A 57,331-nucleotide genomic window follows, 5' to 3' on the forward strand; every position below is an offset into this window, starting at 1 on the left:
TTCACCCGTGGACCTCACCGTGGACGTCTCGCTCTTCCCCCGGCACTGGAGCCGGGGCCGGCTCGTCCGCCTCGACGCCCTGGGGGCGGCGGGATACGCGCTCACGCTGCTGCTGTTCGGAGCCGGGCGCCTGGACCCGGCGGTGCCCGTGTGGGCGGAGCCGCTGGTCCTGGCCGGGATCGCCCTGCCGCTCGCGGTACGGCGGCTGTGGCCGCTCACCGTCTTCTGCGCCGTCTTCGCGATGTCGCTGGTGTCCCTCGCCCTCCTCGGCACGGTGCACGACAGGTTCGCGGCGGCGGCCTTCGCGATCTACATGGTGGCGCTCACCCGGCCCCGGCCCCGGTGGGAGCCCACGATCGTGATCGGCGCCTGCGGCGCGGTGGCCGTCCTGCTGCTGTCGGCGGTGGGCACCGCCGCCCCGGCGCCCGGCGTCGTCGGGCCGCTGCTGGTGGGGGTGGCGTTCCTGGGCGGCGCCTGGATCGCGGGCCGCGCCGTACGCGAGCGGCGGGCGTACGCGGCGCGGGAGGCCGAGCAGCTCGCGGGCCGGGCGGTGGCCGAGGAACGGCTGCGGATCGCCCGCGAGCTGCACGACGTGGTGGCGCACAGCATGAGCCTGATCGCGGTCAAGGCGGGCATCGCCAACCACGTCGCCGCCGTACGGCCCGAGGAGGCCACGGACGCCCTGCGCGTCATCGAGACCACGAGCAGGGGCGCCCTGGCCGAGATGCGCCAGCTGCTGGGAGTGCTCCGTTCCGACCTCGGCCCCTCCCCGGGCCTCGCGGATCTCACCGGCCTCGCGGAGCGGGCGTCGACGGCCGGGGTACGCGTCGAGCTGGACGTCCGGGCGACCGGCCTGCCCGAGGGGGTGGAGCTGTCGGTCTACCGGATCGTCCAGGAGGCGCTGACCAACGTCGTCAGGCACGCCGCCCCCGCCCGGTGCCGGGTCTCGGTCCGGACGTCCGGGAGCGAGGTCGGGGTCGAGGTCACCGACGACGGGCCCGGCGGGCGAGTGCCGCCCGGCGGGCCTGGACACGGGCTGATCGGGATGCGCGAGAGGGTGGTCATGTACGGCGGGAGCTTCACGGCCGGGCGCCGCCCGGAGGGCGGCTTCGCGATCTCGGCGCGCATACCGTACGAGGAGACACGCCTGCCGGACGGGAGGGCACGCGTGCCCGGCGGGGAGACGGCCGCCTCGCGGGAGGAGACGCGCGTGCCCGACGAAGCCGCGTCACGCGAGGAGGCGCGCGTGCCGGACGGGGAGGTCCCGTGATCCGGGTGCTCGTCGCGGACGACCAGGCGCTGCTGCGCGGGAGTTTCCGGGTGCTGGTGGACACCGCGCCCGACCTGGTGTCGGTCGGCGAGGCCGGGACGGGCGCCGAGGCGGTGGAGCTGGCGCGCGGTGAGTCACCGGACGTGGTGCTGATGGACGTGCGGATGCCGGAGATGGACGGCATCGAGGCGACCCGCCGCATCTGCGGCCCGGCGGGCGTCCCGGGGGTGCGGGTGCTCATGCTCACCACGTTCGACCTGGACGAGTACGTCTACGCGGCGCTGCGGGCCGGGGCCAGCGGCTTCCTGCTCAAGGACACCCCGCCGGGCGACCTGCTGACCGCGATCCGGGTGGTCGCCTCCGGCGAGGCGCTGCTCGCGCCGACGGTGACGCGCAGGCTCATCGCCGAGTTCTCCCGGCGTCCCGAACCGGCGCGCCCGGTGGCCCGCGAGCTCGACGGGGTCACCGGCCGGGAGCTCGACGTACTGACGCTCATCGCCAGGGGACTGTCCAACACGGAGATCGCCGATCGCCTGACCCTGAGCCTGGCGACCGTGAAAACGCACGTCGGCCGCCTGCTCGGCAAGCTCGGCGCCCGCGACCGGGCTCAGCTGGTCATCGTCGCCTACGAGACGAGCCTGGTCACGGCACGCCCGCCCCGTCCATAGCACCGCGTCACGCGTGGCCGCGCCCCTGACGCGGCGACATGCGCTCGGCAGGCGTCCGGCAGGCGTTCCGGACGTGCCGACCGGCCACTCCTGACCGCGCGGCACACCCCCGGAGGGCGTCCCGGACGCATCGGCCGCCCTGACATCGCGGCGCGCATCCGGAAGGCGTTCCGGGCACGCCGACCCGGCCCGGCAACCGGTCCCCCTGGATCCGGCGCCTAGCCCGTACGGCCGAGCCCGTACGACGGGGCGGCGGTGGATGCCTCGCGGGCGTCGATGAGCTCGTCCCAGTGTTCCCGTGCCCAGGCGCACGCGGCGTCCATCGGTTCGAGCATGCTGCGGCCGAGCGGCGTCAGCGCGTACTCGACCCGCTGCGCGGGATGGGCGGTGCGCGCGATCAGGCCGTCGCGCGCGAGCGCCCGGAGCGACTGCGTGAGCACCTTCGCGGTGATGCCGCGCAGGGGGATCCGAAGCTCGGAGAACCGCCGCGGGCCGTCTTCGAGACAGCGGATGATCATCCCTGCCCATTTGTCGCCGAACCGGATGGGCGTGAGATCGGACGGGCAGACCGGGTCGAACATCTCCGGATCGAGGGGCTCTGTCACCGCTCCACGGTAGCCGGTATCCCGTTGGTAACCACCTGTCCGGCTACCTTCCCAGCAGCGGTCGGCGATCGGGCCCGGCCCTGGACGCGAGGTGTTCGGATGAGCGAGATCATTGTTTTCGGTGCCGGTGGCAGGGCGGGCCGGGCGGCCGTCCACGAGGCCCTCCGGCGCGGTCACCGGGTCACCGCGGTCGTACGTGACCCGGCCAAGCACAGCGACCTTGCCAAACACGGCGACCTGGCCGGGCTCGGAAACCTGACCGGACACGGGGACCCCGCCGGGCACGGGGACCCCGCCGGGCACGGAAACCCGGCGGCGGGCGGCGTGCGGATCGTCGCGGGCGACGTCACGGACGCGGACGTCGTCGCGCGGCTCGCCAAGGGCCACGACGCCGCGATCAGTTCCGTCTACGATTTCGCCACGCCGCCCGACGTCTTCTTCGTCCGCGCCGCCCGCGCCCTGCTCGACGGGCTGGCGAGGGCCGGAGTGCCCAGGCTGCTGGCGGTCGGCCTGGCGTCGGTGCTGGAGACCGCGTCGGGGACGCTCCTCATGGACACGCCCGGCTACCCGCAGGAGTACCGGTCGTTCTACCTGGGGCACGCGGCCGGAAACGAGGTGCTGCGCACCGCCGCCACCGCGCTCGACTGGCTGGTCGTCAGCCCGGCCGGTGACTTCGACCACGACGGCACCCGTACCGGCCGCTACCGCACGGCCCCGGCCGATGCCGCCAGCCGTATCTCCTACGCCGACTTCGCGATCGCGCTGCTCGACGAGATCGACGGCCCCGCGCACCACCGCACGCACCTCGGCGTCGAGGAGGGCTGATGGAGGAGGAGATCGTCGACAGCCCGGACGACCGGGTGGCCCGGCACATCCGTCGTTTCGTCGAGACCGGCGGCCAGGCCAGGCCGGGCATGAACGACCTGCTGCTGACGACACGCGGCCGTAGGTCGGGCAAACTCCGCCGTACCGCCCTGGTGTACGCACGCGACGGCGACCACTACGTCCTCGCCGCGTCCAACGCCGGGGCGGACCGGCATCCGGCCTGGTACCTCAACCTGGTCGACACCCCCGACGCCACGGTCCAGATCGGCGCGGAGACGTTCGCCGTGCGCGCACGGACCGCCACGGCCGCGGAGAAGCCCCGGCTGTGGGGGCTCATGGTCGCGGCCATGCCCTCCTACCGGCGGTACCGGGAGGCGACCGGCCGGGACATCCCCCTGGTGGTCGTCGAGCGTACGGGGTGACGGCCCACCGGCGCGCCACGCCGCACCCGGGCGACACGGCGGGGGTGAACGGCGCACCGGCGCCCCGCGCCGCACCCGGGTGGTCAGCGGGTCTCGCCGGTCCCGGTCGCGCGTTCCAGGACCTCCAGGACGGTCCCGGCGAGCAGCGCGATCTTGTAGTGGTTGCGGGCCGCCGGGGCGCACCGGGCCGCGGCCAGCCCGGCGGCCCGGTCGAGGGGTTCGCCCGCCACGAGCGCCTCCTCGACCTCGGGCAGGCGTACGGGGACGCGGGCGACACCCCCCACGGCCACCCTGGCGAAGGTGATCCTCCCGTCGTCGGCGACCAGCCGGGCCGCCGCCTCCACCAGCGGCCACTCGGCCTCGGACCTGCCGATCGCCCGGTGGTAGGCGCCCCGCTCCCCCGGCACCGGCGGCGGCAGGACGACGGAGAGAAGGATCTCCCCCGGAGGCAGCAGGTGGTCGCGGGACGGGTCCGAGCCGTCCCCGTACAGGTCGGCGATCGGGAACGGGGCCCTGCCGTGCGCTTCGGCGGAGGCGTCGCAGGCGAGCAGGGCGACCGCCAGTGACGACGGGTGCGGCGCGACGCACGGGCCGCTGTCGAGGATCGCGGCGTTCGGGGCGAGCCCGGCGCGGGCCGGGCAGTGGTCGCCGCCGTTCTGGTGGCAGGAGAAGGCCGGGTTGCGGAAGTACGCGCAGCGGTTGCGCTGCAGCAGGTTGCCCCCGACGGTGGCCACCTCCCGGATCTGGGGCGTGGCCAGACCCGACGCCGTCAGCGCCAGGCAGGGGTGGGCGGCACCGAGGCGCGCGTCGCGGGCCACCCGCGCGACCGTGGTCAGCGCGCCGATCCTGACGGAGCCGTCCGGCAGCCAGGTGACGTCCGACAGGTCGGGCAGGCCGCGCAGGTCCACGTGCGGCCCCGCCGCGCGGCGGCCCATCAGGTCGGTGCCTCCGGCGCGGAACTCGCCCCCGCGCCGCACGGCCTCGCCGAGGTCGCTGAGTACGGTCATCGAACACCTTCCAGTGTGAGGGCCCAGGAGCCGCGCTCCGAGGAGGAGACCGCCGGGAGAGCCTTTCCGAGAGGTCCGGCGCACATCCCCGAGGGGGAGAGCGTCGGACGCCCCTTTCCGAGGGGGCCGGGAGGCGCCTCCGGAGAGGAGGGCGTCGGCCTTCCCCTCCCGGAACGCCCGCGGCCCGGGGCCGGGTAACCCCCGCGCCCCGTGGCCAGATCCGGCCGAGGCTTCTGAGAGAGGATCAACGGGCGATCCCTTCGAGGAGCCGGTCGGGGCGGATGGGCAGGTCGTGGGGGCGCCAGCCGGTGGCGTTGTGGACGGCGTTGCCCACCGAGGCGGCGACGCCGACCGTGGAGATCTCCCCGACCCCGACGCCGTGCCCGTTGACGTGGTCCCACCCGTCGCGGTGGAAGTGCACGGTGATCTCGGGGGTGTCGCCGATGCCGGGGATGCGGTAGTCGTCGAGGTTCGCGGTCAGCACGGTTCCCGTCACCGGGTCGACCAGGCGCTCCTCGTACAGGGCGTAGCCGATGCCCTGCACGACGCCGCCCTCGCACTGGTTGCGCGCCAGCCGTTCGGCGTAGACGTGGCCCACCGCGATCCCGGCCCACACCCGCAGCGGCCTGACGACGCCCAGGCGGGTGTCGACCTCGACCTCGGTGACGTGGACGGAGCCGCTGAACCCCCGGCCGATCGCCATGCCGCTCACCGGGAACGGGGTGACGTAGCCGCGCCGGTCGCGGCGGCGCCCGCCGACCACTGTGGCGCCGTCGGTCACGCCCAGCTTCCGCAGGCGCAGCGCGGCGTCGCGCGCGGCGGGGCCCACCGAGGCCGTGGTGCGGCTGCCGATCGAGGGCGGCCCGTGCACGGTGCCCGTCCTGCCGACCTCGACGCGGACGCGTTCGGCGGGCAGCCCGAGCTCCTCGCGTACGACGCCGGCGATGACGGTGCGGACGCCGGTCCCGATGTCCTGGGTCGTGGTGCGGGCCACGACCACGTCGCCCTCGACGCGCAGCTCCACCTCCGTGGCGGGGTCGAGCATGTAGGCCCAGTTGGCGGCGGCCACCCCGACGCCCCGGCGGAAGCGGCCCGTCTGGGAGCCGGTACGGGGCCTGGTCGTCCACTCGGGCAGGGCCATGGCCAGGTCGTAGAGGGCGTGCCGTTTGCGGTTGCCGTCCCAGCGGCGGCGCAGCGCGATCGGGTCCTCGCCCCGGCGGTGGGCGGCCTCGTCCACGGCCTGCTCCAGCGCCCAGAGCATGGGCGGCGCCCCCGGCCCGCGGAACGGGGCGCCGGGCGGCTCGTTGGTGACCACGTCGTAGTCGCGGAGCCGCCGGGGCGCGGTGCCGTACATGAGGCGGGCCATCACCGCGACGGCCGACCCGATGGCCACGCCGCCGCGCCCGTGGACGTCCATGGTGAGGGCGGCGAGGTCGCCCCGGTCGTCGGTGAGGAGTTCGAGGGTGGTCCGGGTGCCGGGCCGGTTGCCCGCGTCGGTGAGCTCCTCGGCGCGGCTGAGCACCACGCGCACCGGCGCGCCGCAGGCCCGCGCGAGCTCGACGGCGGCGATCGTCTCCGTGCCGACACCGGCCTTGGCCCCGAAGCCGCCGCCGACGTGGTCGGTGACGACGTGGACCCGCCCGACGGGCAGGTTCCAGCGCTTGGCGGCCTGTTCGGCGGCCAGGCCCACGGTCTGGGTGGACAGGTACAGGCGCAGGTCGCCCTCGGCGTCCCAGTGGGCGACGCAGGCGTGCGGCTCCAGCGGGGTGTGGACCTGTACGGCGGTGGTGAACGTGCCGGTCACCAGGCGGGGGTCGGCGTCGCGCCTGGCGGCCTCGATCCGCTTGACGGCGGTGCGCCCGCGCCAGCTCGCCCTGGTGAAGGGGCCGCGTACGTTGCCGTCCCAGCCGCCGGGCAGTTCCATTCCCTCGCTGGAGCTGGGGACGTGCTTCCTGGCGGCCTCGTCGTAGACGGGCGGGGCGTCCGGCGCGTCGTCGAGCGCGGCGGGCATCGGGTCGTAGCCGATCCGCGCGGCCTCCGCGATCGCCAGCGCCTCGCGCAGGGTGGGGGCGGCGACGGCGGCGACGGGCTGGCCCGCGTAGCGGACGGTACGGTCCGGCGGCAGCAGGTCGACCACGTGGGCGGCGTCCACCGTGACCGAGGTGACGCGGGCGTGCGCCCTCGCCGAGCGGATGATCACCCCTTCCAGCTGGCCTTCGAGGCGCACGTCGGTCGTGTACCGGGCGCGGCCCGCGGCCTTGTCCATCGCCTCCACCCGGGCGGGCGTCCCCTCCGCGCCGTCGTGCTCCCCCCGGCAGGCGGCGGCGATCGCGGCGTAGATGCCCTCGTACGCGCCGCACCTGCACAGGTGACCGGCCAGGGCTGCGGCGATCCGCTCGCGCGGCGGCGCGACGTCGCCGTGCTCGGCGCGCCAGGCGTCGACGAAGGCCGCGCCCTCGACCGCGAACCCGGGCGTGCAGTAGCCGCACTGCAGGCCGTCGTGGACCGCGAGCGCCCGCTGGACGGGGTGGTCGAGGCCCTCGGCGGTGGTGATCTCGCGGTCCTCCAGCGCGGCGGACGGCAGCAGGCAGCTCGCCTGGGGCACGTCGTCCACCATGACCGTGCACGCGCCGCAGACCCCGGTGCGGCAGGCGGCCTTGGCGCCGGTCAGGCCGAGCCCGTCGCGCAGGACGTCCACGGCGGATTCGTCGGGGCCGGCGTCCACCGTGGCGGGCAGCCCGTTCACCGTGATCTTCATAGCACTCCAGTTGACGTCGTCAACATCTTGTTGACAGTGTCAACCCGATACGTTGACGTTGTCAACACGGGACGCCGGGGAAAGGGACCCACATGGTGGACGACACCAGGACCCGCCTGGTCGAGAGCGCGCTGAGACTGCTGCGCGAGGGGGGCCTCGACGCGGTGACGCTGCGCGCCGTCGGCGACCGGGCCGGCCTGTCCCGTACGGCCCCCTACCGGCACTTCACCGACAAGACCGCGCTGCTGGCGGCGCTCGCCGTCCGGGTCATCGGCGACCTCAGCGCGCACGTCGCCGCCGCGGTCCTGGAGGGCGCGGGCCCGCGCGACCGGCTGCGGGCCTTCTACCTGAGCTACGTCGAGTACGCCACCACGCACCGCGAGGAGTACCGGCTGGTGTTCGCCTCGGAGTTCCTCGCCGGGAACCACCCCGAGCTGGAGACGGCGATCGACCAGGTGATGACCGCGCTCGGCATGGAGGGCCCCGGGGACGGACCGGCGCCCAAGGCCCGGGTGATGGCCCTGCTCTCCACCGCCCACGGCCTCGCGGAGCTCGCGGTGGCGGGACAGTTCGCGCACAAGGGGGTCGGGTACGAGGACATCGTCGACGTCCTCGTGAACCCCGACGGCGAGCGGTAACAACGGCCGGGGTCCCCGGGCCGCCACCACGGAAAGAGCGCGGGACTCGTGTTCCCACGACCGCGTCCTCCGAGGCTCGTGAATCCCGACCCGCCCGGTGCCCCCCACGACCGCGTCCTCCGGGCCGCCGTCACGGGAAGGGCGCGGGACTCGTGAACCCCGGCCCGCCCGGTCACCGGCCGGTGCCCTCCATGACCGCGTCCTTCGGGTCGCCGTCGTGGAGAGCGCCCGGCGGGGAGAGCTCGGCGGCCCTCGCCACGTTGCGCAGCATCGGCCCGAAGATCAGGCCGTGGAAGGGCGCGACCGCCCACCAGTAGAGGTGCCCGGCCAGGCCCCGGGGGTGGAAGATCGCCCGCTGGCCGTAGACGGTCTCCCCCCGGTGCGTGAGCACCCGCATCTCCAGCCAGGCGAGGCCGGGCAGGCGCATCTCCGCGCGCAGCCGCAGCAGGCGCCCCGGCTCGACCTCCTCGACCCGCCAGAAGTCGACCGAGTCGCCCACCCACAGCCGCCGGGGGTCACGGCGCCCCCTGCGCAGGCCCACGCCGCCGACCAGCCGGTCGAGGAGGCCGCGCAGGCTCCAGGCCAGGGGCAGGGAGTACCAGCCCACCTCGCCGCCGACGGCCTCGACGACCCTCCACAGGGCCTCCGGTGAGGCGTCGACCCGGCGGGCCCGCGCGTCGACGTACAGGCTGCCGCCCGCCCAGTCGGGGTCGGTGGGCAGCGGGTCGCTCGGCGCGCCGGGGGTGGAGGCCGAGGACCAGCGGGTGATGACCTTGGCCTCCTTGATGCGCTGGAGGGCGAGCTCGATCGCCCTCCTCAGCCCGACCAGGCCGCCGGGCGGGTCCTCGACGTAGCGGGCGATGTCGTGCTCGCCGCAGACGGCCTCGTTGCGCAGCGACTCCACCAGCGGGCGGGCCAGGCTCGCCGGGACCGGGGTGACCAGCCCCACCCAGTGGCTCGACAGGCCGGGGCTGAGCACCGGGACCGGGATGATCAGCCGCCTGGGCAGCCCGGCGACGTCGGCGTAGACCCGCATCATGTCGGCGTAGGTGAGCACGTCGGGGCCGCCGATGTCGAAGGAGCGGTTCACCTCCTCCTCGACGGAGGCCCAGGCCACGAGGTAGCGCAGCACGTCGCGGATCGCGATGGGCTGCGTCCTGGTACCGACCCAGCGCGGCGTCGTCATCACCGGCAGCCGCTCGGTGAGGTGGCGCAGCATCTCGAAGGAGGCCGAGCCCGACCCGATGACGACCGCGGCCCGCAGCACCACCGCGGGCACCGAGGAGCTCAGGAAGATCTCCCCCACCTCGACGCGGGAGCGCATGTGCGGCGAGAGCCTCTCGTCCGGGGCGAGGCCGCCGAGGTAGACGACGCGGCGGACCCCCGCGCGCTCGCAGGCGGCGGCGAAGGTGGTGGCCGCCTCGCGGTCGGCGGCGGCGAAGTCGCTTCCCCCGCCCATGGTGTGGATCAGGTAGTAGACCACGTCGACGTCCCGCAGGGCCTCGGCCGCCCGCTCCGCGTCGGCCGCGTCCGCCTGGGCGACCTCGACCCGGGAGGCCCACGGCTGGTCCCTCAGGCGACCGGCCGACCTCACCATGCAGCGGACCTCATGCCCGGCGTCCAGCAGCTCGGGGACGAGGCGCCCCCCGATGTATCCGGTCGCGCCGGTCACGAGACATCTCATTCAAACATCTTCGTACGGCGCCGCCCGGCGGTTGCGGCCGGGCCTCGTCAGGAGCCCGCGACCCCGTGGTCACGGGGTTTCCTCGCCCCCTCGGCTCCGGGGGCGCGGCGTGTCTCCGGGCCGCCGTCTCCAGCTCGCCGTTCCCGGCTCGTCGTCCCTGGCTCGCCGTTCCCGGCCTCGTCGTCCGTCGTTCCCGGCTCAGAGCCGCCGCTGGAACTCCTCGCGGATCCCCAGGAGGATCTCGCGGGTGCGGGTGACCGGCTCGGCCTCAATGCACAGGCGCTCCATGACCTCCAGGTAGCTGTCGACGTCGTCGCGCTTCTCCAGGTAGACGGCGCTGGTGAGCTGCTCCATGTAGACGACGTCGGGCAGGTCGGGCTGGGAGAACCGCAGGATGCTGAAGGGCCCTCCGGCCGCGGCGTGGCCGCCGACGCTGAAGGGCACGATCTGGACGGTCACGTTGGGCAGTTCGAGCGCCCGCAGGATGTGGTCGATCTGCTCGCACATCGCCTGGACCCCGCCGAGCGGGCGGCGCAGCACGGCCTCGTCCAGCACAGCCCACAGGTGGGGCGGGTCCGGGCGGCGCAGCAGCCGCTGGCGCGCCATGCGCAGCTTCACCCTGCGGTCCAGCTCGGCGGGGGAGGCCGAGGGGAAGCCCAGCTGGACGACGGCCCGCGCGTAGCCCTCGCTCTGCAGCAGGCCGGGCACGAACTGGACCTCGTAGTTGCGGATGCCGGTGGCCGACTCCTCCAGGCCCACGTACGTCTCGAACCAGGAGGGCAGCACGTCGTTGTAGTTGTGCCACCAGCCGGTGAGGTTGGCCTTCTCCACGAGGGACAGCAGCGGCTCACGCTCGGCGTCGCTGGTCACCCCGTACAGGGTGAGCAGGTCGGCCACGTCCCTGATCCGGAAGCTGACCCTGCCGAGCTCCATGCGGCTGACCTTGGAGTGCGAGGCGCGGATGGAGTGCCCCGCCTCCTCCAGCGTGATGCCACGCTGCTCGCGCAGGCGGCGAAGCTGCGCGCCCAGGACGATCCGCAGCACGGTGGAGCTGCCCTGCGGCGCGGCCATCGGGGTCGGGCTGACCGGCCGGCCGTCGGCGTTAGGTGTGATCATCTGCAGTCCTTCGGGCGCGGAACGCGAGCCTCTGCCCACTCTTTGTGGCGAACGCGAGCCTTCACGGTACTCCGCTCGCCGCACCCAGACTATAGAGAATTTTATTTTTCAACCACAGCCCCAGGGCTCTCAGATGATCAGATCGTCGAACTCCCCGCCCTTCACGCCGCGGACGAAGTCGTCGGCCTCGCGGCGGGTGTAGATCAGCGCGGGCCCCTCGGGGTCGCGGGAGTTGCGCATCGCGACCCTGCCGTCGGGCAGTTCCGCGAGTTCCACGCAGTTGCCGCTGGGGTTGCTGAAGTGGCTCTTGCGCCAGACGATGCCGTCCATCAGGGCGGCCGACATGCCGTTGTACAGCTGGTTCATCCTCGCCTCTCACCGATTAGGGAGGGAAACAACTCCTTGAGCATAGAGCTTTTTGTGCAGATGCACGTGCATCTGTACTTGCCTATGCACATTACGGAAGGCAAGATAACTAGACGGATCAACCTCGCCATACGATCGCCCCCCTCCGCAAGGTCGCCGATGACTGGTTACCAAAGACATGAAGCCACACCCATCCGAGATGAGATCGGAGGGTGGGAACGGTGGTTGTCGATGCTTGATCACCTGCTCCCCCCCAGCGGTCTGCCCCCCTGGGCCGGTGAAGAGGGCCACGCCGGCCAGTTACAGATGGCCGTGCGCAGCCTTCGTTACGACCCGTGCGCGGCACGGACCGCCCGCGAGTTCACCACCAGGGCCCTGAGAGCCTGGGAGCTGGAGCCGCTGATCGACGACACCGGCGTCGTGGTCTCCGAACTCGTGACCAACGCCGTACGCCACGGCACGCGGGGTGTCCTGCACGCCCGCTCCTTCCCCGAGGTCAAGGTGATCCTCTGCCACACCGAGCGTTCGGTGCTGTGCGCGGTCACCGACCCCAGCGACCAGGGACCCTGCCTGCGCGAGCCCGACTACGAGGCGGAGAACGGCCGGGGACTCCTGCTGGTCGACGGCGTCAGCGAGACGTGGGGCTGGGCTCCGCTGGAGAGCCGGGGCAAGGCGGTCTGGGCGGCCTTCGCCCTGCCCCCGAGAGGGGAACGCCACCTGGAGGCCTGCCACTGACGAGCTGACGGCACGCGAAGACCTGGAAAGCCCGCCGCCGAACCCCGGAACCCGCCACCGGCGGGACCCGGGAGACCCGCCCCCGCCACCGGCGAGGGGGACGCGGAGCGGGTGCGAGCGGCCCAGTGCCCAAAAAGTGACATGAGCAGAAGGAGGCTCTGGCAGGAAATACAGCACAGTGTGAGCGGAAGGTCGATAATGTCCGCTGGAACCGCGCGGCTGGACGGAGGACATCATGGCGTCGCCACAACCTGAGCGCCTCAGGTTCGACCCCACGATCCCGAACGCGGGCCGGATAACCGACTACTTCCTGGGCGGCAAGGACAACTTCGCCGCCGACCGGGCCGCCGCCCAGGCGGCGCTCTCGATCGCCCCCGAGCTCCCCGCCATGTCGCAGGAGGGGCGCAGGTTCCTCGACCGCGCCGTACGGTTCCTGGTGAAGGCCGGTATCCGCCAGTTCGTCGACATCGGCTGCGGCCTGCCGACCCAGGGCAGCGTGCACCAGATCCTGCGCGGCATCGCGCCCGAGGCGCGGGTCGTCTACGTCGACAACGATCCGATGGTCGTCGTCCACGCCCAGGCCCTCCTGAAGGAGAACAGCCCGGCCACGGTCGTCGAGGCGGACCTGCGCGACCCGGAGCGGCTCCTGGCGCATCCCGGCCTCACCGGCCTGATCGACCTCGACGAGCCCGTGGCCGTCCTGATGTTCTCGATGCTGACCGACGTCTCCGACGACGTGCAGGCCCTGCAGTCCACGGCCGCCCTGCAGAAGGCCATCGCGCCGGGCAGCTACATGGCGCTCTCCCACGCGGTCTCGGACCTGCATCCCGAGAGGACGGCGCGGCTCGCGGCCCTCTTCCAGGACAGCGGGTCGATCACCGGCACCCGCCGCGCGAACCTGCGGACCAAGGCCGAGGTCGAGCTCTTCCTCGACGGGCTGAGGCCGGTCGAGCCGGGTGTCGTCTACATCCCCGAGTGGCGGCCGGAGGGCGCGACACCCCACCGGCCGGACTCCATCTGGGTCGTCGGCGGCGTTGCCCGCAAGGAATAGACTTTCTTGGGAAATAAGTACGTTTTCCATCATTAACAGTGCCTTGACATCTGTTCACCCAAGCTGCGGTTCCTTAGTGTCACAGGCGACGGAGGAGATGACACATGAGCGACGCGTCCCGGCGGCCGGGGGCGGGCCTGGACACCAGCGTTCCCAACATCGCCAGAATGAACGACTACTTCCTGGGCGGTAAGGACAACTTCGCCGCCGACCGTGAGGCGGCCGAGGAGGTGCTCGCCATCGCGCCCGAGATCAGGACCATGACGCACGAGGCCCAGGCGTTCCTGGGCCGGGTGGTGCGCTACCTCGTCGAGCAGGGCATGACCCAGTTCGTCGTCATCGGCTCCGGGCTGCCCAACCGGCGCAACGTCCATCAGGTGGCCCAGGAGATCGTGCCCGACACGCGCGTGGTCTACGTCTCCCACGACCCGGTGGTGCTCTCCCACGCCCGCGCCACGCTGGCCACCAACCCGTACACCACCGCCGTCGAGGGCGACGTCCTGCACCCCCGCGAGCTGCTCACCGACCCGGAGCTCCTGCGCCTGATCGACCTGGAGCTGCCGGTGGCCGTGCTGATCCTGTCGGCCCTGCAGTTCATCCCCGACGTGGACGACCCGCACAAGAGCGTGGCCATCCTTCGCGACGCGGTGCCGGTCGGCAGCCACTTCGGCATCGGCCACGTCGTCTTCGACAAGCGCTCGGAGGTGAAGGAGCAGCTGGTCGGGATCTTCCAGCGGGTCCTCGGCCGCACCGAGGACGCCTCGCGGCGCAGCGAGCAGGTGCTGCGCTTCTTCGACGGGCTGGAACTGGTCGACCCCGGCCTGGTCTACATCCGCCACTGGCGTCCCGACAATCCGCTCGCCGCGCAGGGCCGCGACAAGACGTGGACGATGGGCGGGGTGGCCCGCAAGGTCGAGGGCTGACGAGGGCCGGCGGTACCGGCCCCCGCCCGGGTGGTACGGCGGCTAGCCCGCGACCAGGAGGTCGTCGTCGCGCTCCACGGCCTCCAGGGAGAGCGTCTTGTAGCCGACCTCGTCGAACAGCACGGTGATCCGGTCGCTCTCCCTGCTCATCACCATCCCCGGGCCCCAGGCGCTGTGCCGCACCCTGGCGTGCATCGCGAAGGGCCCCTCGTCCCGGGCCCCGGCCGTGGCCTCCGGCTCGTCGGGCAGGCCCGCGCGGCAGGTGTCACAGGTCTCGCAGCCGCGCTCGCGCGGCTCGCCGAAGTACTCGAGCAGGAAGCGGCGGCGGCAGCCCGTGGTCTCCGCGTACGCGCGCATCATGTCGATCCGGGAGTCGTCGATGCGGCGCCGGGTGTCGTCCAGCTCGACGGCGCGCGCCACGGCCGCCTCGGGCGCGGGGCCGTCGGGCACCCGGCGCAGGTCGCCGTCCCCGGTGACCTCGATCGCGCTCGCCCGCTCCAGCAGGTTGACCAGCCGGGTGAGCCGGGTGGCGCCGACGTCGAGCAGGGTCCGCATCTCCCCCGCGGGTACGGTGCCGCCGTGCTCGTGCACCAGCGTGGCGACCCGCAGCAGGAGGTCCTCGTCGGCCCGTCCCCCGGCGAAGAACCTGCGCAGCCCAAGATCCTCGGAACGGTAGAACAGCACCGCGGCGGCGGGCTCGCCGTCCCGCCCGGCACGGCCGATCTCCTGGTAGTAGGAGTCCGGCGACTCCGGCGGGGCCGCGTGCAGCACGAACCGCACGTCCGGCTTGTCGATGCCCATGCCGAACGCCGAGGTCGCGACCACGACGTCCAGCTCGTCGTCGCGGAACATCTCGTGGATCCTGTGGCGCTCGGCCGCCTTCATGCCCGCGTGGTACGGCTCGGCCCTGCGACCGGCCTCGCGCAGCGCGGTGGCGTACTCCTCGGCGGCGCGGCGGGTGGCGACGTAGACCAGCCCGAGCCCGGAGCGGGACGCCGCGTCCTCCACCAGCGCCCGCCTCAGGTCCTCCTGGGTGACGAAACGGCGTACTTCCAGGTCGATGTTGGGCCGGTCGAAGCCCCGTACGATCTGGCGGACGTTTCTCAGGCCGAGGGCGGCGATGATCTCCTCGCGCACCGAGGGGGCGGCCGTGGCGGTCAGCGCCACCACCGGCGGATGTCCCAGCCGCTCGATGACCTGGCTCAGCCTCAGGTAGTCGGGCCGGAAGTCGTGGCCCCACGCCGACACGCAGTGCGCCTCGTCCACGGCGATCAGCGAGGGACGCGCGGCGCGCAGCCGCTCGACCGTCTCCGGTTTGGCGAGCTGCTCGGGTGAGAGGAACACGAACTCGGCCGTGCCCGCGCGTACGGCCTCCAGGGACGCCTCGCCACCGGACTGGGCGGAGTTGACCGCGACCGCCCCGCCCGCGTCGGTCTCGGCCAGCCCGGCGACCTGGTCGCGCTGGAGGGCGATGAGCGGCGAGACGACGACGGTGGGCCCGTCGAGCAGCAGTGCCGGTACCTGGTAGACGGCCGACTTGCCGCTGCCGGTGGGCATGACCACGAGGGCGTCGCCCCCGCCCAGCAGGTGACGCATGGCGTCGAGCTGTCCGGGCCGCAGGTCCCGCCAGCCGAAGACCTTGCGGGCCACCGCCCGCAGCCTTCGCGCCCTCGGCCCGAACCTGTCCTTGATGTTCATGCCCTCCGCCTTCCCGCCGTGTGACGGCCAGTTACCCGTGGATCGGGGCGCTAGTCGCACGACGCCCCCTTGATCACCGGAGAGCACGGGACGGGTATGGGCGGGCGGGTACGGGGACACGGGCGCGCTTCTTTCACGGACACGGGCCGGGGGCGCCCTCGCGCGGGACACCGGCGCTCCCTGCGGGCACGGGCGGGGAGCGCCCTCTGGGAACAGCGGGGAGCGCCCTCCGGGACAGGGGAGCGCCCTTCGCGGACACCGGTGAGGGGCACCCCCGGGGGCACCCCTCCTCCGGCCGGGTCACCACGGCGGCCCGCCGGGTGACCACGGCCTGTCAGGTCGCGGCACGACCTGTTACGGCAAGACCTGTCACGGCTCGGCCTGTCATGACACGACCTGCCGGGTCACGGCGTCCGCCGGGACCGTGGCGGCCGTCGCGGTCGTCGTGACCGCCACGGCCGTCACGGCCATCACGGCCGCCGCGTTCACCGCGTTCACCGTGTCCGCCGCGTTCACCTCGGTCACTTCGGCATGAGCACCGTGTCGACGAGGTAGACGACGGCGTTGGAGGTCTGGATGTTGCCGCAGAGGACCTTGGCGTCGTTGACGGTGAAGTCCTCGCCGGAGCCCTTGACGGTCAGCGTCCCTCCCTGCATCGTGGTCAGCTCACCGCTCGCCAGGTCCTCGGGAGTCTTCTTGCCCTCGACGACGTGGTAGGTCAGGACCTTGGTCAGCTCGGCCTTGTCGGCCAGGAGCTTGTCGAGCTGGTCCTTCGGAAGCTTGGCGAACGCGTCGTTGGTGGGCGCGAACACCGTGATGTCCTTGGCGGAGTTGAGCGTCTCGGTCAGGCCGGCCTGCTCGATCGCCTGGGCGAGCGTGGACAGGGCGGGGTTGGAGGCCGCGGCGGTGGCGACCGGCTGCGAGGCCATCTCGGCGAGGCTGCCCTCACCGCTCGCGGGCAGGGAGGCGCATCCGGCACCGAACGGCTCCGTCATCGCGCCCGAGGGCTCGGGCGACATGCTGTCCGAGGGCGCGGCACTCTCGCCGGGAACCATGGAGTCCGTGGGCGAGGCGCTGTCGGCCGGGATCGGTGTGGGAGAGATGATCCGCACGGGGGCGGCGACCGCCTGCGCGGCGGGGACGGCGGTCAGGGCGAGCACGGTCAGGGCCGATGCCAGAAGAGACTTCTGCTTCACGGTTATCTCCTTGATTGAGCGGATGAGCCATCCGGGTCCGTCGGCGGGTTCCCGAGCCACTCATGTCCTGCATTGGAGATCAATTCCCTGATATTTGGTGTCAAATGCCCCATTAGACGACTCTTGACCACATATCTCCTGAGAAAGAGGGCCATTTTCCATTCGGCAGGGCGTTAATTCGGGCGCGCCGTATCCCCGTAGAGTGGGAATCATGAGCCCGAAGATCGCGACCAACGAGGTCGTCTCCCGCGACCGGCTGCTGGATTTCCTCCGTGACCGCCACCGCGCGCTGGTCATCACGGCACGGCGCGACGGCAGGCCGCAGGCGTCCCCGGTGACCTGCGGCGTCGACGCCGAGGGCCGCATCGTGGTGTCCACCTACCCCGAGCGCGCCAAGACCTCCAACGCCCGCCGCGACTCCCAGGTGAGCGTCGTGGTCCTGTCGGACGACTGGGACGGCCCGTGGGTGCAGGTGGACGGCACGGCCGAGGTCCTCGACCTGCCGGAGGCCCTCGAACCGCTGGTCGACTACTACCGGTCCATCTCCGGCGAGCACCCCGACTGGGACGAGTATCGATCGGCCATGGCCCGGCAGGGCAAGTCGCTGCTGCGCGTCACCCCGGAGCGCTGGGGTCCCATCGCCACCGGCGGCTTCCCCGCCCGGCTGGCCTGAGGGCCGGTCACCTGAGCTGGCCCGGGGACCGTCACGGGCCCCGGACCGGCCTGAGCGCCACCCGCCCGGACCGGCCCGGGGCATCGTCACAGGCCGGTCAGGACAGCGCCGCCCGCCGGACCGGCCTGAGGACCGCCTGGACCGCCCGGGAACCGTCACGGGTCGGCCAGGACGGCGTCGGCCGCCCGGCGTCCCGAGACCAGGGCGCCCTGCTGCGAGCCGGTGTCGCGGTGGTCCCCGCACACGTACCGGCCCGGCGCGAAGCGCACCGGGCGCCGCAGCGGGAACGGCGGGACCATCGCGGGCAGCGCCTCCCCGACGGCGTACGTCGCCAGGTGCTCCCAGCCCGAGGTGTCGGTCCCGTAGATCTGCGACAGCCGCGCCCTGACCCGGGGCTCGTCCGCGTCGGAGAGGACCCCGAGCACCGACGTGGAGACCAGCGCCCGGCCGGGCGGGGCGTACTCGGGCGCGGCGTCGCTGATGACCAGGGTGTCGGTGATGTGGCCCTCCGCGTCGACGATCTGCGTGGGGTCGTCCATGGGCGAGCGGGACGCGGCGTGGTAGAAGGTCGTCACCGAGCGCATCGCCGGGATCTCCAGCCCCGGGTAGAGGGCGGCGGCCATCGCGGGGTCGGTGGCCACCACCACCGCGCGAGCCGGGATCGTCGCGCCCCCCGCCGTCTCCACCCCCTCCTCGGTCACGGCGATGACCGGGGTCTCCAGCATGATCGCCTCCGGGGGAAGGCGGGCGGCGAGCTGCCGGGTGATCTCCCCCATGCCGAGCGCGGGCACCCCGACCGTTCCCAGGGCGAAGGCACGCCAGACGAGGTGGAAGAAACGGCTGGAGGTCTCCAGCTCCCGCTCCAGGAGGACGCCCGACAGGAACGGGCGGATCAGCTTCTCGACCATCCTCGGCGAGATGCCCCAGTGCCGCAGTTCCTCGTGCGTGGTGCGCTCGCGCCCGTCGCGCAACCGGCTCACCGGCAGCAGGACGTCCCGCGCGGTCAGCGCCGCCAGGGCCGCCTTGTCGGCCGGGGAGCCCACGTCGGCCAGGAGCCCGCCGAGCACCTGGCCCGGATGGCGCCAGGGCAGCATGAGCCGTTCCCTGCGCCCCCTCTCGAAGGAGATCAGGCCGGACGGGATCGGGCGCAGGTCCAGGGCGACGACATCGAGGACCCGCGTGGCCTCCGGGTAGGCGGTGTTGAACACCTGGAAGCCGTGGTCCAGCCGGAAGCCGTCCACGACGTCCGTGCGTACCCGGCCGCCCACCTCGTCGGCCGCCTCGACGACGCGGACGTCCACTCCCGCCGAGCGCAACCGGAGGGCGCACGCGAGACCGGCGAGGCCCGCGCCGACGATGACCACTGTGCCCGACATATCCGGCATGACGTATCCCCCCGGGTCGACGGCGGCACAGAGTCCGTGTGGAGTCCGTGGAGTCCCCGGGTGAGGGGAGCCGCCGTCCATGTCTTCGAGAGACGGGCGCCGGGGGTTGCGCCCGCCTCTCCGTTCCCCGTACGGCCTACCCCAGCTTCACGGTGATCTCTCCCCCGAGCCGGAAACCCCCGGTCAGCTCCAAGTCGTCACCGCTCCAGAAGCGGCCGGGGTCGTACCAGTTCGGCCGCCGCCCTCCGGGCAGCAGCCCCATGGCCTCGTACGTGACCGCGACGACCTCGGCGCAGTAGGCGCTCTCCAGGGCGCTCTCCTCCGAGCCGCGCTTGAAGATCTTGGGCACCCGCCCCTTCATCCAGCGGCCGGCGAGCCTCGCCGTCGACGGGAAGGGCGTGCCGTCCAGCCGGGCGACGGTACGCAGGACGGCGTCCTCCATCTCGTGGGGGGCCTGCGGCTCCAGCTGCCTCAGCCAGCCGCGCTGGCCGTATCTGGTGGCCCAGACCGTGACCGCCTCCCGCAGGTCGTGCAGCTGGACGCCGCGCTGGTGGGTTCCCGACCACAGGTCGGGCAGGGAGCGGCCCAGCTCGGCGTGCCACATCAGGGGCGGCATGTCGTCGATGACGACCGACATGCCGACGTGGTTGACGGGGCTGTTCGTCATGGTCTGGATGGCTCGATCGGGCACCGTTCGACCGCGGAACAGCCACACGTCGCCGGTGCGGGTCAGGTTGACGGCCTCATCGAGGCTGATGCTCTTGCCGGACATTCCGATAGCGTAGGCACATGCGATGGTGGAAGATACTCGGTCTGGCAGGTGTGGCGGGCGTCGCGGCCACGGGAGTCGTGATCGCGCGGGCCGAGCGCCGCCGTCAGGCGTACACCCCGGACGAGATCCGCACCCGCCTCCGCGCCCGCCTGGAGGAGTCCTCGGCGGAGCCCTCCAAGGAGTCCTCGGACCCCGGCCTGAGGATCGTCGGCCCCGCCGACCAGGCCCCCTAGCTCCCGGTGCTCCCAGTGGGGCCGATCACCGGAGCCGCCCAGGCGACGGGCTCCGGTCGGCTCCGGCGAAAGGCTCCGGGCGGCTTGGGCGACGGGCTCCGGTCAGCTCCGGCGAGGGCTTTGGACAGCTTAGGCGACGGGCTTCGGGCGGCTTAAGCGACGGGTTCAGGAACCCCGCCCCTTCCGGGCACGGGACAGAGGTCCTGGCGGGGGTGGCAGTGCCCGGCTCCGCGCTCGTTCCCCTCACGTCCCCGTCCCCGCGTGATGGACAACCCGGACAGGTGACACCCGCGAGGGGCGGGCCGCGGGACGGCCCGGCCCCCGCGTTCTCGTGGTCAGCCGAAACGGATCGCGGCCGGGTCCCATCCCTCGGGCAGCGGAGCGGGCACCGGGCAGGTGCTGCCGATCTCCACGAACTCGCCCCGCTCCGCGGACTCCGCGATGGCGATCATCGTGTCGAGGACGTGCAGGCCCAGCTCGCCGGTGGTCCGGTGCGGCCTTCCCTCGCGGATGGCCTGGGCCATGTCGAGCACGCCCAGGCCGCGACCGGCCTCGGTGCCCTTGGTGGGAACCGGTACCCACTCGTCCTCGTCGGCCCGGCGCAGCCGCACCTCGCCGCCGAAGGTGTTGGGGTCGGGCACCTCCATGGTCGCCTCGGTACCGGTGATCTCGACGAACCCGGCGCGGCGCAGCGGCGAGTCGAAGCTGAAGACCAGCGTGGCGGCCTGCCCCGCGGCGAACTCCAGGAGCGCGGTCGTGTGGGTGGGCACCGCCACGGGAAAACGCGTCCCGGCCCTGGGTCCCGAGCCGACGACCCGCTCGTCCCTGGCCCTGCGGCCGACCGCGGCCACCCGCGCCACCGGGCCGAAGAGGGTCACCAGGGTCGTCAGGTAGTAGGGGCCCATGTCGAACAGCGGCCCGCCCCCCGGCTGGAAGAAGAACTCGGGACTGGGATGCCACCCCTCGGGGCCCGGCGTCTGGAACAGGGTGAGCCCGGTGAGCGGGGTGCCGATCGCCCCTTCGGCGACGAGCCTGGCCGCGGTCTGCAGCCCGGCGCCCAGGAAGGTGTCGGGGGCACTGCCCAGCAGCACCCCGGCCGCCGTCGCGGCCTCGACGAGCCGCGCGCCGGACTCCCTGTCCACGGTGAACGGCTTCTCGTTGTAGACGTGCCGCCCGGCCAGGACGGCGGCGAGCGCCACCTCGGCGTGCGCGACCGGGATCGTGAGGTTGACCACCAGTTCCACGTCGGGGTGTGAGATCGCCTCCGCCGGGGAGGTCGCCACCGGCACGCCGTACCGCGCGGCGACCTCACCGGCGCGGTCCAGGTCGAGGTCGGCGCAGGCCACCACCCGTACGCCGGGGAAGGAGGTGAGGTTGCCCAGGTACTGGTGGCTGATGTTGCCGCAGCCGACGATCGCCACCCCGAGCGGACCGGTCACGGGCTCACCCGCCCGGCGGCGGCGAGACCGGTCAGGTAGGCGTGGCTGTCGGCGAGCGCCTGGAGCATGTCGGTGGCGCAGTGGTCGAGCTCCACGATCCGTACCGCGTCCGGTGTGGTGTTCAGCGCGTCCTCGATGGGCACCCGGCCGGAGCCGACGGCGGTCATCGGGCCCTCCTGGGTGGCGGGGCCGTCCTTGACGTGCAGGTGGCTCACCCGCTCGCCCAGCCGGGTCAGCAGCCCCGACGGGTCGACCCCGCCGGTCGCCGCCCAGTAGAGGTCGACCTCCAGCAGGATCGAGGGGTCCAGCAGCTCCGCCAGCACCTCCAGCGCGGGACGGCCGTCCACCCGCTGCTCCAGCTCCCACCAGTGGTTGTGGTATCCGAGCCGCAGCCCGTGGTCGGCCGCCTCGCGGGCCGCCTCGCCGATGTTCCTGGCCGCCAGTTCGACCCCCTCCCTGTCGGCGAACCACTCGGCGGGGGCGGCGGGCACGATGACGGTCTCCGCGCCGACCGTGACGGCCCCGGCCAGGGCTGCCGCGCGCCGCTCGTCGAGGAGTGGCGCGTGCACGCTGCACACCGAGAGCCCCGCCTCCTCCAGGTCCTCGCGCAGACCGCCCGGATCGAGGTGCACGTCGTACGGCTCGACCGCGCCGTACCCCATGTCGGCGATGCGGCGCAGCACGGCGCGGCGGTCGACGGCCGCCTGTTCGCGCACGGAGTACAGCTGGACGGCGAGTGGGCTCATCAGTTCTCCTTAGGCGTGGACACCTCCGCCTGCGGGCGGAGGAGAAAACGCGGCCCCCTACCCCGCGACGGGGAGGACCAGGGCAGCGGCGCCGTACAGGCCGGCGTCGCGTTCCAGGGAGGTACGTTCGACGGTCAGGCGGCGCAGGAAGGCGAGGCCCGCCCGCTTGGCGACCGCCTGGCGCAGCGGGGCGAGCAGGGTCTCCCCCGCGCCGGACACGCCGCCCCCGATGACGACGTCGTCGATGTCGAAGAGCGCCGCCGTGGTGAGGATCGCCACGGCCAGCGCGTCGGCCGCCCGCTGGAAGGCCAGCTCGGCGACGGGCACCCCGCGCGCGGCGTCGATCGAGAGCTCGCGGGCGTCCGGGCGCGCGCCGGAGGCGTCCCAGCCGTTCGCCAGCGCCCAGCGGACCATGCTCGGGCCGCTGGCGACCGTCTCCAGGCAGCCGATCGCCCCGCAGGGACAGAGCTCCCCGTCGCGGTCCACGGAGATGTGCCCGATGTGCCCGGCGTTTCCGGTCGGTCCCACGTACGGCACCCCGTCGAGGACCAGGCCCCCGCCCACGCCGGTGGAGACCACGATGCCCAGCAGGGCGCGGGAGCGCGAGTGGCCGCCCCGCCACCACTCCCCCAGGGCCATGCACTGCGCGTCTCCGGCGAGCGCGACCGGAAGGCCGGGAAGGAGCCCGCTCACCGCGCCGACCAGCGGGAACTCACGCCAGGCGGGGATGTTGACCGGGCTGACCGTACCGGCGACGGCGTCGAGGGGGCCCGCGGAGCCGATGCCGACCCCGGTCAGCTCTTCGGCACCGTCGGCGTCTCGGACATCTCGGATGTCCTGGACGAGCGAGACCAGGGTCGCCTCGGGGTCCGGGCCGACCGGCGTCTCCACCCTGCGCGTCACGGTCCCGTCCGGCCCGACCAGCGCCGCGGCGAACTTGGTACCGCCGATGTCGATCGCGAGGGCGGTCACCGGCCGGTCCGCCCGGCGTACCGGAGGGGGGTGGGGCGGCTGTACAAGGGGATCCTCCGGTGATCGATGGCACAAAGGGTGCTTTTCCTAAGTGACCGGGCAAACAGGGTGAAGGTACGACGGCGATGACAACGTTGTCAACGGCCTACGGAGAGTGCGGAGCCACCGATTTCACCACCGGCTCCCCATGAGTTGTGCAGGCATATCCGTTTTAAGGGCAGATACGGTTAGCCCAGGTGTGATGTGAGGAGACTGCGATGACGCACGAACACGCGGGACAGCCCGCCAGGCCGTCCGACCTGGTCGACGTGGCCCGTCTGGTGACCTCCTACTACGCGCTGCGTCCCGACCCGGGCGAGGTCGGGCAGCGGGTGGCGTTCGGGACGTCGGGGCACCGGGGCTCCTCGCTGAACGTCGCGTTCAACGAGGACCACATCCTCGCGACCAGCCAGGCCATCGTGGAGTACCGGGCGGCGCAGGGGATCGACGGCCCGTTGTTCCTGGGCGCCGACAGCCACGCGCTGTCGGAACCGGCCCAGGTGTCGGCGCTGGAGGTCTTCGCGGCCAACGGGGTGACGGTCATGGTCGACAGCCGGGACGGCTACACCCCGACCCCCGCCGTCTCCCACGCGATCCTGGCCCACAACCGGGAACGCTCCTCGGGGCTGGCCGACGGCGTGGTGGTGACCCCCTCGCACAACCCGCCAGGCGACGGCGGCTTCAAGTACAACCCGCCGCACGGCGGCCCGGCCGACACCGACGCCACCTCCTGGATCCAGGACCGGGCCAACGCGCTGATCGCCGACGGCCTCAAGGAGGTCAGGCGGGTCCCGTACACCCGGGCGCTCGCCGCCGACACGACCGGCCGCTACGACTTCCTCGGCCACTACGTGGACGACCTGCCCTCGGTGCTGGACCTCGACGCCATCCGGCAGGCGGGGGTACGCGTGGGCGCCGACCCGCTGGGCGGGGCGAGCGTCGCGTACTGGGGGGAGATCGCCGAGCGGCACCGGCTGGACCTGACGGTGATCAACCCGCTGACCGATCCGACGTGGCGGTTCATGACGCTGGACTGGGACGGCAAGATCCGGATGGACTGCTCGTCGCCGTACGCGATGGCCTCGCTCATCGCCAACCGCGACGCCTTCGACGTCTCCACGGGCAACGACGCCGACGCCGACCGGCACGGCATCGTCACGCCGGACGGGGGGCTGATGAACCCCAACCACTACCTCGCCGTGGCGATCTCCTACCTCTACTCCCACCGGCCGGGCTGGCCCACCGGCGCCGGGGTCGGCAAGACGCTGGTGAGCAGCGGCATGATCGACCGGGTCGCCGCCGACCTGGGCAGGCGGCTGATGGAGGTCCCCGTCGGGTTCAAGTGGTTCGTACCGGGCCTGCTGGACGGCTCGCTGGGCTTCGGCGGCGAGGAGAGCGCCGGGGCGTCGTTCCTGCGGCGCGACGGCTCGGTGTGGACCACCGACAAGGACGGCCTGATCCTGGCGCTGCTCGCCTCGGAGATCATCGCGACCACCGGCCGCTCGCCGAGCGAGCACTACGGCGACCTCGTGGACAGGTTCGGCGACCCCGCCTACGCCCGCGTCGACGCCCCCGCGACCCGGGAGGAGAAGGCGGTGCTCGCCAAGCTCTCGGCCGAGCAGGTCACCGCGGGCAGCCTCGCCGGGGAGGAGATCACCCAGGTGCTGACCTCGGCCCCCGGCAACGGCGCCGCCCTCGGCGGGCTCAAGGTCTCCACCGAGAGCGCCTGGTTCGCCGCCCGCCCCTCGGGCACCGAGGACGTGTACAAGATCTACGCCGAGTCCTTCAAGGGCCCCGAGCACCTGCGGCAGGTCCAGCAGGAGGCACGCGACCTGGTCTCGGCGTCCCTGGGCTGACCGGTCCCGGGCCGACAGCGGCGCCGTACGAGACGCGACGACGCCGTACGACACGCGACCGGCGGGCACGTCCCGTGACGTGCCCGCCGGGAACCCGAGGACCGGCCCCGGTGAGAGCCGTACACCTGCGGCGGCACAACGCCTTGTTCAACCAGATGGTCCCGAGACGGAGCGGGCCCGGCCTCGGGCGAGGCGAGCGTGCTCTCGGACGGAACCCGGCCCGGCCTCAGGTGAACATGTGCCAGGCGGCGGGCAGGACTGTCCAGCGGCGCCGGGTGACCCGGCCGGTCAGCTCGCCGTCGGCGTTCACCGGGACGGGGGCGCCCTCCACGGTCACCTCCCGGCCGCGAGTGGTGATCACGTCGCGCAGGCCGGGATGGGTGCCCCGGCGCAGCCGGAGGGCGTAGCCGAGCCTGGCCAGCGGGCCGGTCGTCAGCGAGACGACGACGTCGGCCATGCCGTCGTCGGGCCTGGCCCGGGGGGCCAGCGGGGTACCGCCCCCGATGGTGACGCCGTTGCCGACCCCCACCATGAGCACCGGGCGCCCGTCGCCGACGGAGCGGCCGTCCACGGTGACGCGCAGCCGCCAGCCGGGGCTTCGCACGCCCGCGAGCAGCGCTCCCGCCGCGTACGCGAGCCGCCCGAGCACCGGTTTGAGCGGTGTGGCGTCCTCGGACGCCTCGGCGCCTATGCCGAGGTGGACCATGTTGACGACGACCCCGCCCTCGTCGTCCACCAGGAGGTCGAGCGGCCGGGGCCGTCCGGCGAGCACGACGCGGGCCGCCACCGGCGGGTCCAGCGGGATGCCCAGGCCCCGGGCGAAGTCGTTGCCGGTGCCCAGCGGGACGAGCCCCACCGTACGGGCGTCCAGCTCGCCGCGCCGGTGCAGGGTGGCGACGACCACGTGCAGCGTGCCGTCACCGCCCAGCACGACCACGTCCCTGCCGGGACAGGCGTCGAGCATCTCGTCCAGGTCCTTCTCACCGGCGGGCGCCTCGACCACGTCGGCACCGCCGCCGCGCAGCGTTTCGAGGGCCGCGGTCCTGGCCTCCTCGTCGGCGCTCCCCGCGCTCTCGTTGTAGATCGCCAGCAGCTCGGCCATGTCGTTCCTCCACGTGGTCGTCTTCACGGTCCCTGCCCACGGGAGTCGCGATCACGCGGGTCCCTGTCCATCCGCCACCAGCGCAGGGACACCCAGAGTCCGGTCGCGACACCGATCAGCGCGGCCAGGACGTACACCACGCGGATCGTCGTGTCCGAGGTGTAGCCGTTGCCCGCCACGAGGATGGCCATGAGCAGCGCGGCCAGCACCCCCACCCCCGCGCCCCCCGCGAGACCGAGCAGTCCCACCCTCAGGGCGCGTGACAGGCGGCCCACCGGCCGGGGCACCGGCGTCATGACGGACATGAGCCGGGCCACGACGAGGGCGGGATCGTCGTCGACCCCTCCGGCGACGAGCTGGACGGTCACCCCGCCCCGCTCGGGCTCGCTCAGGCAGATCCAGTGGCGTTCCTCAAGGAAGACGGTGGCGCCTCCCGCGCCGGGAACGGTCAGCCACAGGAACGGCGTGCCCTCGGGGAACGTCCTGACGCCGTGGCGGGCCATCGGGGCGTGCACGTCGAGCGCCGCGCCGAGGGCCCGCAGCGCCACCTCCTGGCCGGATCTCCCCATGGCTGCCTCCCTTCCCCATCCCTTCGTGGCGCACGACGCGGCGGTCGCCTCCCGGCGGGGGTTCCGGGTGACGGGCCGGGAGCGCCCGGAGGATCTGGGCCGTACGACGGTTCCCGAGAACCGGGCCCGAGGGCCCGGCGAGTGGCCGGGCGGATCTCACACGGCGGAGCCGCCGAGAGAACCGGCCCTGGCGAGGGAGGGGGAGCAGATCTCGTCCAGCACGTCGCGGAGCCGGGCGCGGTATCCCTGGTCGGCGAGCCTGCCTTCGGCGTCGAACCGGTCGGGGGCCGAGGAGACGGCCAGCTCGGCGCCGCACACCACCGCGCCCGCCGCGCCGAGGGCCCTGCGCAGCTGGATCTGCGTCCACATCCCCTCGTGGGCGCGCGGGCAGGCGGTCACCACGCCCACCGGCTTGCCCACCAGGACCGCGCCGCCGCGCGCGGAGGAGATCCAGTCGAGCGTGTGTCCCAGCTGCGCCGGGAGCGCGCTGTGCGCCGGCGCGGTGATCAGCGCGCCGTCCGCGGCGGAGAGGCGGTGCCACAGATCGGCCACCGGCCGCGGGAGCTCGCCGTCCTCGAAGGGCGGTACCTGTTCCAGGCCCCGCCAGATCTCGAAGTCCACCATCTCGGGCAGTTCACGCGCCGCCGCCTCCAGGAGCCTCCAGACGTACGCCCCCGGGCGAAGGCTTCCCGCGATCCCAACGATTCTCATCCCCGGCCCCATCTCTGTCGCCATGCCGCGACGCTACGAGTGGGGGAGATCCCGCCTTCGGTCGCGCGGTCGCGGCCGTCAGCGGGGGACTCCCCCGAACTCATCGACAAAAACCGCTACTCGACGCCATCGTGACGCGGAGAGAGAGGTTCGTTCGCGGTACGGGTCGAGCCACCCCGTTCACGAGTCCCGGAACGGCGATCACGCTTCCGCAGGTCGGCGCCGCGACGGCGGTACCGGCGAACCTCACGCTCCATCACATTCCGGGGCCTGCCCTCAGGAAGGGGGGACGAACATGATCAAGCGTATCGTTCGCGAAAAAGTCGGTTATTTCTCCCCCAAGAGCGGCGAGGACACTGGAACGGGGCCCCCTTCCCGCGCTATGGGCCCCAGACGGATGCGGGGAACCGCCCGGCCGGTAAGACCCTGGTAGGTGCAGGGAACCGCCCGGCGGGTGAAAGGGCTGTGGGCCCCGGGTAGGTGCAAAGAACGCCAGGCCGGTGAAAGGGCTACGGGCCCCGGACGGGTATGGGAAACCGCCCGGCCGATAAGACCCGGGCGGGTACGGGGAACCACCCGGCGGGTGAAAGGGCTACGGACGGACCTCGGGTAGATGTGGAGAACGCCCGGCCGGGGAAAGGGCTACGGGTCCCGGACAGGTGCGGGGAACCGTCCAGCCGGTAAGACTCGGGTGAGTACGGGGAAGCTCCCGGCCGGGGAAAGGACTGTGGGCCCCGGGCAGGTGCAAAGAACGCCAGGCCGGGGAAAGGGCTACGGGCCCCGGACGGGTATGGGGAACCGCCCGGCCGGTAAGACCCCGGTAAGTGCGGGGAACCGCTCGGCCGGGGAGGGAAAGGCGCCGACTCGCGCTACGGTGCCCCCGGGTAGGTGCGGGGAGCCGCCCGGTCGCTGACCCGCTTGAGCTCGAAGAACGCCTCCTCGGTGGCGAGCACCTTGAACGCGTCCCAGATCCGCCCGGCCCGCTCGCCGGTCGGGATCTCGCTGATGACGGGGCCGAACTGCCCGGCGTGCCCGTTCACCGAGATGGTCGGTACGCCGATCAGCGACTGCCTCTGCTCCCCGGCGGGCACCAGGGCGTGCGAGGCGTGGATCGCCTCGTCCCAGGTGCCGTCGGTCCTGGCGGCGAGCAGCTCGGCGGGCAGCCCGGCGTCGGCCAGGGCGGCGGCGATCACCGGTTCCAGGGCCCGCATCGCGGCCAGGCGGCTCGCGAGGCCGCCGTCCGCCGTCGTGTCGCGGGGGCGCCGGAACAGGCCGTCCTCCCCGTGGTAGCGGGTGCCGAGCGCGGTGTAGAGGTCGCCGACCGCCGCGTCCCCCGCCGCCGCGCGTGCCGCCGCGAACACCCGTATGGTGCCCCGGCCGAGCTCGACGATCTCGCGGTACTCCTCGGACATGTCCTGCTTCTCGTTGAGCACCGCCAGGCTCATCTCCCGCCAGTTGATCGTGATGGGGCGCACCTCGCGCACCTCCAGGATCCAGCGGGAGGTGATCCAGGCCCAGGGGCACCCGGGATCGAACCAGAAGTCGACCAGATCCTCGCTCATGGGAATCCTCTTTCCGTGGACGTCCCTCCCAGGATGGGACCTCAATCACGGTGGAGGTCAAGCGGGGGCGCCACCGGCGAGAGCCCGGACCATCGCGTGGTCCGGGCTGGACCCGTTCGCGCGTTGGAGGAGCGTGAGGACCTGGATCCGCTGGACACCGGATCGCCCGGCGGTCCGGGCTAGACCCGCTCGCGTGGGGAACGCTCCCGGACGAGGGGCAGCAGCAGCCTGTCCACCACATCCGCTATCTGCTCGTCGCTGCTCTTGGGCTGACCGCTGATGCAGTGGTACATGAGCATGGCGGGCCCGGCCGTCACGATCATCTCCTCGTCCGCCCCGGCCACCGTGGCGTGCCGCCGGACCAGCTCCAGGATGCGTTGCTGGCAGGGAACGGTGACCGTCTCCTGGAACAGGGCGCGCAGCGTCGCGGACTCCTCGCCCCCCGCCGCCGCCACCGCCTCGAAGGCGGCTCCCTTGGAGTCGAACAGCGTCTCGTTGAGGTAGGTGAGCAGGACCAGCAGGCCGTCCCGCAGGGAGGTGTCGGCGCCGATCTCGGGCGGCTCGGGGAGCAGGTCGCGCAGCGCGTCCTTGACCAGCTCCTCCTTGTTGCTCCAGCGGCGGTACAGGGCGGCCTTGCCGGTGCCGGCCGCCGCCGCGACCTTGTTGGTGCTGAGCCTCGCGTAACCGACGGTCCCCAGCTGCTCGATCACCGCGTCGAAGATGGCGCGGCGCAGGGCCTCTCCGCGCTTGCGGGACGCGGGGCGCACCGACGCCCCCGTCGGCACCGCCATCGGCCACCTTCCCCGGGACGTTGTCCAAATCCGTTGTCCGTCGAACTATAGGCGAACTATAGTGAACCAGCTGGTTCACTAAATCCCCCCGACACCCGGCACCCGTCACCAGTTCCCTGGAGGAACCATGCCGAGTTCACCCCGGAGCGTCGCCGACGCCAAGGGGACACCCGCCGCCACGATGGACCGCGCGTCCGCCCTGGCCCTGGCGGTCATCGTGTCCTGCGAGCTGACCCTGATGCTCGACGGCACGGTCATGAACGTCGCGCTCCCGGAGATCAGGGAGGGGCTCGGGTTCTCCCCCTCGGGGCTGTCCTGGGTCACCACCGGCTTCCTGCTCGCCTTCGGCGGGCTGTTGCCGCTCGGCGGGCGGGCGGGTGACATCCTCGGCAAGCGCCGGGTGTTCCTCGTCGGCACCTGCCTGTTCACCCTCGCCTCCCTGCTCGGCGGGCTGGCGACGAGCGCCGAGTGGCTCGTCGCGGCCCGTGTCCTGCAGGGCGCGGGCGCCGCGCTGGCCGGGCCGAGCACGCTCGCGCTGCTGATCACCAACTTCCAGGGCGCGCTGCAGGCCAGGGCGCTCGGCGTCTACTCCTCGGTGACCGCGTCGGCGATGACCCTCGGCCTGATCCTCGGCGGCGTCATCACCACCGCGCTGTCCTGGCACTGGGTGCTGTTCGTCAACGTCCCCATCGGCCTGGCCGTCGTGATCCTCGCGCCGAAGTACGTCGCCGAGTCCGAGCGGCAGCCCGGCAGGTTCGACCTGGCGGGCGCGGTGTGTTCTGTGGCCGGTCTGGTCGCCGTCGTCTTCGCGCTGGTACGCACCGCCGAGCACGGCTGGAGCGACCCGGCCTCGCTCGCGGTCCTGGCCACCGGGGTCGTGCTGCTCATCGCCTTCGTACTGGTGGAGAGCCGGGCCCGGCAGCCGATCATGCCGCTGCGCCTGTTCGCCGACCGGGGCAGGAGCGGGGCCTTCGCCGTCATGCTGCTGGTCCCCATGGTGACGCTGAGCATGCAGTTCCTCATCGTTCAGTTCCTCCAGGAGGTGCTGGCCTTCAGCCCGCTGCGGGCGGGTCTCGCCTTCCTGCCGATGGCGGCCGGAATGCTGCTCACCGCGCAGAATGCGGCGAGGGCGATCGGCAGGTTCGGCCTGAAGAGCACCAGCGTCATCGGCATGGTGCCGCTGCTGGCGGGCATCGGCTGGCTGACCCAGATCTCGGCGGGAACCGACTACCTCACCGGCGTGTTCGGGCCGATGCTGCTGGTCGGCGCCGGTATGGGCTTCGTGATCGTCCCGTCCAACATCATGATCATGTCCACCGTGGATCCCGCCGAGGCCGGCGCGGCCTCCGGCGTGCTGCAGACGGCGCTCATGACCGGCGCCTCGCTCGGGGTGGCGATCCTGTCCACCGTGTACGCGTCGGCGATCGGCGACGGCGCGCCGACGTCCGAGGCCATCGCGGAGGGCATGCGCGACGGGTTCCTGGTCAGCCTGGGCCTGGGGGGTGCCGCGCTCGCGGTGATCCTGCTGGTGATCAGGTCACCGAAACCCGCCGCGCCGGAACCCGCCGCCTGAGCCCGGTCCACACACGCGGAGGCGCCGTCCCGGCTCAGGCCCGGGAACGGGCCGCGATACCGTTCCACCTGTGACATGGGACGACGAGACCGAGAAGAGCGAACGGGCGACGGCGACCGGGACATCCCCCGGCGAGCCCTCCCGCGTGACCGTGCGCCCGATCACCGGCCACGACCGGGACGAGTTCCTCGAACTGTCCCGCGCCAGTGTCGGCCTGCACCATCCGTGGATGGCCCTGCCCACCACGACCGAGGAGTTCCACGCCCTCGTCACCCGGTACGACCGGCCCGACGAGGAGTGCCTGCTGCTCTGCGCGCGCGACACCGGATCCATCGTGGGCATGGTCAACATCAACAGCATCATCCGGGGACGCCTGCAGGCCGCCGCCGTCGCCTACGCGGCCTTCGCCTCCACCTCCGGCCGGGGCTACATGTCCGAGGGCCTCGGGCTGGTCCTGAGGTACGCCTTCGAGGACCTGCGGCTGCACCGGCTGGAAGCCCAGATCCAGCCCGGCAACGAGGCGTCCCTCAAGCTCGTCCGGCGGCTCGGTTTCCGGAAGGAGGGCTACTCGCCCGGCCTCCTGTTCATCGACGGCGCCTGGCGGGACCACGAGCGGTGGGCGATCACCGCGGAGCTGGCCGGCACCCGGCCGACGCCCCCGCATCCGACCCGGCCGGTCCGCTGAAGCGCCCCTGACCCCGGCCGGGCCGGGGGATCCCGGACCGGCCCGGCCCCTGACCACAAAACACCGAACCGCTGAACCGCCGAACCGCTTCGAGTCTCGACGGCCAGCGGTCCCGGGGTTCCCGGCCGTCGCCAGCGATTCGGCGAAATGGCGAGCCCCGGGGCTTCCGGCCGTCGAGATCCCGCTAGCCGGTCGACGCGGCGCGCCAGGTGGCGGAGACGAGCGTCTCCACGAGGCGTGGCGCGAGGGCCGCCGCCTGGGCGCGGATCTCCGGGATCGCCGTCGTCTCGTACAGGCTTCCGCGCAGCAGGGGGCCGAGCGTGAAGATCCTGTCGTCCGGGTCGCCCGTCGCGTCCAGGACCGCGCCGCCGGGGGCGGCGTCCAGCCCGAGCCGCAGCCGGTCGGGCCGGACCACGCCGTCGGCGACGAGACCGGCGAGCAGAGGATCACGGGTGATGTCGGCCCCGGGCCCGGTGGCGTTGACCAGCCAGCCGACGTCGAGCTCCCTGACGGCGCCGTCGGCGCTCACCTGGACGCGCAGCCCGCCGGGGCCCGGCGCGGCCCCGGCCAGCCCGCCGCGAAGCACGTGAAGGCGGCCGGTGGCCCGCAGGTCGGCGATCCTGGCGGCCGTGACGGGCGGGATCCGGTGCCGGTGGACCTCCCAGTAGCGGGCGGCCAGGCCCAGGAACCGCCTCTGCTCGTCCGGGGGGAGCCGGGTCCACAGCCTCTGGACCTGTGGCCGCAGGCCGTCGACCACGCCGTACCAGTCGCCGCCGTTGTCCCGCACCGCGCGGCGTACGGCGCGGAGCAGGTCACCGAGGCCCAGCGGCCCGTCCGGGATCGGCGTCGGGACCGGGGGCGGCACGGGCCGGGGGTGCGGGCGCGGCAGCAGCGCGTGCCGCGACACCGCGTAGATCACGGTCTCCGGGTGTGCCCTGGTCACGGTGACCGCCACGTCGACCATGGTCAGCCCGGTCCCGAGCACGAGCACCGGCGCGCCGTCGCGGATCCGGGCCAGCGCGCCCGGCGCCCACGGGTCGGCGACGTAGCCGGGGCTCGCGGCGTCCACGATCGGCGGCCGGGCGGACTGGTCGCGGTTGCCCAGGGCCAGGACGGCGGCCTCGGCGTCGATCTGGCCGCCGCCGGACAGGTGGACCCGCACCCCCCGGTCCCGGGTCAGGGCGCTCACCGTGCCGGTCACCCTGCGCACCACGCGGACGGGCCACTCCTCGGCACCGGCCAGCAGGTCGCGGAGGTAGCGGCCGTACGTCTGTCTCGGCAGGTAGTCGGACTCGGAGACGTCCAGCCCCTCGCCGAGGGCCCAGCGCAGCAGGTGGCCGGGGTCGTCGTCCAGCCCGCTCATCTTGTTGGTGCAGGCGTTGAGGAGGTGGTGCGGATCGGTGGTCGAGTACGCCTGTCCCAGCGCGTGTCTCCCGTACTGGTCGATCAGCACGACCTCCAGCGGCGTGTCGCGCGCCCGCGCCTCGCGAAGCAGGTGGACCGCCGCCAGAGTGCCGCTCGCGCCGCCGCCCACGACGGCGACCGTTGGGGAACCTGACACGTGACCCAGCATAACCCACTATTCCTGTAGGGTATATGGGATAACCAAAACGTGGACCGGTCTATCCACGATCCCGACGATACCGGCGACGACGCGCCCGGGGGTGGGCACGATCGGCCTCCGGTGACTCAGGGCTCCCCCGCTACCCCTGTCGCGGTGGTGAAACGCAGGCGGCGGGGGCCTTCGGCGAGAGGCTCCGGCAGCCTCAGCGGCCCGGCGCCGGGGGTGATCGCGCCGAGAACACGGGGGCCGGACGCGCCCGTGCAGCCGGGGACCGTCGCGGGCAGCCCGTGCGCCGTCAGCCAGCCGAAGAGCGAGAAGGCGATCGCCTCCTTGGCGTCGGCGGGGACACCCAGCTCGTCGCTCGGCACGACACGCGCGTCCCCGGCCCGCGCGGCCAGCATGGCCATCAGGACCGGGTTGCGCACCCCGCCGCCGGAGACGACCACCGTTTCGAGGCGGTGGCGCCGGATCTCCGCCGCGACGGTCTCGGCGGTGAGCGCGGCCAGCGTCGCCAGCAAATCGGGCAGGGCCAGCCCGTACGGCGACGCCCTCGCGGCCAGGTAACCGGGGTGGAACAGCTCCTTGCCGGTGCTCTTCGGCGGCGGCACCCGGTAGTACGGCTCGGCCAGCAGGTCCGCCAGCAGCTCCCGGTGCACCCGCCCCGAGGCGGCGAGGCGGCCGTCCTCGTCGTAGGGCGCTCCCGTGGCGGCCGACACCGCCGCGTCCATCAGCGCCGACGCCGGGCCGGTGTCGTAGGCCGTCCCGGCGTCCCGCACGGTCAGGTTCGCGATCCCGCCCAGGTTGAGCGCGCCGCTCGGCCCCGGCAGCCCGGCCAGGAGCAGCAGGTCGAGATAGGACACCAGCGGCGCGCCCTGACCACCGGCGGCCACGTCCCTGGCCCGCAGGTCGGAGACCACCGGCACCCCGGTCCGCTCGGCGATCCAGGCGGGCTGGCCCAGCTGCAGCGTGCCGCGCACCCGGCCCTCCTCCACCCAGTGGAACACCGTCTGCCCGTGCGAGCAGATGAGGTCCACCGGCCCGCACGCCTCGGCGGCGTCGGCGAACGCCTGGCCGATCAGGGTGTCGAGCCGGCACGCCTCGGCCATGTCGGCCGGATTCGGCGGCAGCGCGCCGGCGATGCGCTCGCGGAGCCGTCCCTCGTACGGCCGCGTGCCGGTGTGCTGGACGGCGCCGGTGAGCACGTCGCCGTCCGGGGACCAGTCCACGGTCGCGCTGTCGATCCCGTCGTGGGATGTTCCCGACATCAACCCCAGCACGCGCATGCCTACCCCGCGTTCCCCGGGTCCCGCCCGGCCTTCACCGCGCGGCGGCCGGTGCTGGGCGGGCTCAGGCGACCGGCCCGGTCGACGGCCACCGCGTGGTAGTAGGCGCCCGCGACGCCCGCAGGGTCCACCCAGCGCAGGTCACGGCGCGCGGGGAGGGTCGCGACCAGGTGCCGGGCGTCGGCGAGGTCCCCGGGCCCGGCCGGCCGGTCGAGCCGGAAGATCGCGTACTGGAACGGGACGTCCCGGCCGGTGGCCAGGACGCGCAGCTCGACGCCGCCGTCCACCCGGCGCGCGAGGGGGACGAGCGGGCGGGCCGGGGCCCGGCCCGAGGCGAGCCTGGGCAGCAGCGGGGGCAGCGCGGGACGGGTGTAGTGGCCGGTCACGACGGCGCTGATCGAGCCGATCCGGTCGGCGCGGACGTCGCCGGAGTTGTACCAGATGTCGCCGCCGACCTCGGGGTGGTCCTTGTTGAGGGTCAGGTGCCTGCTGAGCTCGTCGGGCCGGGACCACTCGGCGGGCTGGCCCGCCGCCCCTGCCTTGTAGGCCGCCTGGCCGATCCACAGCTGCGTGCCCGTGCCCGCCGCCACGTCGGACCACCAGGGGACCAGCTTGGCGTAGTCGGCGTTGGACTGGCCGATGTACCAGTAGAGCTGCGGCGCGATGTAGTCGAGCCAGCCCTTCTTGACCCAGCCGCGCGTGTCGGCGTGCAGGCTGTCGTAGGACTGGCTGCCGCTGGTCTCCGAGCCGAGGGGGTCGGTGGCCCGGTTGCGCCAGATGCCCGAGGGGCTGATGCCCCAGGCGATCTCGGGCTTGGCCCGCCGCACCCGCTGTTGCATCTCCCGGACGAGCAGGTCGACGTTCTCGCGCCGCCAGGCCGCGAGGTCGGGGAAGCCGCCGCCGTGGCGGGCGTAGGCCTCGCTGTCGTCGAAGGCGGTGGTGTTGACCGGGTAGAAGTAGTCGTCGAAGTGCAGGCCGTCGATGTCGTACCTGGTGACCGCGTCCATCATCGCGTCCTGCACGAACGCGCGGACCTCGGGCAGGCCGGGGTTGTAGTAGAGCTTGCCGCCGTAGGAGACGATCCAGCCGGGGTTCCTGCGGCCGGGGTGGTCGGGGTGCAGCAGGGCCGGGTCCGCCTGCATCGACACCCGGTAGGGGTTGAACCACGCGTGGAAGGCCAGGCCCCGCCGGTGCGTCTCGGTCACGAGGAAGGCCAGCGGGTCGTAGCCGGGGTCACCCCCCTGGACGCCGGTCAGGTACTGCGACCAGGGCTCGTACGGGGAGGGCCAGAAGGCGTCGGCAGTAGGCCTGATCTGCACGAACACCGCGTTGAGCCCCCTGGCCCGCGCCAGGTCGAGCCAGGCGACGTACTCGGCCCTCTGCTGCTCGGCGCTCAGCCCGGTCCTCGACGGCCAGTTGATGTTGACGACCGAGGCGATCCACATGCCGCGCATCTGGCGCAGCGGCGGCACCCCCTCGGCCCCGGTCTCGTACGAGATCCCGGTGGCGGCGGCGGCCGGGGCGCGGGCGGACAGGGGCACGGCGGTCGCCGCGGCGGCGAGGGCGAGGCCGCGCAGGACGGCTCTCCGGCTGGATGAACTCATGCGGACTCCAGGGGTGTTCGGCCCCGGGTGGCGGGCCGGGCGCCGCCGGGCCACCGCGAGGGCGGGCGCGGAGCGGGCGCGAAGGAACATGAGGAACATGACGCGAGGCGGGCACGGAGATGATCGCGAAGCCGGTCACGAGATCACCGGGTCACGGGTTTCTCGATCGCGAGAATGACAGAAAGCTACTTTGAAGGCAATGATAATGAAGAAAATTGTCATTGATGTGTAACCTGCCTTGAGACACCTTTCCCCCTTTCCCGGCCCGCCCGTCAGAAGACGCCTACCTCGATCAAGGTGACCGCATGCCCCACAGCAGCCCCGACCTGGCCCGGCTGGCCATGACCGTCCTCCAGCCGGGTTTCGACGGCACCGAGCCGCCCGGATGGCTGCTTCGCGCGCTCGGCGACGAGGGCCTCGGCGGGACGGTGCTGTTCGCCCGCAACCTCACCGGCCTCGGCCACACGGCCGATCTGGTCGCCCGGCTGCGCGCGGAGAACCCGGCCGCGGTGGTCGCGGTGGACGAGGAGGGCGGATCCGTCACCCGCCTGCAGGCCGCGCGGGGCAGCTCGTGGCCGGGCAACCGGGCGCTGGGCGTGGGGGACGACGTCGAGAGGACCCGGCTGGTCGCCCGGGAGATCGGCGGCCTCCTCGCCTCGGCCGACATCACCATCGACTACGCCCCGGTGGCCGACGTCAACGCCAACCCGGCCAACCCGGTGATCGGGGTCCGCTCCTTCGGTGCCGACCCCGAGCTGGTCTCCCGGCACACCGAGGCCTGGGTCTCCGGGCTCCAGGGGACCGGGGTGGCCGCCTGCGCCAAGCACTTCCCCGGCCACGGCGACACCCACACCGACTCCCACCACGCCCTGCCGACCGTGCACGCCTCCCCCGGACTCCTCGCCGAACGCGACCTGCCGCCCTTCCGTACGGCGGTGGCCGCCGGGGTCCGGGCCGTCATGTGCGGGCACCTGCTGGTCCCGGCCCTCGACCCGGAGAACCCCGCGACGCTGAGCCGGAGGATCACGACCGGGCTGCTCCGCGAGGAGATGGGGTTCACCGGCATGATCGTCACCGACGCCATCGAGATGCGCGCCGTCGCGGCCCTCCACCCGCCGGGAGAGATCGCGGTCCGCGCCCTGGCCGCCGGGGCGGACGCGATCTGCGCGGGCATCTCCTCCCCCGGCGGCGAGAACGTCCACGAGCTGCGCGACGCCATCGTGGCCGCCGTACGGGAGGGCAGGCTCGGCGAGGAGCGGCTGGCCGAGGCCGCCTCCCGCGTCCTCGCCCTGTCCGGCTGGTACGCCGCCACCGCGGGGGCGCGGGCCGCGGCGAAGGCCGCCCGGGGCCCGGGGGACGAGGGCGAGGAGCTGGGCCTGCGCGCCGCGCGGGCCGCCATCCGGGTGACCGCCACGGGTGCCCCGACCGTGCTCTCCGGGCCGCCGCTGGTCGTGGACATCGCCCCCCGGCTGAGCGAGGCGGTCGAGCCCGGCATGCTCACCGGGCTCATCGGCGCCTTCACCGAGATGCTGCCGGGCACCGTCGGCCACGTCGTCACCGTGGAGGCGCCCGAGCTGCCCGACCTGAGCGACGGGAACCGCCCGCTGGTGATGGTGGTGCACGACGCCGGGCGCCACCCCTGGGTCGGCGAGCTGCTGGCGCGGGCCGTCGCGCTGCGCCCCGACACCGTGGTGGTCGAGACCGGGATGCCCGGCGAACCCTCCGGAGCGGTGTACGTGACCACGAACGGCATCTCCCGGGCCTCGGCCCGCGCCGTGGCCCGCTGGCTGACCGGTGACCAATAGGCTGATTCATGAAATGAAAGGCGCTCAATGAACGTCCTCGACGGCCCCACCCCCGTGAACCTGGTGGCCACGGTGAGGGCCGTTCTGCCCTCCCTCACCCCCGCGGCCCAGTCCATCGCCCGTCTCATCCTCGACGACCCCGGCGTGGTGGCCCGCAGCACCATCACCGAGTTCAGCGCCGCCTCCGGTACCAGCGAGGCCACGATCGTCCGCACCGCCAGGGCCCTGGGCTTCGCCGGATACTCCCAGCTGCGCTTCGCCCTGGCCGCGGCGGTGGCCAGGGACGAGCCCGAGCGGCTGGTTCCCGGCGACCTCGGCCCCGACGACCCGCTGACCGACGTGATCGCGAAGGTGGCCAGGGCCGAGTCCGAGGCGCTGGCCGACACCGCGGCGCAGCTCAACCCCGACCGGCTGGGCATGGTGGTGGAGGCGGTGGCCGGGGCGCGCAAGGTCGACGTCTACGGGGTCGGCGCCTCCGGGCTCGTGGCGGCCGACATGGCGCAGAAGCTGATGCGGATCGGCCTGCCCGGCCACGCCTACACCGACGCGCACCTGGCGCTGACCAGCGCGGCGCTGGTACGGGGCGACGACGTCGCGGTGGCGGTGAGCTGCACCGGCGAGACCCCCGACGTGCTCGCGCCCGTACGCGTCGCGCGGCGGGCGGGCGCGACCACGGTGGCCATCACCAACAACCCGCGCTCCTCCCTGGCCGGGCTCGCCGACCACGTCCTGGTCTCGGCGGGCAGGGAGACCGCCTTCCGCCCGGGGGCGCTGGCCAGCCGGATCAGCCAGCTCCTGATCGTCGACTGCATCTTCGTCGGCATCGCCCAGCGCACCTTCGAGACCTCCGACGCGGCGCTGAGGGCCACCAGGGACGCCATCGACGGCTTCAGGGCCGACCACCACCGCCGGGGCAGGTCCTCCCAGCCCTGACCGGGCGCGGGCGGCCCACACTCCCGATCCTCATCACCAAACGTCGTCAAGGTCCACCGCCGGAACGGAGCCCCAGCCGGAGCAGGTCGCCACCATCCCCACCGGGGACCTGCCGCACGGCGTGTGGGGAGCCGGGCGACGGCACCGGGGTCCACGTCGGTCTGGAGACCGATCGGTTGAGGCACGATGAGCCCGCGTACGGCGGCGGCTCCGGTTCCCCGCGTGGGGAACCGGAGCCGCCGGTCGTCGTCATGGCCCGCTACGGCGAGGTGTCACCCCCGTCGGGGCGCGGGCCCGCCCCGTGTCCCGCCCTGCCGCCGTCCTCCCGGTAGACGGGGTCCACGAAGGCGGACCCGGTCAGGCCGATCAGCACGACGAGCCAGGAGAAGACGGCCGGATCGGCCCACACCGCCGTGGCGGCGCACAGCACGACCGTCACGGCCACGATCCCGAGGTTGCGCGGCCTGCGGAAGGTCGCGGCGAAGCGCACGATCACCCAGCTTCTCGTCATGGCTTCGGCAGGTTGTACGGCGACTTGAGCATGTTGGGGCTGAACCTGGTCGGTTTCAGTCCCCACTGCCACTGGTACTTGTTCATGAATTTCGCTCCCGAGAGCATCTCGGTCTTCGGCGTGACGGCGGGAAGGTTGGGGGTGCCCCGGGTGAGCCGGACCCCGGCGACGCCCCTGGCCGCCTTGTAGGCGTCTCGCCCGCCCTGGTAGATACGGGAGGCACCGCCCAGGGCGGCACCTCCGACGCCGGACATGGCGAAGTGGTTCCAGTTCCAGGTTTTCTCACCCGCGTTCATCGCGGTGTACGAGGCCATGCCCGTGGCGGCGCCCAGCGCGACCCCGCAGACGATGGAGATCCCGCAGCCGACGGCCAGCGCGGTCCCCGCCACCCCGATGACCAGCGTCCCGGCGAACCGCGCCACCTTCGACTTCCACCACGGCTTCTTCTTCTTGGCCCGCTGCTTGGCCTCCTCCTGCTTTCGCTTGAGCTCCTCAAGCTGGCGCTCCAGCTTGAGCCTCTCGGCGTTCTGCCTGTTGATCTCCTCCAGGTACCTGCGCATCTGCTCGGCGTAGGCCGCGTCGGTGAGCTCGCGGTAGCACTCGGCGGTGGGGCAGTTGGACGCGCTCATCCGGGGGCTGCTCCTCGGGCGGCCGGAGGAGTTGGACGTGCCCTTCTTGCCGGGCTTCTTGGACTTCTTGGGTTTCTTGATCGGCGTCCCGTCGGGACGGGTGCCCTGCTGAGCGCACTCCGAGTCGGTGCAGACCCGCTCACCCGAGGCGTCATGCCAGGTGACCGGGTTGTTACTGGCGTAGGCGTAGCCGTTGATCTGCTGCGGATCGGTGAGATCCATGATCGGGTCGGCGGAGACGAACCTGCCGGTGTCGGCGTCGTACTCGCGGGCACCGAGTTTGGTCAGGCCCATCGATTTGTCGATCGTGCCGCCGACGAAGCCCCGCTCCCCCGGCCAGGAGGCCGGGTCCGTGCCGCGTACGGCGCCGTAGGGCGTGGTCGAGCGGCGGGCGTAGGCCAGGGTGGTGGCGTTGACCGACAGCTCGCCGGTGTCGTGGTGGTCGGCCAGTACGTAGCTGACCCCGCCGGCCGTGGTGCGGACCACGGTCGCCTCCGGGACCTCGTAGTAGCGGGTGCCGTCAACCTTGGCCGTCGCCCTGGTGAGCTTCAGCTCCTGGCCACCCAGGTAGAGGGTGACGGCGTCGGGGTCGCGGCGCAGCAGCCGCTCACCGTCGGCGTCGTAGACGAACGACGTCTCCTTGCCCGCGACCGTGGAGGTGCCCAGGCGTCCCTCGGCGTCCCAGGTCATCCCCTGGTCGCCCAGCGCGGTGACCCGCCGGGTGGTGTTGCCGGTGTCGTCGTACTCGTAGCTGTCGGTCCGCGCGCCGGGACCGGTGGAGGCCACCTTGCTCAGGGTGTGCGGTCGCGCCTGGCCCGGCGCGGGATAGGTGTAGGCACGCACGGTGTCGCCGGTGGCGCCGCCGACGGCGTGGCGGGTCTCGGCGGTCCGGTTGCCCACCGCGTCGAACTCGAAGCTCTGCCAGTACGGCTCGGGCCCGCCGACCGTGGCGGTGGACGGGTCGCCCGCGCAGTCGTCGAGGGCCGTCCACGCCTTGGTCAGCCTGCGCAGGTGGTCGTAGCGGTAGCACTGGGTGTCGGTGCGGGTCTTGTCGTCGCGGTCGTTGCGGACCTTGACGATGTTCCCGGCGGCGTCGTAGGAGTAGACGACGTCGTCCATCGTCTGCGGCCCGGTCTTCTCCCGGTCGTTGAGGACCTGGGCCAGGCGCCGGGTGACGTCCTCGTACACCTGGGTGTGCACGACCCTGGAGCCGACGGCGCCGAGCACGGTCTGCAGCACCTCGCCGTAGGGCGAGTACTGCGTGCCGTTGGCGTAGACCTGGGAGCCGTTGTTCAGCGAGGCGGGGTTGCCGAAGGTGTCGTATCCGTGGTTGAGGGTCTCGGCGGGCAGGCCGCCGACGGCCGGGTAGGAGGTGGTCGCGATCGATCCGGTGACCGGCCGGTAGGTGGTGCTCGTGGTGTAGGTGCCCGCGAGCGTGCCCTCGGCCGCCGGGATCGTCACCGTGGTGCCGGTGCCCCGGCCCACGGCGTCGTAGCCCTTGACGGAGGTCGTGTAGGCGCTGCCGTTCTCCCACCGGGTGTCGGTGACCGGCAGGCCCTTGCCACCGGGCAGGGTGTCGTAGGACCACTCGGCCCGCTTGGTCGCGCCCTGGCTGAGCGAGATCTTACGGTCGAGGTCGTCGTAGGCGTAGGTGAGGGTGACCTTGCGCGCGTCGGTGCTGGTCTCCAGGTTGCCCGCCGCGTCGTAGGTGAACTTCGTCAGGCCCTTGTCGGGGTCGGTCGTCTGGACCTGGTCACCGCGTACGTCGTAGTCGTAGGTCCAGGTGTTGCCCACCGGGTCGACCACGGTCTTGAGCCGTCCCGCCGGGTCGTAGGTGTACTTGGTGGCGTCGTAGGCGGAGGCCGGCGCGTCGAAGGCCGGTTCGCGGTCCCGATACTGACGCAGCTCGGTGGTGCGTCCCTCGGAGTCGGAGATGGTGAGGGTGGCCGTGTCACCGTCGGGCGGGGTCATGGCGGTGTAGTTGCCGCCGTGTACCGTTTCGGTCCGCCATTTCGCCACGTTCAGCGACTTGTAGATCTCCGTGACCGCACGGTCCTGCCCGTCGAAGACGGTCTCGGTCTGGGCGGGGACCAGGTTGTCCGCCACGCTGAGCAGGGTGGCGGAGGGGGCGGCGGAGTTCCAGTAGACGTCGTTGGTCTTCCAGACCCGGCCGTGGGAGTCGTAGAAGTTGTCCTGGACCACCCGTCCGCCGGTGGGCGCCGCCACCTGCGTCTGCCGCTGCCGCAGCAGGCCGTCGTACAGCGTGACCGTGGTCTTGTACGTGCCGTTCTCCAGCAGGTCCTTCTTGGTCACCGCGGTCGGGACCGTGGTGGAGGGGGCGTAGGAAAAGGTCATGCTGGCGCTCGCCGTCTTGGCGCGCCCTCCCATCCAGACCGCGGTGAGCCTGCCCAGCGCGTCGTGGTCGGTGTAGGACATGCGGCCGTTGGCGTCCTGCTCCGACAGGACCAGGCCCCGGGTGCCGTCCAGGGTGGTCGTCGTCGCGTGACCCTTGACGTTGGTCACGGTCTTGGCCGTGGGGAACGCGCCGGTCGCCGGGGTGTAGGAGGTCGTGGTCGGGTGGCCCAGCTCGTCGGCGGAGGCGACGGCCCGGCCGTAGACGTCGTACTCCTGGGTGGTCGCGGTGTGGACCGGCCTGCCGTCGACGTACTTCCACAGCTTCTCGGTCCGGGTGACACCGGCCTTGCCCGCGACCGGCGCGGCGCCGAGCGCCTGCTTGTCGTAGTACAGCCGCTCCTCTCCCACCGTGTTCGCGGCGGAGGCGGGCGTCTGGCAGGTCGCCGACGTCGTCAGCGTGGAGGCGGGGTAGCCGACCAGCCAGTTGGTCGTGTCCCGGGTGGCGTAGGTGGTGCGCTTGCACTCCTCGTCACCGGTGACCGACAGGTCGCCCTGGTCGCCGACCTGGGTGACCAGGCCGTCGTCGTTGTAGGACGAGTCGACCTGGGTGCGCCGCCACGCCGTACCGCTCGCGGTGGTGACCAGGGTGCGGGCGCGGACCTTGGCGACGTCCTGTATCCGGGCGGTCAGCGCGGGCAGCCCTGGGCGGGCGCGGGTGGCGGTGGCGGCCGACAGCCACGGGTCGGAGACGCTCGCCGTGGCGATCTGGCCGTTCTCGCCGGTGTAGGTGACGAGCTCGCGCGAGGTCCCGGCGAGGACGTCGGCGTCGTCGACCCTGGCCCCCTCCGAGTCCGCGACCGTGACGTTCCGCACCGAGCCGTCGGCGAGCTTGTCGCCGTCCATGCCCCGGTAGTAGATGGTGTCGCTCTGCGTCCGGTTCTGCTCGCCCACCTTCGTCCGGACCTGTCCGTAGCCGCGGAACATGCTCCACGTCCGGTGCTTGTCCAGGGTGAACTCGGAGTCGTCGCGGCGCCAGGCCGCGCCGCCGAGGTACTCGTAGGAGGTGACCTTGGACTCCGAGCCGGAACCGGCCACCTTGTCGTCCTCGACGACCTTCGTCACGACGTACTTGTGGAACCAGTCCTTGATCGGGTCGATGTAGCCCTCGGGCGACCAGAAGGCCGGGAAGCAGCGCTTGGTGTTGGTGTCGGGCTGGGGGGTGGCGCCGTAGGTGCACTCCTTGGCGGAGTAGGTGACCAGCGTGTCGGCGCCCGACTCGGAGCTGATCCTGGTGAGGCGATACTTGTTCAGCGGCGGGCGGCCCTCGGCCGCGTCCACCCTGTTCTCCATCAGCGTGCCGCCGAACGTCACGGCGGGCAGCGTGATCGCGGTGCCGACCGCCTTGCCGGTGTGCGTGACCGACGACAGCCACAGCGCGGCGCTGGAGGCGTCACCGCTGCCGGGGAACTGCTGGGCCAGTGCCCAGGAGTCCACGTCGGCGTAGGCGGTGCCCTTGAGCACCTGGGTGGTGATCGAGGTGAGCCGCTTGCGGGACCAGAAGGTGGGGGCGATCGTCTTGCACGTCTTGTCGATGGTGCAGTTCTGGTCCACCGGGGTGTCCGGCCAGTTCGCCGCGTGCGCGACGTCGAAGGTGGTGCAGGCCGACAGGCACCGCTCGCTGACGCCGAAGACGACCTTCGCCGGGGCGGTCGCGTAGACCTGGCCGGAGCGCAGGCCGTACTCGATCCGGTTCAGATAGCCTCCGCGCGTGTAGGAGGCGGTGGCGGTGGACGCCTTGTTCCTGGCGTAGGCGCCGGTCTCCTTGGTGTAGTAGTACGCCATGGCGTTGCCCTGCGGGTCCACCACGTAGTCGAGCTGCCAGCGCCACATCTGGTTGCAGAAGGAGTCGGCGTAGGCCGAGGCGCGGCAGGGATCGCCCGAGTGGTTGCCCGCGACCGGGACGGTGCGCCCGGAGCCGGTCTCCGGCTTGCCGGTGCTCCAGCCGGGCAGCCGGTTCTTGCCGAACCAGTACTGGGTGCCGTCGGTCTTGGTGACCCGCCAGTACTCGTTGTCGTTGTCGCCGTTGGCGGTGTCGCTCGCCGTGCCGTTCAGGTGCTCGACCCTGGAGCCGTCGTCGTCGGCCAGCCGCCACCTGCCGGTGGTGTCGTCGCGGACCAGGGCGGTGGAGGAGCCGTCCATGCTGAGCATGGCGTTGTCGGACTTCCAGCACAGGTCGCCGACCTTGTCGGGGCTGTTGGAGCCCTCGCCCCTGTCGTCCCTGCAGGCCACGTAGCTGCGCTCGATGTAGCCGGGGTCGTAGTCCCAGCCCTCGCCCACCCATGACGGCTGGTTGTTGGTGGACGCGGTCCTGCCGTCCACCGAGGCCGAGGAGTAGGACAGGCTCACGTCCGGGTCCAGCTCGCCGGGGGAGGATGGCACGTCGATGTCGTAGCCGTAGCCGAAGGAGCCGGAGTTGCCGCCACCGGACCACTCGCCGGAGGGGGCCAGGGAGGTGGCGGTGTAGGTGCCGCCGGAACCCGCGGGCGCCGCGGCGGCGGCCAGTACGGTCGCCCCGGCCACGTCCACCTCGGCGGCCAGCGTGCCGGCCGCGGTGTCGTTCTTGGTGGTGAGCGGCCGGCCGGTGCGGCATTCTTCGCGTTCCGGAGTGGTCAGCGCGCACTCGGGGAGCTGGACCAGGGTGAGCCGGGAGGCCCAGTCGGCGCCGAAGGCGCCCTTGAAGGCGCCGTAGCCGACCTCGACGGCCGACCGCTCGGCGCCGCTCTCGCCGTCGGCGCGGCGCAGCGTCAGCAGCAGGCCGTCCACGCCGGCGCGCTGGGCGGCGGCCCGCTCGGCGACCTCGACCCGGACCTTGGCCGGGCCACGGGCCAGCCGTACCGGCAGGTTCCCCGCCGCGCGGCGGGGTCCCAGCTCGGCGGCGCCCGTGGGCCAGGCGACCGGCGCCTGCGCCTTCCACGGGCGGCGGTCGCTGTCACTGGGCGGCGTGGCGGTGTCCTTGGCCACGGTGCCGCCGCCGACCGACTTCTCCTTCTGTACGGGTCTGACGGTGAAATCGGGGGCCTGGGCGGTCGCGGGCGGGGCCTGGAGCACGGAGCTCACCAGCACGCCGGTGACGGCCATGGCGATCAGGCGGGCGGTACGGGTCCGGCCCGCGTACAGCAGCCGGCGGGTACGGCCGGCCGCGGGTGTCTGCGTCATCCGATGCGTTCCCATCAGTAGATACCGGCCATGTTGCTGACCCAGTACGAGTCGCCGATCTTGACGGCCGCGCCACGGTCGGCCGGGGCGCCGGGGGAGAAGTAGAGGACCCCGGTGTTGTCGACCCCGCCGGTTCCGGTGGACCAGATGTCGGGCGTCTCCTGTCCCGGCGTGGGCTGGAAGCGCGTGGCCCCGTCCACCGTGACGACCGTGCCCTGGGCGTTGCCGTTGGAGGTGAGGGCGGGCCGGGCGGCCGAGGTCCAGCCACCGAGGCCGTAGGCGCGGCGCGGCGCGAGCGTGTAGCCGCCGTCGGCGGCCCGGATGCCGGGGTGGATCCACATCTCGCCGGTGGAGCGGCTCCTGGTGATCAGGTCGGGCGCGTTGCCCTCGTCGGGCGCGCCGTCGCCGTTGGCGTCGGGGGTGACCTCACCGGGTGCGATCGCGTCGAGGTCGGCCCAGCCGGAGGCGCCGATCACCGTCGGCGCGGCCAGCTCGCCGTTGGTGGCGGTCGCGAGCGGCCCGGCCTGGGTGCCGGAGAACAGCAGCAGTTTGCCGCCCTCGTTGACGATGAGGTCGACGCCCAGCCTGCCGTCGATGTCACCGGGTGCGATCACCTGGGTGGCGGCCGCCCAGTTCCCGCCGCCCGGGTGCTTCAGCTCGCGGCGGCCCCACAGCAGCGGCTCACCCAGCCCGTCCCCGGGGTAGATCCAGAGCCGGTCGTCCTTGAGCACGAAGGCGTCCTCGTAGCCGTCCGGTCCCATGCCGTTCTCGGGACCGACGAGGTCGCCGCGGTGGGCGAGCCTGGCGTCGTTCCAGCCGCTGGGGAAGGTCCGGTTCCAGGCGACCGTGCCGTCACCCTTGCCGGTGTAGAAGAGCAGGCGGCCGTCCTTGGCCACGGCCAGGAAGTCGGGGTGGCCGTCGCCGTTCAGGTCGCCGTCGCGGTCTCCGGCGGCGATGCCGTCGGGGTCGGCGACGAACTGGGGGGCGGTGGTGAGGATCAGCGTGGTGTTGGTCTCCGCGTCCGAGGACGCGCCGCTGTAGGTGGAGACGTTGCCCGCGACGTCGTAGGCGACGACGTGCAGGCGGTTGTTGGGCCAGCGGGGCGGCACGACGCTCACCGTGGCCGCGCCGTTGACGGCGTCCACCCAGGTGCCGTCGGAGCAGCGGTCACCGCCGATGGACAGCGGGTGGTTGAGCGTGTAGCAGAAGCCGTCCAGCTGCGTGTCGGTGGACGTGAACTTGATCGTACGGCGCGCGCGGGCGGGCACCGTGGCGACGTCGAGCGGCTGCCCGTCGGTGGCGGTGACGACGGGCTTGGTCGGCGCCTGCTTGTCGAACACGAAGCCGCAGTCGCCCGCCCCGCCGGTCATGTCGATGCCGTCGGTGGCCTGGACGGTCCAGCGGTAACTGGCCGTGTCCCTGAACGTCCCCGCGGCGACGGTCACGCTCGCGGTCCCACCGCTGCTCACCTTGTCGGAGGGGGTGGCCACGGTGTTCCCGCCCACCTGCCAGACCAGGAACTTCGCCGTGACGTCGTGGTCGTCGGGGTCGCTCACCTTCGCGGTCAGCGCGATGCCGGTGTTGCCGACCACCGGCCAGGTCGCCGGGTTGTTGTCGCAGCGGATCGGCACGTCGTTCGCGTTGTTCCCCCACGTGCCCAGGTAGGCGGCCTTGGAGTTGACCTTGGGCGTGTTGTTGTAGGTGACCTCGAGCACCGGGTTGGTGGAGTTGACCCGGAACCGCTTCCAGCTTCGCGGGTCGTCCTCGGTGCCCGGCTCGGCGCGCAGGCCCAGGGTGATCTGCGAGCCGCCAAGGTCGGCGTTCTCCTGGACGGCCTCGCGCAGCGCGACGGCGGCGTAGTCCTCACCGCCACCGGCGCAACTGGTGGACCAGCCGTGCGCGTAGGACTTGGTCTGCAGCGTCTTCTTCCAGGTCGGCTGGTTGTTCCAGGTGGTGCTGGAGCCGATGCCGCCGGTCCAGCCGAGCTGCACCGGCATCTTGGTGCAGCTGTAGGAGTAGGTGTTGAGGACGTTGAACGTCGCCGACACGATGCGTGAGCCCCGCAGGTCGTCGGTGTTCATCTGGAAGTAGGAGCGCGCCGTCCCACCGGTCCAGTCCTCGTAGCCGACCCGCGCCTCGACCGGGCTCTCACTGCCGATCTTCTTGGTGCCGTCGTAGAAGGCGGTGTCCGCTATGGAGGGCGAGCCCGCCTGTTTGTAGGCGACCGACCAGTGGTTCTTGTAGCCGTCGTTGAAGATCGGGTCGATGGTGACGGGGTAGACCGTGGCGGGGTCGTCGAGCATCGCGCTGTCGGGCACGATCCGCAGCCGGTCGCCGCCGACCTCGGCGGTCATCTGGGCGGTGCGGGCGGGACCGGTCTCGGCCGGCTTCGCCGAGCGGGCGTTCCCCTGACGGAGCCCGGCCCGGGCGCCGGCCGAGGAGTCCCACATCAGGGGACGGGGCGCGCTGAAGACCTGCCCGCCCGCGTCGTCGGTGGCGGTGAGGCCGCCCTGCGGGTCGGTGGCCAGTCGCAGCCCCTTCCCGCCGACGCGGAAGGTGAGGGAGCGCAGCCTGGGGTCGGCCGCGGCCCGCGCGTTCTTGACGATCAGGTGGCTGACGAAGTTGTCGGCCTCCACCAGGATCTTCAGGTCGACGCCGGGCAGCACCTCGGGGTAGGTCATCTCGCTGCCGGACACGGCCGGTGCGGGGAGCGGCTCGGGCCAGGTGAGGGTGAGGCTCCTGCCTCCCTTGACCAGGGTCGCCAGCGGGCCCGTGCCGCCGCCGGAGAAGGACATGCCGAAGGTCGTGGACCGCGGGGCGACCGTCCCGTCGGCGCGGCGCCGCAGCGTCGGGTCCACCGGGCGCCACTCGCCGTCGGCCTGGGCGCGCACCGGGCGCAGGTGCTGGCGGAGGGTCAGGCTGCCGTCGGGGTTGGCGGTGACGTCGCTGGTCTCGGTACGCCGCTCGACGACCTCCACCTGCCTGCCTGTCTGTCGGGCCTGCCCCAGCGCCCGCAGTTCGTCGGGCGTGGGGCCCGCGGGCTCCGGCTCGGACGCCCCGGCGTCCGGCGTGGCGGGTTCGGGCGTGGCGGGTTCGGGCGTGGCGGTGAGCGGCTCCGCGCCCTTCGCCTGTTCCGGTGCCTGCGGCTGTTCCGGCACGGTGGTGGCCTGGGGATCGGGCCTCCCCGCGGTGGACGGGTGCCGGGTCTCGGCATCGGCGGCCGGCCCGAAGGCCCCGCCTGTCATCACGGCGACCGCCAGGATCGCCGCCCCCGTGTTCCACCGCTTTCGCGATGGCGTCATATGTCCCAACTCCGATCTCGGTTACGACTCAAGGCACGCTGCGGGCGTGGGTCACCGCTTGCGCGGCATACCATCGCGAACCATAGATCTTCAGGAATAACTGGCGAATCTGTCATCCCGGCGGCCAGGTCAGGGTGCGGAACCGCCCGTCTGAGTCATCTGCGACGCATGTCTCAGTGATCCTTATTTGTCCTTGACGGCTCTCGACGGCTCCCGGACCGGTGCCTGGGGCCCGGCCTCTCCCCCGCTTCCGGAACCGGCCACCGTGCCGGGTTCGCGACCTCGCGGACGGAAACCCCGCGAACGGAAAAGGGCGTGCCACGGAGCTCGGCTCCGGGACACGCCCTGCTCGGCTCCGCACCGATGGACGGCGAATCCGGGGGAGGTTACCCCGAACTCGGCTCGGGGAGCCGCCGTGCGAGCTCTCCACGGGAGGAGACGCCGAGTTTCTGGAAGACCCGGTAGAGATGGGACTCCACGGTGCGCGGGCTGAGGTTGAGCCGTTGCGCGATCTCCCGATTCGCGACCCCCTTGGCCGCCAGCCGGGCGACGCGGGATTCCTGCGTGGTCAGGCCCGCGATCGGGTCACGTACCGCGCCGCCGGTGGCGTCGCGCTCCTCGGCGGCCCTGCGGGCCCAGGGCACCGCCCCGAGCCGCTGGAAGATCTCCAGCGCGGTGGTCAGCCGGGCCCGCGCCTCCGCCCGGCGGCCCACCCTGCGCAACCACTCGCCGTAGACGAGGGTCGTTCTCGCCAGGTCGTACGGGCGGCCGAGCCTGTCGTACGCCCGCAGTGCCGTCGCGTACGCCTCGTCGGCGGCGTTCCCGCGCGCCAGCAGCCCCTCGCATCTGGCCAGGGCCGCCCGCGCGGCGGGCCCCGAGGTCTCCATCCGGGACAGCGTCCAGGCGGCGAGGTCAAGACGGCCGCTGCGCACGGCCGCCTCGGCGAGGTCGGGACCGGCCCCGCCGATCAGCTCCAGGATTCGTGCCGCCTCGCCGTACCTGCCCTGGCCCAGGTCGAGCAGGCCCAGGGCGCGCAGGCCGAGCGCGACGACCTCGGGGGCGGCCCGCGCCTCGCCGTAGGCGATCGCCTCGGCGGCCAGGGCGCGGCACCTTTCCTCCTCGCCCCTGGCGGCGGCCAGCCAGGCCAGCCGGGCTCTGATCCTGGCCGCCTGGTGTTCCTGCCCGGTCTCCCCGGCCATGTCCAGCCCCTCCTCCAGCGCCTTTCCCGCCTCGTCCCACGTGCCGCTCTGGACCAGGACACCCGCGGTGACCTCCAGCGCCTGGGGCAGCAGGCCGTACTCGTGCCGGGAGCGCAGCCGGGCCAGCAGCCCGGCCGTGGTCAGCCGGGCCTCGGTGTCGTCTCCCTCGGCCAGGCTCCGCCACGACGAGGCCAGCGCGGCGGCTGCCGCGCCCGGAGCCTCCGCCCCGGGTCCCCCGGCCACCTCCGCCCCGATCCCGAGCCCGCCTGGTCCCTGATGGTCCTCACACCCGGCGGCCAGCGCCTTCGCCCGTTCCGTCTGGCCGGCGTCCCGGGCCAGACGGGCGGCGGCGGCCAGGCGGGCGGCGCGGGTGGCCGGGTCGGGCGTCAGGTCGGCGGACGCGCACAGCGCGTCGGTGCGTTGTGCCGCGTCCATGGTCTGGGCGGCCAGTTCCTCCAGTTCGGCGGCGAGTCCCTCGTCGGGGCCGATCGCCACGGCCGCGCGGTGCCAGGGCCCGTCCGGATGCCCGGCCGCCACCAGCGCCCGGTGTACGGCGGCACGCAGCGAGAACGACGCCATGCCGTACGCGATGGCGGGTACCAGGGGTTGCCTGACGACGATCCGGCCGTCCAGGACCCCGACCACGCCTGCCCGCTCGGCCGGGGCGAGATCGTCGAGTGAGACACCGAGGAGGTTCGCCGCCGGGGTGATGGAGCGCAACTCCCTCGTGTTCTCGACGGCGACCAGGGCGAGCAGCGTCACCGTGGGCTCCGGCAGCGCCGCGAGCACCGCGCCGGGCGCGGCCAGACCGGCCTGCGCCGGGGAGCGGAGTCTTTCGAGGTAGGCCCAGGGCGAAGCCGCCTGCCCGAGGCGCTGCTCCATGGTCAGCGCGTTCGCGCAGGTGGTCAGCGTGCCCGGGTTGCCGCCCGAGAAGGCGATGAGCCGCTCGCGTACCCGCCTGACCATGTCGGGATGGCGTTCGGCGAGTATCGCCGCGCACGCTCCGGCGTCCAGCGGGGTGAGGTCGCATCCGGGCAGCGCGGCCAGCCTGGAGAGCCGCCCCGCCCGCTCGGCGATGATCACCACGAGGCCGTCACCGGCCGGTCTTCTGAGGAGCGATACCAGGGTGTCCGCCGATGCCCGGTCGATCCAGTGCGCGTCGTCCAGCAGGACCACCAGGCCCCCGGCCCGCGCGGCGGTCGTCAGCAGGTCACGCGCGGCGAGGACGGTCGCCACGCGATCCCCGCGCTCCACCCGGCCGAGCGGCGCGAGCAGATGGGACAGTGCGGCGAGCCCGACACCGGACTCCCCGGCGTGGCAGGCGCCGCGCAGGACGGGGACGCTCCCCGCGGCGGCCGCGGCGTGCTCCAGGAGGGCCGTCGCACCGGCCCCCTGCTCACCCCGCACGACCAGGACACCACTCTCGGACCGACCGGCCCCCGCGACCAGGCCCTCGATGCGGTCACATTCGACGGCTCTCCCTTGAAGCACGCCGACCATCGAAGCAGCACCGGAGACGGCGCCTCACCTCAGGTCCCGACTGTTCACTCTTCGTTCACTGAAATGATCAAGGTGGGGACTACAGTCCAGGCGTGTTGTACGGGCGGACAACTGAGTTTGACCATATCGGGCGGTTGTTGAAGGCGGTGAGCGGCGGCAGGGCGGGGGCCCTCCTCGTTCGGGGCGAGTACGGGGCGGGCCGGTCCGCTTTCCTCGACCATGTCGCGGACACCGTCCGGGGCATACGGGTGCTACGAACCCAGGGCGTCGAATCCGAGGCGGACCTGCCGTACGCGGGGGTCGACCACCTCTTCGGTACCGGCCTCACCGGCCAGGGGACACCGGAGGCCGTCACCGGCAGGCTCGCCGACCTGGCGGCCACCGGCCCCGTGCTGTGCCTGGTGGACGACGCGCACCTGCTCGACCCGGAGTCCATCGAGGCGCTGGCGTTCGCCGCGCGGCGGCACACGGCGCCGTACGCGCTGGTCCTCGCCCTGCCCGACGGCGCGCACTTCCCGCTCGACCTGCCTTCCCTGCGCCTGTCCCGGCTGGAGCGCGAGGACTCCCTCGCGCTGCTGGCCGACCGCGCCGGGCGGCTGACGCCGTTCACCCGCCGGAAGATCGCCGAGGCGGCGGAAGGCAACCCGCTGGCGCTGGCGGAGTTCGCCACGGGAATGGCGGCCGATCCGCACCGGTCCCCACTGAGGCTGAGGCCCGAGACCATGCCGGTCGGCGCGACCACGCTGAGAAGGTTCACGGAAGGCGTCACCGCGCTCCCCTCCCCCGCCCGCCTGGCACTTCTCGTCGCCGCCGCCTCGGGCTCCGGCGAACTGGCGCCGATAGCGGCGGCCGTCGAACGGCTCGGCGGCGACCTCGGCGACCTCGAACCCGCCGAGCGGGCGGGGCTGGTGTCGCTGTCCGGCCGTCGGCTCGGCTTCACCCATCCGCTGCTGCGGCCCGCGCTCTACCAGGACGCGCCCATCGCCGAGCGGATCAGGGTGCACGGGGCACTGGCCGAAGGACCGGGCCAGGACAGCGCGCATCACGCGGCCACGGCGGCGGCCGTCCCCCACGACGGGCTGGCGGCCCGGCTGGAGCTGCACGCGCGGAGCAGCATCGACCGTGGCCACGGCGGCGCCGCGCTGGAACACGCGGCACAGCTCAGCGAGTCCCCGACCACGCGCGCCCGCCTGCTCACCGAGGCCGCGGCGGCGGCGATCGACGTGGGCGAGTTCGCGCACGCCATGGCCCTCAGCGAGCGGTCGCTGCCACTCGCCACCCCGGCGACCCGTCTCGAACTCGCCCGCCTCAGGCAGGAGATCCCCACCGCGGGCGACCCGGATCCGCGACCGCCACAGCGGCCGGACCCCTGGCCGAACACGGCGGGTACGGCCATCTGGCGGTCGGAGCACGCGGGGATGCCTCCCTGGAGCACGGCGTGGTTGCTGTCCATGGGCGACGACCTCTCGGCCTGCCGGTGGGCGGAGGGCCTGGTGGCCCTGTGCCGTACACACGGTATGCCGGGCAGGGAACCGAAGGCCCTGCACATGCTCGCGGCGGCCCAGGCCGCCGCCGGGCTGCACGGACAGGCCGCGGCGAGCGCGACCGAGGCCCTGCTGCTCGCCAGGGACGCCGGGCGGCACGACCTGACCGGCTCACTGACCGGCCTGCTCGCCTGGCTGGCCGCGGTGCGGGGCGCCGAACAGGAGTGCCGCCGCCTCGCCGCCAGGAGCATCGCGTACGGTACGGCGAAGGACGACGGCGGCGGAGGTACGGCCGGGAGAGGTGCCGGAAACAACGGGAAGGCCAGGAACGCCAGAAAAGCCGGGCACGCGGCGGACGGCTTCCCGTTCAGGCGCCCGCCAGGTCCGGCCAGGCCCTCCGTCGGCCCCTGGGCGCTGGCCCTGCTGGATCTCGGGTACGGTCGTCCCGGCCTGGCGCTGCGGCGGTTCGCCGAGGGACCGCTGTCCCCGCTCCTGGCGATCCGCTCGACCCCCGACCTCGCCGAGGCCGCCGTACAGGCGGGCAGGGGTGCCGAGCTCGGCACGCGGATCGTCAGGTTCGAGGCGTGGGCGGCGGGCACCGGCAGGCCGGGTCCCGCCGCGCTCGTCCTGCGTGTCCGGGCGCTGCTGGAGCAGGGCCGGGAGGCGGACTCGCTCTACAACCAGGCGCTGAACCTGCACGAGAGCGCGGGCCAGCCGTTCGAGCTCGCCCGTACCCGGTTGCTGTTCGGCGAATGGTTGCGCCGCAGGGGGCGGCGCGCCCGCGCCTCGCGCGAGCTGGGCGCCGCGCTCGCCGGCTTCGAGGAACTGGGCGCCCGCCCGTGGGCCGACCGGGCCCGTGCCGAACTGCGCGCCAGTGATCCCCGGCGCGCCTCCTCCGCGTCCCTGGCGGGCGAACTGGACCTGCTGACCCCCCAGGAGCTCCGGGTCGTCCGGCTGGCGGCCGGTGGGGCCACCAACCGGGACATCGCCGCCCAGCTCATCCTCAGCCGGCGGACCGTGGGCAACCACCTCTACAAGGCGTTCCCCAAGCTCGGCGTCACCTCAAGAGACCAGCTCCGCGAGCTGGACCCCGCCCTGTTCCCCCAGGACACCGGGACGACATGACCGGATGGCATTGACGGCTGAGGTCACCGGCTGGGCGCGCCCGGGGATCCAGCCCGGTGGTCGGTTCGTCGAGGAAGACGAGGAAGACGAGGAAGACGACCGGCGGATCGCCGATCCGGTCAGGACAGGCGCAGGGCCTCGGTGGCGACCGCGTGGCGCAGGTCGCGGATGCCCGCGCGGCCGCGCAGGGGGTGGACGTTGTTGGTCAGCAGGACGACGGTGAGGGCACGCCCGGGATCGACGACGAGCGAGGTGCCGGTGAAGCCGGAGTGGCCGTAGGCGTCGGCCAGCGGCCCGACGATCGCGGGGTCGCCGATCCGCACGCCCAGGCCGTGGCGGAAGTCCGCGCCCCTCACGCCGTGGTCGCGGGTGATCTCGGCGACCGTGCCGGGCCCCAGGACCGGCGCTCCCCCGGTACGCAACGCCTCGGCGAAGCGTACGAGGTCGTCGGCGGTGGAGAAGATCCCGGCGTGCCCGGCGACCCCGCCCAGGCCGTGCGCGGTCTCGTCGTGGACCTCGCCGCGCACGCATCCGGGCCCCGGGCGCTCGGGCTTGTGCTCGGTGGCGACGATCCGGGGCAGCAGGGACGCGGCGGGACGGTAGCCGGTGTCGGGCAGGCCCAGGGGCCCGGTGACCCGGGTACGGGTGAGCTCGTCCAGGGAGGCCCGGCCGGTGATCTCCGCCACCCGGCCCGCCGTGATCAGCCCGACGTCGGAGTAGAGGTAGCGCTCCCCCGCGGGGCCGGTCGGCGGTGTCGAGAGGATCCGGTCCATGCGCGTGGCGTGGACCTCCGGGCCGTCGCCGGGGATCTCCTCGTGGGCCCTGCGTCCCGGCGGCAGTCCCGCGGTGTGGGTGAGGAGGTGCCGCAGGGTGACCTCGGGGGCGCCGCCGTAACAGGCGGGCAGCCAGGCCGCGACGGGCTCGTCCAGGCCGAGAAGGCCGTCCTCGGCCAGCGACAGGATCACGGCCGTGGTGAAGAGTTTGGTGATCGAGGCGAGGTCGAAGATCGAGTCACGGAGTACGGGCGGCCGGTCTCCGGCGAGCTCCTCCGAGGCCGACGAGTAGCGCACGGCCTCCCCCACCGCGGCGGCGGCCACCGTGACACCGCCCACGGCGATCGCGGCCACCGCCGCCGAGCAGACACGCGGCACCGCCGCCCCAAGGATCCCGGCGAGCCGGGCGTCTTCCCCGCGACCGGCCACCGTTCCCGCCCCCGCTCTCGGTTCCGCTCCGGATGGTTCAGGCGCCCCGGGACTGACCACCATGGCCAACCCGGCCAGGGAGCCCGCCCTCGGTTCCGTTCCGGATGGTTCAGGCGCCTCTGGCCTGGGCCGCCGCTTCCAGGGCCGCCTCAAGATGGTCGCCGTGCCGTTCCAGCAGGATCCGGGCGCCACCGGCGTCGAGGCCGTGCTCGATCATCAGTACCGCGACCTTCACGTGCCATCCGGCGGCCTCCAGCGCGGAGCGGGCGGCGGAGAGGGCCGCCCCGGTGATCTCGCTCACCATCCTGGCAGCCCGGTCGGCCAGCTTGGAGTTCATCGCCGACACCTCGATCATGGTGTTGCCGTAGGTACGGCCCAGCTTGACCATCGTGATCGTGGAGATCATGTTGAGGACCAGCTTCTGCGCGGTTCCCGCTTTGAGCCTGGTGGAGCCGGTCACCACCTCCGGGCCGACGATCACCTCGATGGGGTGCCGCGCGGCCGCCGACAGCGGGGTCGCGGCGTTGCACGACAGGGCCACGGTCAGGGCTCCACGGCGGTTCGCCTCGGCGAGCGCGCCGAGCACGAAGGGCGCGCGACCGCTGGCGGAGACGCCCACCACCGTGTCGAGGGCGCCCACCCCCCGTTCCACGAGGGCGTCCGCGCCCCCGGCGTGGTCGTCCTCCGCGCCCTCGACCGAACGCGTCAGCGCGGGAGGGCCGCCCGCGATGACGCCCTGGACGAGCTCGGGATCGGTACCGAAGGTCGGCGGGCACTCGGAGGCGTCCAGCACGGCCAGCCGGCCAGACGTTCCCGCGCCCACGTAGAACAGGCGGCCCCCCGACCTCATCCGGGCCACGACCGCGTCCACCGCGGCCGAGATCTCCGGAACCGCCTCGGCCACCGCCGCGGGCACCGTGGTGTCCGCCGCGTTCATCAGCCGGGCGACCTGCTCGGTGGGGAGCCGGTCGATCCTGCTGTAGCGCGGATCGCTCTGCTCGGTGGAAAGCGCGGACAGTGTGGCTGGTTGATCACTCATGACGTCCCATGTCGTTAGTTGTCCTGTCTCACTACTGTCAAGTAGATGATCTTCTGACAGTGCGGGCGTTATAGCCGTGTACCCGCTGGGAGCCCGCCCATCGGGCCACCCCGGCGAGCGGAGCCCGTCACGGCAGCCCATGACGGTGAGGCCGTCACGGCGACCCACAACGGTGAGGCCGCCACAGCAGCCCACGACGCGGAAGCCGTCACAGCACCCCACGACGGTGAAACCGTCACGGCACCCCACGGCGCTGAAGCCGTCACGGCAGCCCACGGCGCTGAAGCCGTCACGGCAGCCCGCGGCGGTAGAGCCAGAAGACCCGCTCGGCGTGCGCGCCGACCGTCCGGGCGTAGAAGCGCAGCGGCCCCACCCAGCCGATCTGGGCGCTCGACATGCCCGCGGCCCGCTGCTCGGCGAGGCAGCGGCGTACGAGCACGCGGCCGACCCCCAGGCCCCGCGCGGCCGGGGCGGTGCCCATCGGGCCGAACCAGGAGGGCCTCGTCCCCC

45 protein-coding genes (1 of these 45 cut by a window edge) are annotated in these 57,331 nt (G+C 73.0%); 16 read left to right on the plus strand and 29 right to left on the minus strand.

Translation table 11 applies throughout. The annotated features are described in order from the left end of the window. Both ACW9TB_RS23200 and ACW9TB_RS23205 read left to right on the plus strand, forming a co-directional pair. A partial coding sequence (locus ACW9TB_RS23200; protein WP_472750148.1) for a sensor histidine kinase occupies positions 1-1,270 on the plus strand: 1,270 nt, incomplete at its 5' end. After that, the gene (locus ACW9TB_RS23205; protein ID WP_472750149.1) at positions 1,267-1,938 is read left to right on the plus strand and encodes a response regulator; all 672 of its coding nucleotides are present in this window, start codon (positions 1,267-1,269) and stop codon (positions 1,936-1,938) included. The genes ACW9TB_RS23200 and ACW9TB_RS23205, both read left to right, overlap by 4 nt. Positions 1,939-2,156: 218 nt before the next feature. Here the strand turns inward: ACW9TB_RS23205 and ACW9TB_RS23210 are convergent, their stop codons facing one another. Next, positions 2,157-2,543: a winged helix-turn-helix transcriptional regulator gene (locus tag ACW9TB_RS23210; RefSeq protein WP_472750150.1), complete on the minus strand. Its 387-nt coding sequence runs from the start codon at positions 2,541-2,543 to the stop codon at positions 2,157-2,159. Between the two features lie 99 nt (positions 2,544-2,642). On the opposite strand from ACW9TB_RS23210, the gene ACW9TB_RS23215 reads away from it, so the two are divergent. Continuing rightward, positions 2,643-3,368, plus strand: coding sequence for an NAD(P)-dependent oxidoreductase (locus tag ACW9TB_RS23215; RefSeq protein WP_472750151.1), 726 nt, complete (start codon positions 2,643-2,645; stop codon positions 3,366-3,368). Then, entirely contained in the window at positions 3,368-3,790 is a 423-nt protein-coding gene (locus ACW9TB_RS23220) for a nitroreductase/quinone reductase family protein (protein WP_472750152.1), read from the plus strand. Before ACW9TB_RS23215 ends, ACW9TB_RS23220 begins: the two co-directional genes overlap by 1 nt. Positions 3,791-3,873: 83 nt before the next feature. Here ACW9TB_RS23220 and ACW9TB_RS23225 read toward each other — a convergent pair whose 3' ends face one another. Together ACW9TB_RS23225 and ACW9TB_RS23230 are read right to left on the minus strand one after the other, a co-directional pair. Further along, complete coding sequence (locus ACW9TB_RS23225; RefSeq protein ID WP_472750153.1) at positions 3,874-4,797, minus strand: FAD binding domain-containing protein; 924 nt, start codon at positions 4,795-4,797, stop codon at positions 3,874-3,876. Positions 4,798-5,041: 244 nt separating this feature from the next. After that, positions 5,042-7,555: a molybdopterin-dependent oxidoreductase gene (locus tag ACW9TB_RS23230; RefSeq protein ID WP_472750154.1), complete on the minus strand. Its 2,514-nt coding sequence runs from the start codon at positions 7,553-7,555 to the stop codon at positions 5,042-5,044. A 92-nt stretch (positions 7,556-7,647) separates the two neighbouring features. Between ACW9TB_RS23230 and ACW9TB_RS23235 the strand changes: the two genes are divergently transcribed. Next, a complete protein-coding gene (locus ACW9TB_RS23235) occupies positions 7,648-8,193 on the plus strand; it encodes a TetR/AcrR family transcriptional regulator (RefSeq protein WP_472750155.1) in 546 nt (181 codons plus the stop codon). Positions 8,194-8,365: 172 nt separating this feature from the next. On the opposite strand, the gene ACW9TB_RS23240 is transcribed toward ACW9TB_RS23235, so the two are convergent. The 3 genes from ACW9TB_RS23240 to ACW9TB_RS23250 all read right to left on the minus strand — a co-directional run bounded on the left by ACW9TB_RS23240 (position 8,366) and on the right by ACW9TB_RS23250 (position 11,359). After that, complete coding sequence (locus ACW9TB_RS23240; protein WP_472750156.1) at positions 8,366-9,877, minus strand: SDR family oxidoreductase; 1,512 nt, start codon at positions 9,875-9,877, stop codon at positions 8,366-8,368. Between the two features lie 198 nt (positions 9,878-10,075). Further along, positions 10,076-10,993, minus strand: coding sequence for a helix-turn-helix domain-containing protein (locus ACW9TB_RS23245; protein WP_472750157.1), 918 nt, complete (start codon positions 10,991-10,993; stop codon positions 10,076-10,078). Between the two features lie 129 nt (positions 10,994-11,122). Continuing rightward, entirely contained in the window at positions 11,123-11,359 is a 237-nt protein-coding gene (locus ACW9TB_RS23250; protein ID WP_472750158.1) for a DUF397 domain-containing protein, read from the minus strand. 312 nt (positions 11,360-11,671) lie between these two features. Here ACW9TB_RS23250 and ACW9TB_RS23255 point away from each other — a divergent pair, with 312 nt between their 5' ends. The 3 genes from ACW9TB_RS23255 (at position 11,672) to ACW9TB_RS23265 (ending at position 14,068) form a co-directional block, all read left to right on the plus strand. Beyond that, positions 11,672-12,094 (plus strand): ATP-binding protein, encoded by a 423-nt coding sequence (locus ACW9TB_RS23255; RefSeq protein WP_472750159.1) that lies wholly within the window; start codon positions 11,672-11,674, stop codon positions 12,092-12,094. 235 nt (positions 12,095-12,329) lie between these two features. Beyond that, complete coding sequence (locus ACW9TB_RS23260) at positions 12,330-13,145, plus strand: SAM-dependent methyltransferase (RefSeq protein ID WP_472750160.1); 816 nt, start codon at positions 12,330-12,332, stop codon at positions 13,143-13,145. Between the two features lie 104 nt (positions 13,146-13,249). Continuing rightward, a complete protein-coding gene (locus ACW9TB_RS23265; protein ID WP_472750161.1) occupies positions 13,250-14,068 on the plus strand; it encodes an SAM-dependent methyltransferase in 819 nt (272 codons plus the stop codon). 42 nt (positions 14,069-14,110) lie between these two features. Here ACW9TB_RS23265 and ACW9TB_RS23270 read toward each other — a convergent pair whose 3' ends face one another. From ACW9TB_RS23270 to ACW9TB_RS23280, 3 genes are all read right to left on the minus strand, one after another. Beyond that, the gene (locus tag ACW9TB_RS23270) at positions 14,111-15,766 is read right to left on the minus strand and encodes a RecQ family ATP-dependent DNA helicase (protein WP_472750162.1); all 1,656 of its coding nucleotides are present in this window, start codon (positions 15,764-15,766) and stop codon (positions 14,111-14,113) included. A 384-nt stretch (positions 15,767-16,150) separates the two neighbouring features. Further along, positions 16,151-16,291: a hypothetical protein gene (locus tag ACW9TB_RS23275; RefSeq protein ID WP_472750163.1), complete on the minus strand. Its 141-nt coding sequence runs from the start codon at positions 16,289-16,291 to the stop codon at positions 16,151-16,153. Continuing rightward, positions 16,288-16,962 (minus strand): fasciclin domain-containing protein, encoded by a 675-nt coding sequence (locus ACW9TB_RS23280; RefSeq protein ID WP_472750164.1) that lies wholly within the window; start codon positions 16,960-16,962, stop codon positions 16,288-16,290. The genes ACW9TB_RS23275 and ACW9TB_RS23280 overlap by 4 nt, the downstream gene beginning before the upstream one ends. 211 nt (positions 16,963-17,173) lie before the next feature. Here ACW9TB_RS23280 and ACW9TB_RS23285 point away from each other — a divergent pair, with 211 nt between their 5' ends. Further along, a complete protein-coding gene (locus ACW9TB_RS23285; RefSeq protein WP_472750165.1) occupies positions 17,174-17,635 on the plus strand; it encodes a PPOX class F420-dependent oxidoreductase in 462 nt (153 codons plus the stop codon). 155 nt (positions 17,636-17,790) lie between these two features. Here the strand turns inward: ACW9TB_RS23285 and ACW9TB_RS23290 are convergent, their stop codons facing one another. Both ACW9TB_RS23290 and ACW9TB_RS23295 read right to left on the minus strand, forming a co-directional pair. Beyond that, the gene (locus ACW9TB_RS23290; RefSeq protein WP_472750166.1) at positions 17,791-19,020 is read right to left on the minus strand and encodes an NAD(P)/FAD-dependent oxidoreductase; all 1,230 of its coding nucleotides are present in this window, start codon (positions 19,018-19,020) and stop codon (positions 17,791-17,793) included. 136 nt (positions 19,021-19,156) lie between these two features. After that, positions 19,157-19,792, minus strand: coding sequence for a hypothetical protein (locus tag ACW9TB_RS23295; protein ID WP_472750167.1), 636 nt, complete (start codon positions 19,790-19,792; stop codon positions 19,157-19,159). 17 nt (positions 19,793-19,809) lie between these two features. On the opposite strand from ACW9TB_RS23295, the gene ACW9TB_RS23300 reads away from it, so the two are divergent. Next, a complete protein-coding gene (locus ACW9TB_RS23300; RefSeq protein WP_472750168.1) occupies positions 19,810-20,025 on the plus strand; it encodes a hypothetical protein in 216 nt (71 codons plus the stop codon). 335 nt (positions 20,026-20,360) lie between these two features. Here the strand turns inward: ACW9TB_RS23300 and ACW9TB_RS23305 are convergent, their stop codons facing one another. Genes ACW9TB_RS23305 through ACW9TB_RS23315 form a run of 3 tightly spaced genes read right to left on the minus strand, consistent with a single transcriptional unit; the run spans position 20,361 to position 23,182 of the window. Further along, positions 20,361-21,464: a Gfo/Idh/MocA family protein gene (locus ACW9TB_RS23305; protein ID WP_472750169.1), complete on the minus strand. Its 1,104-nt coding sequence runs from the start codon at positions 21,462-21,464 to the stop codon at positions 20,361-20,363. Next, positions 21,461-22,210, minus strand: a complete 750-nt coding sequence (locus tag ACW9TB_RS23310) for a sugar phosphate isomerase/epimerase family protein (protein ID WP_472750170.1) — start codon at positions 22,208-22,210, stop codon at positions 21,461-21,463. The genes ACW9TB_RS23305 and ACW9TB_RS23310 overlap by 4 nt, the downstream gene beginning before the upstream one ends. A gap of 57 nt (positions 22,211-22,267) precedes the next feature. Continuing rightward, positions 22,268-23,182, minus strand: coding sequence for an ROK family protein (locus ACW9TB_RS23315; protein WP_472750171.1), 915 nt, complete (start codon positions 23,180-23,182; stop codon positions 22,268-22,270). A gap of 257 nt (positions 23,183-23,439) precedes the next feature. Between ACW9TB_RS23315 and pgm the strand changes: the two genes are divergently transcribed. After that, on the plus strand, positions 23,440-25,077 hold the full coding sequence (gene pgm, locus ACW9TB_RS23320) for a phosphoglucomutase (alpha-D-glucose-1,6-bisphosphate-dependent) (RefSeq protein WP_472750172.1): 1,638 nt from the start codon (positions 23,440-23,442) through the stop codon (positions 25,075-25,077). Positions 25,078-25,303: 226 nt separating this feature from the next. On the opposite strand, the gene ACW9TB_RS23325 is transcribed toward pgm, so the two are convergent. From ACW9TB_RS23325 to ACW9TB_RS23345, 5 genes are all read right to left on the minus strand, one after another. Further along, on the minus strand, positions 25,304-26,206 hold the full coding sequence (locus tag ACW9TB_RS23325) for a diacylglycerol/lipid kinase family protein (RefSeq protein ID WP_472750173.1): 903 nt from the start codon (positions 26,204-26,206) through the stop codon (positions 25,304-25,306). After that, on the minus strand, positions 26,203-26,748 hold the full coding sequence (locus ACW9TB_RS23330) for a hypothetical protein (RefSeq protein ID WP_472750174.1): 546 nt from the start codon (positions 26,746-26,748) through the stop codon (positions 26,203-26,205). Before ACW9TB_RS23330 ends, ACW9TB_RS23325 begins: the two co-directional genes overlap by 4 nt. Positions 26,749-26,904: 156 nt before the next feature. Continuing rightward, entirely contained in the window at positions 26,905-27,459 is a 555-nt protein-coding gene (locus ACW9TB_RS23335; RefSeq protein WP_472750175.1) for an NADPH-dependent FMN reductase, read from the minus strand. A gap of 869 nt (positions 27,460-28,328) precedes the next feature. Then, positions 28,329-29,021: a mycothiol-dependent nitroreductase Rv2466c family protein gene (locus ACW9TB_RS23340; RefSeq protein ID WP_472750176.1), complete on the minus strand. Its 693-nt coding sequence runs from the start codon at positions 29,019-29,021 to the stop codon at positions 28,329-28,331. Positions 29,022-29,200: 179 nt separating this feature from the next. After that, entirely contained in the window at positions 29,201-29,812 is a 612-nt protein-coding gene (locus ACW9TB_RS23345; RefSeq protein ID WP_472750177.1) for a TetR/AcrR family transcriptional regulator, read from the minus strand. A gap of 127 nt (positions 29,813-29,939) precedes the next feature. On the opposite strand from ACW9TB_RS23345, the gene ACW9TB_RS23350 reads away from it, so the two are divergent. Together ACW9TB_RS23350 and ACW9TB_RS23355 are read left to right on the plus strand one after the other, a co-directional pair. Next, on the plus strand, positions 29,940-31,385 hold the full coding sequence (locus tag ACW9TB_RS23350; RefSeq protein ID WP_472750178.1) for a DHA2 family efflux MFS transporter permease subunit: 1,446 nt from the start codon (positions 29,940-29,942) through the stop codon (positions 31,383-31,385). Between the two features lie 70 nt (positions 31,386-31,455). Then, positions 31,456-32,070 carry a GNAT family N-acetyltransferase gene (locus ACW9TB_RS23355; protein WP_472750179.1) on the plus strand — a complete coding sequence of 205 codons (615 nt, stop codon included), beginning with the start codon at positions 31,456-31,458 and terminating at the stop codon, positions 32,068-32,070. A gap of 184 nt (positions 32,071-32,254) precedes the next feature. Here ACW9TB_RS23355 and ACW9TB_RS23360 read toward each other — a convergent pair whose 3' ends face one another. The 3 genes from ACW9TB_RS23360 to ACW9TB_RS23370 form a co-directional block, all read right to left on the minus strand. Continuing rightward, the gene (locus tag ACW9TB_RS23360) at positions 32,255-33,631 is read right to left on the minus strand and encodes an FAD/NAD(P)-binding protein (RefSeq protein ID WP_472750180.1); all 1,377 of its coding nucleotides are present in this window, start codon (positions 33,629-33,631) and stop codon (positions 32,255-32,257) included. Between the two features lie 128 nt (positions 33,632-33,759). Next, positions 33,760-34,917, minus strand: a complete 1,158-nt coding sequence (locus ACW9TB_RS23365) for an anhydro-N-acetylmuramic acid kinase (protein WP_472750181.1) — start codon at positions 34,915-34,917, stop codon at positions 33,760-33,762. A 2-nt stretch (positions 34,918-34,919) separates the two neighbouring features. Further along, entirely contained in the window at positions 34,920-36,521 is a 1,602-nt protein-coding gene (locus tag ACW9TB_RS23370) for a glycoside hydrolase family 10-like protein (RefSeq protein ID WP_472750182.1), read from the minus strand. 305 nt (positions 36,522-36,826) lie between these two features. Between ACW9TB_RS23370 and ACW9TB_RS23375 the strand changes: the two genes are divergently transcribed. Beyond that, entirely contained in the window at positions 36,827-38,326 is a 1,500-nt protein-coding gene (locus ACW9TB_RS23375) for a glycoside hydrolase family 3 protein (protein ID WP_472750183.1), read from the plus strand. Between the two features lie 27 nt (positions 38,327-38,353). After that, positions 38,354-39,259 carry a MurR/RpiR family transcriptional regulator gene (locus ACW9TB_RS23380; RefSeq protein ID WP_472750184.1) on the plus strand — a complete coding sequence of 302 codons (906 nt, stop codon included), beginning with the start codon at positions 38,354-38,356 and terminating at the stop codon, positions 39,257-39,259. Positions 39,260-39,518: 259 nt separating this feature from the next. Here the strand turns inward: ACW9TB_RS23380 and ACW9TB_RS23385 are convergent, their stop codons facing one another. From ACW9TB_RS23385 to ACW9TB_RS23400, 4 genes are all read right to left on the minus strand, one after another. Continuing rightward, positions 39,519-39,770 carry a hypothetical protein gene (locus ACW9TB_RS23385; RefSeq protein ID WP_472750185.1) on the minus strand — a complete coding sequence of 84 codons (252 nt, stop codon included), beginning with the start codon at positions 39,768-39,770 and terminating at the stop codon, positions 39,519-39,521. Next, positions 39,767-45,970, minus strand: a complete 6,204-nt coding sequence (locus ACW9TB_RS23390; protein ID WP_472750186.1) for an RHS repeat-associated core domain-containing protein — start codon at positions 45,968-45,970, stop codon at positions 39,767-39,769. The genes ACW9TB_RS23385 and ACW9TB_RS23390 overlap by 4 nt, the downstream gene beginning before the upstream one ends. Before the next feature lie 14 nt (positions 45,971-45,984). Continuing rightward, positions 45,985-49,272 (minus strand): DNRLRE domain-containing protein, encoded by a 3,288-nt coding sequence (locus ACW9TB_RS23395; protein WP_472750187.1) that lies wholly within the window; start codon positions 49,270-49,272, stop codon positions 45,985-45,987. A gap of 386 nt (positions 49,273-49,658) precedes the next feature. After that, entirely contained in the window at positions 49,659-51,962 is a 2,304-nt protein-coding gene (locus ACW9TB_RS23400) for a helix-turn-helix transcriptional regulator (protein ID WP_472750188.1), read from the minus strand. A gap of 101 nt (positions 51,963-52,063) precedes the next feature. Here ACW9TB_RS23400 and ACW9TB_RS23405 point away from each other — a divergent pair, with 101 nt between their 5' ends. Further along, positions 52,064-54,580 (plus strand): helix-turn-helix transcriptional regulator, encoded by a 2,517-nt coding sequence (locus tag ACW9TB_RS23405; RefSeq protein ID WP_472750189.1) that lies wholly within the window; start codon positions 52,064-52,066, stop codon positions 54,578-54,580. Between the two features lie 119 nt (positions 54,581-54,699). On the opposite strand, the gene ACW9TB_RS23410 is transcribed toward ACW9TB_RS23405, so the two are convergent. The 3 genes from ACW9TB_RS23410 to ACW9TB_RS23420 form a co-directional block, all read right to left on the minus strand. Then, positions 54,700-55,782 (minus strand): serine hydrolase domain-containing protein, encoded by a 1,083-nt coding sequence (locus tag ACW9TB_RS23410; RefSeq protein WP_472750190.1) that lies wholly within the window; start codon positions 55,780-55,782, stop codon positions 54,700-54,702. 109 nt (positions 55,783-55,891) lie between these two features. Beyond that, on the minus strand, positions 55,892-56,821 hold the full coding sequence (murQ, locus tag ACW9TB_RS23415) for an N-acetylmuramic acid 6-phosphate etherase (protein WP_472750191.1): 930 nt from the start codon (positions 56,819-56,821) through the stop codon (positions 55,892-55,894). A gap of 289 nt (positions 56,822-57,110) precedes the next feature. Beyond that, a protein-coding gene (locus ACW9TB_RS23420; RefSeq protein ID WP_472750192.1) for a GNAT family N-acetyltransferase crosses the window boundary here: on the minus strand, positions 57,111-57,331 show its end. 694 nt of this gene lie beyond the right edge of the window; only the last 221 of its 915 coding nucleotides appear in the window; its start codon lies off the right edge, out of view; it ends in the stop codon at positions 57,111-57,113.

Source organism: Streptosporangium sp. H13245 (assembly GCF_055690525.1).

What these genes read in the sequence shown, in the direction of transcription:
- ACW9TB_RS23215 (WP_472750151.1), top strand. Translation starts at nt 2,643, where the DNA reads ATGAGCGAGATCATTGTTTTCGGTGCCGGTGGCAGGGCGGGCCGGGCG.
- ACW9TB_RS23220 (WP_472750152.1), top strand. Translation starts at nt 3,368, where the DNA reads ATGGAGGAGGAGATCGTCGACAGCCCGGACGACCGGGTGGCCCGGCAC.
- ACW9TB_RS23225 (WP_472750153.1), bottom strand. Translation starts at nt 4,797, where the DNA reads ATGACCGTACTCAGCGACCTCGGCGAGGCCGTGCGGCGCGGGGGCGAG.
- ACW9TB_RS23230 (WP_472750154.1), bottom strand. Translation starts at nt 7,555, where the DNA reads ATGAAGATCACGGTGAACGGGCTGCCCGCCACGGTGGACGCCGGCCCC.
- ACW9TB_RS23235 (WP_472750155.1), top strand. Translation starts at nt 7,648, where the DNA reads ATGGTGGACGACACCAGGACCCGCCTGGTCGAGAGCGCGCTGAGACTG.
- ACW9TB_RS23240 (WP_472750156.1), bottom strand. Translation starts at nt 9,877, where the DNA reads ATGAGATGTCTCGTGACCGGCGCGACCGGATACATCGGGGGGCGCCTC.
- ACW9TB_RS23245 (WP_472750157.1), bottom strand. Translation starts at nt 10,993, where the DNA reads ATGATCACACCTAACGCCGACGGCCGGCCGGTCAGCCCGACCCCGATG.
- ACW9TB_RS23250 (WP_472750158.1), bottom strand. Translation starts at nt 11,359, where the DNA reads ATGAACCAGCTGTACAACGGCATGTCGGCCGCCCTGATGGACGGCATC.
- ACW9TB_RS23260 (WP_472750160.1), top strand. Translation starts at nt 12,330, where the DNA reads ATGGCGTCGCCACAACCTGAGCGCCTCAGGTTCGACCCCACGATCCCG.
- ACW9TB_RS23265 (WP_472750161.1), top strand. Translation starts at nt 13,250, where the DNA reads ATGAGCGACGCGTCCCGGCGGCCGGGGGCGGGCCTGGACACCAGCGTT.
- ACW9TB_RS23270 (WP_472750162.1), bottom strand. Translation starts at nt 15,766, where the DNA reads ATGAACATCAAGGACAGGTTCGGGCCGAGGGCGCGAAGGCTGCGGGCG.
- ACW9TB_RS23285 (WP_472750165.1), top strand. Translation starts at nt 17,174, where the DNA reads ATGAGCCCGAAGATCGCGACCAACGAGGTCGTCTCCCGCGACCGGCTG.
- ACW9TB_RS23290 (WP_472750166.1), bottom strand. Translation starts at nt 19,020, where the DNA reads ATGCCGGATATGTCGGGCACAGTGGTCATCGTCGGCGCGGGCCTCGCC.
- ACW9TB_RS23295 (WP_472750167.1), bottom strand. Translation starts at nt 19,792, where the DNA reads ATGTCCGGCAAGAGCATCAGCCTCGATGAGGCCGTCAACCTGACCCGC.
- ACW9TB_RS23300 (WP_472750168.1), top strand. Translation starts at nt 19,810, where the DNA reads ATGCGATGGTGGAAGATACTCGGTCTGGCAGGTGTGGCGGGCGTCGCG.
- ACW9TB_RS23310 (WP_472750170.1), bottom strand. Translation starts at nt 22,210, where the DNA reads ATGAGCCCACTCGCCGTCCAGCTGTACTCCGTGCGCGAACAGGCGGCC.
- pgm (WP_472750172.1), top strand. Translation starts at nt 23,440, where the DNA reads ATGACGCACGAACACGCGGGACAGCCCGCCAGGCCGTCCGACCTGGTC.
- ACW9TB_RS23330 (WP_472750174.1), bottom strand. Translation starts at nt 26,748, where the DNA reads ATGGGGAGATCCGGCCAGGAGGTGGCGCTGCGGGCCCTCGGCGCGGCG.
- ACW9TB_RS23335 (WP_472750175.1), bottom strand. Translation starts at nt 27,459, where the DNA reads ATGAGAATCGTTGGGATCGCGGGAAGCCTTCGCCCGGGGGCGTACGTC.
- ACW9TB_RS23340 (WP_472750176.1), bottom strand. Translation starts at nt 29,021, where the DNA reads ATGAGCGAGGATCTGGTCGACTTCTGGTTCGATCCCGGGTGCCCCTGG.
- ACW9TB_RS23345 (WP_472750177.1), bottom strand. Translation starts at nt 29,812, where the DNA reads ATGGCGGTGCCGACGGGGGCGTCGGTGCGCCCCGCGTCCCGCAAGCGC.
- ACW9TB_RS23350 (WP_472750178.1), top strand. Translation starts at nt 29,940, where the DNA reads ATGCCGAGTTCACCCCGGAGCGTCGCCGACGCCAAGGGGACACCCGCC.
- ACW9TB_RS23365 (WP_472750181.1), bottom strand. Translation starts at nt 34,917, where the DNA reads ATGCGCGTGCTGGGGTTGATGTCGGGAACATCCCACGACGGGATCGAC.
- ACW9TB_RS23370 (WP_472750182.1), bottom strand. Translation starts at nt 36,521, where the DNA reads ATGAGTTCATCCAGCCGGAGAGCCGTCCTGCGCGGCCTCGCCCTCGCC.
- ACW9TB_RS23375 (WP_472750183.1), top strand. Translation starts at nt 36,827, where the DNA reads ATGCCCCACAGCAGCCCCGACCTGGCCCGGCTGGCCATGACCGTCCTC.
- ACW9TB_RS23380 (WP_472750184.1), top strand. Translation starts at nt 38,354, where the DNA reads ATGAACGTCCTCGACGGCCCCACCCCCGTGAACCTGGTGGCCACGGTG.
- ACW9TB_RS23385 (WP_472750185.1), bottom strand. Translation starts at nt 39,770, where the DNA reads ATGACGAGAAGCTGGGTGATCGTGCGCTTCGCCGCGACCTTCCGCAGG.
- ACW9TB_RS23390 (WP_472750186.1), bottom strand. Translation starts at nt 45,970, where the DNA reads ATGACGCAGACACCCGCGGCCGGCCGTACCCGCCGGCTGCTGTACGCG.
- ACW9TB_RS23395 (WP_472750187.1), bottom strand. Translation starts at nt 49,272, where the DNA reads ATGACGCCATCGCGAAAGCGGTGGAACACGGGGGCGGCGATCCTGGCG.
- murQ (WP_472750191.1), bottom strand. Translation starts at nt 56,821, where the DNA reads ATGAGTGATCAACCAGCCACACTGTCCGCGCTTTCCACCGAGCAGAGC.